55 protein-coding genes and 2 pseudogenes (1 of these 57 only partly in view) are annotated in these 56,832 nt (G+C 56.5%); 9 read left to right on the forward strand and 48 right to left on the reverse strand.

What is annotated here, in order from left to right; genetic code table 11:
* A partial coding sequence (locus L5M49_RS17910; RefSeq protein ID WP_411569114.1) for a transposase occupies positions 1–229 on the forward strand: 229 nt, incomplete at its 5' end.
* A gap of 20 nt (positions 230–249) precedes the next feature.
* On the opposite strand, the pseudogene L5M49_RS25280 reads toward L5M49_RS17910, so the two are convergent.
* From L5M49_RS25280 to L5M49_RS18035, 24 genes and pseudogenes are all read right to left on the reverse strand, one after another.
* Positions 250–885, reverse strand: a pseudogene (locus tag L5M49_RS25280) (RNA polymerase sigma factor FliA); the annotation flags it as partial.
* 11 nt (positions 886–896) lie between these two features.
* Positions 897–1,364 (reverse strand): flagellar basal body-associated protein FliL, encoded by a 468-nt coding sequence (gene fliL, locus L5M49_RS17925; RefSeq protein ID WP_263266590.1) that lies wholly within the window; start codon positions 1,362–1,364, stop codon positions 897–899.
* Positions 1,365–1,380: 16 nt separating this feature from the next.
* Positions 1,381–2,589, reverse strand: coding sequence for a flagellar hook-length control protein FliK (locus tag L5M49_RS17930; protein ID WP_263266592.1), 1,209 nt, complete (start codon positions 2,587–2,589; stop codon positions 1,381–1,383).
* Positions 2,579–2,905: a hypothetical protein gene (locus L5M49_RS17935; RefSeq protein WP_168825871.1), complete on the reverse strand. Its 327-nt coding sequence runs from the start codon at positions 2,903–2,905 to the stop codon at positions 2,579–2,581. The genes L5M49_RS17930 and L5M49_RS17935 overlap by 11 nt, the downstream gene beginning before the upstream one ends.
* Positions 2,874–3,254: a flagellar export chaperone FliS gene (gene fliS, locus L5M49_RS17940; RefSeq protein ID WP_113940812.1), complete on the reverse strand. Its 381-nt coding sequence runs from the start codon at positions 3,252–3,254 to the stop codon at positions 2,874–2,876. Before fliS ends, L5M49_RS17935 begins: the two co-directional genes overlap by 32 nt.
* 13 nt (positions 3,255–3,267) lie before the next feature.
* Positions 3,268–4,620, reverse strand: coding sequence for a flagellar filament capping protein FliD (gene fliD / locus L5M49_RS17945; protein ID WP_263266593.1), 1,353 nt, complete (start codon positions 4,618–4,620; stop codon positions 3,268–3,270).
* 302 nt (positions 4,621–4,922) lie between these two features.
* Positions 4,923–5,729 (reverse strand): flagellin, encoded by an 807-nt coding sequence (locus L5M49_RS17950; protein WP_261272820.1) that lies wholly within the window; start codon positions 5,727–5,729, stop codon positions 4,923–4,925.
* Positions 5,730–5,954: 225 nt separating this feature from the next.
* Positions 5,955–6,767, reverse strand: a complete 813-nt coding sequence (locus tag L5M49_RS17955; RefSeq protein ID WP_263266594.1) for a flagellin — start codon at positions 6,765–6,767, stop codon at positions 5,955–5,957.
* 458 nt (positions 6,768–7,225) lie between these two features.
* Entirely contained in the window at positions 7,226–7,468 is a 243-nt protein-coding gene (locus tag L5M49_RS17960) for a DUF2274 domain-containing protein (protein WP_004883121.1), read from the reverse strand.
* The gene (locus tag L5M49_RS17965; protein WP_004883119.1) at positions 7,465–8,745 is read right to left on the reverse strand and encodes a TrbI/VirB10 family protein; all 1,281 of its coding nucleotides are present in this window, start codon (positions 8,743–8,745) and stop codon (positions 7,465–7,467) included. The genes L5M49_RS17960 and L5M49_RS17965 overlap by 4 nt, the downstream gene beginning before the upstream one ends.
* A gap of 2 nt (positions 8,746–8,747) precedes the next feature.
* Positions 8,748–9,740 carry a P-type conjugative transfer protein TrbG gene (gene trbG, locus L5M49_RS17970; RefSeq protein ID WP_263266595.1) on the reverse strand — a complete coding sequence of 331 codons (993 nt, stop codon included), beginning with the start codon at positions 9,738–9,740 and terminating at the stop codon, positions 8,748–8,750.
* Positions 9,737–10,441, reverse strand: a complete 705-nt coding sequence (gene trbF, locus L5M49_RS17975) for a conjugal transfer protein TrbF (RefSeq protein ID WP_004883108.1) — start codon at positions 10,439–10,441, stop codon at positions 9,737–9,739. Before trbF ends, trbG begins: the two co-directional genes overlap by 4 nt.
* A gap of 280 nt (positions 10,442–10,721) precedes the next feature.
* A pseudogene (gene trbL, locus L5M49_RS17980) lies at positions 10,722–11,852 on the reverse strand (P-type conjugative transfer protein TrbL); the annotation flags it as partial.
* Positions 11,849–12,175, reverse strand: a complete 327-nt coding sequence (locus tag L5M49_RS17985) for a hypothetical protein (RefSeq protein ID WP_004883103.1) — start codon at positions 12,173–12,175, stop codon at positions 11,849–11,851. The gene L5M49_RS17985 and the pseudogene trbL, both read right to left, overlap by 4 nt.
* Before the next feature lie 12 nt (positions 12,176–12,187).
* Entirely contained in the window at positions 12,188–12,925 is a 738-nt protein-coding gene (gene trbJ, locus L5M49_RS17990; protein ID WP_004883101.1) for a P-type conjugative transfer protein TrbJ, read from the reverse strand.
* Positions 12,922–15,372 carry a conjugal transfer protein TrbE gene (trbE, locus tag L5M49_RS17995; protein WP_004883099.1) on the reverse strand — a complete coding sequence of 817 codons (2,451 nt, stop codon included), beginning with the start codon at positions 15,370–15,372 and terminating at the stop codon, positions 12,922–12,924. The genes trbJ and trbE overlap by 4 nt, the downstream gene beginning before the upstream one ends.
* A gap of 11 nt (positions 15,373–15,383) precedes the next feature.
* Positions 15,384–15,656, reverse strand: coding sequence for a VirB3 family type IV secretion system protein (locus tag L5M49_RS18000; protein WP_004883097.1), 273 nt, complete (start codon positions 15,654–15,656; stop codon positions 15,384–15,386).
* Positions 15,653–16,036, reverse strand: coding sequence for a TrbC/VirB2 family protein (locus tag L5M49_RS18005; protein WP_004883090.1), 384 nt, complete (start codon positions 16,034–16,036; stop codon positions 15,653–15,655). The genes L5M49_RS18000 and L5M49_RS18005 overlap by 4 nt, the downstream gene beginning before the upstream one ends.
* Complete coding sequence (gene trbB, locus L5M49_RS18010) at positions 16,033–17,100, reverse strand: P-type conjugative transfer ATPase TrbB (protein WP_004883088.1); 1,068 nt, start codon at positions 17,098–17,100, stop codon at positions 16,033–16,035. The genes L5M49_RS18005 and trbB overlap by 4 nt, the downstream gene beginning before the upstream one ends.
* Complete coding sequence (locus tag L5M49_RS18015; protein WP_004883086.1) at positions 17,097–17,561, reverse strand: ribbon-helix-helix protein, CopG family; 465 nt, start codon at positions 17,559–17,561, stop codon at positions 17,097–17,099. Before L5M49_RS18015 ends, trbB begins: the two co-directional genes overlap by 4 nt.
* Complete coding sequence (locus L5M49_RS18020; protein ID WP_004883083.1) at positions 17,558–19,573, reverse strand: conjugal transfer protein TraG; 2,016 nt, start codon at positions 19,571–19,573, stop codon at positions 17,558–17,560. Before L5M49_RS18020 ends, L5M49_RS18015 begins: the two co-directional genes overlap by 4 nt.
* A gap of 314 nt (positions 19,574–19,887) precedes the next feature.
* Entirely contained in the window at positions 19,888–20,163 is a 276-nt protein-coding gene (locus tag L5M49_RS18025) for an EexN family lipoprotein (protein ID WP_004883082.1), read from the reverse strand.
* On the reverse strand, positions 20,160–21,104 hold the full coding sequence (locus L5M49_RS18030) for a LysR family transcriptional regulator (protein ID WP_004883081.1): 945 nt from the start codon (positions 21,102–21,104) through the stop codon (positions 20,160–20,162). Before L5M49_RS18030 ends, L5M49_RS18025 begins: the two co-directional genes overlap by 4 nt.
* Positions 21,105–21,178: 74 nt before the next feature.
* Positions 21,179–22,603, reverse strand: coding sequence for an efflux transporter outer membrane subunit (locus L5M49_RS18035; protein WP_028699135.1), 1,425 nt, complete (start codon positions 22,601–22,603; stop codon positions 21,179–21,181).
* Positions 22,604–22,712: 109 nt separating this feature from the next.
* Here L5M49_RS18035 and L5M49_RS18040 point away from each other — a divergent pair, with 109 nt between their 5' ends.
* A complete protein-coding gene (locus L5M49_RS18040) occupies positions 22,713–23,546 on the forward strand; it encodes a DUF3313 family protein (RefSeq protein WP_263266597.1) in 834 nt (277 codons plus the stop codon).
* A 116-nt stretch (positions 23,547–23,662) separates the two neighbouring features.
* Positions 23,663–25,156: a patatin-like phospholipase family protein gene (locus L5M49_RS18045; RefSeq protein WP_197069153.1), complete on the forward strand. Its 1,494-nt coding sequence runs from the start codon at positions 23,663–23,665 to the stop codon at positions 25,154–25,156.
* Here L5M49_RS18045 and L5M49_RS18050 read toward each other — a convergent pair.
* The 9 genes from L5M49_RS18050 to L5M49_RS18090 form a co-directional block, all read right to left on the reverse strand.
* Entirely contained in the window at positions 25,149–27,131 is a 1,983-nt protein-coding gene (locus L5M49_RS18050) for a relaxase/mobilization nuclease domain-containing protein (protein ID WP_004883068.1), read from the reverse strand. The two genes, L5M49_RS18045 and L5M49_RS18050, sit on opposite strands and share 8 nt — an antisense overlap.
* Before the next feature lie 436 nt (positions 27,132–27,567).
* Complete coding sequence (locus L5M49_RS18055) at positions 27,568–28,167, reverse strand: S26 family signal peptidase (RefSeq protein WP_004883067.1); 600 nt, start codon at positions 28,165–28,167, stop codon at positions 27,568–27,570.
* Positions 28,164–28,709 carry a DUF2840 domain-containing protein gene (locus L5M49_RS18060; RefSeq protein WP_004883064.1) on the reverse strand — a complete coding sequence of 182 codons (546 nt, stop codon included), beginning with the start codon at positions 28,707–28,709 and terminating at the stop codon, positions 28,164–28,166. Before L5M49_RS18060 ends, L5M49_RS18055 begins: the two co-directional genes overlap by 4 nt.
* Positions 28,706–28,981 (reverse strand): hypothetical protein, encoded by a 276-nt coding sequence (locus L5M49_RS18065; protein WP_004883063.1) that lies wholly within the window; start codon positions 28,979–28,981, stop codon positions 28,706–28,708. The genes L5M49_RS18060 and L5M49_RS18065 overlap by 4 nt, the downstream gene beginning before the upstream one ends.
* Positions 28,978–29,616 (reverse strand): ParA family partition ATPase, encoded by a 639-nt coding sequence (gene parA, locus L5M49_RS18070; protein WP_004883061.1) that lies wholly within the window; start codon positions 29,614–29,616, stop codon positions 28,978–28,980. The genes L5M49_RS18065 and parA overlap by 4 nt, the downstream gene beginning before the upstream one ends.
* Before the next feature lie 265 nt (positions 29,617–29,881).
* Positions 29,882–30,724, reverse strand: a complete 843-nt coding sequence (locus L5M49_RS18075) for a replication initiator protein A (RefSeq protein ID WP_004883059.1) — start codon at positions 30,722–30,724, stop codon at positions 29,882–29,884.
* 26 nt (positions 30,725–30,750) lie between these two features.
* Positions 30,751–31,035: a helix-turn-helix transcriptional regulator gene (locus tag L5M49_RS18080; protein ID WP_004883058.1), complete on the reverse strand. Its 285-nt coding sequence runs from the start codon at positions 31,033–31,035 to the stop codon at positions 30,751–30,753.
* Positions 31,036–31,147: 112 nt separating this feature from the next.
* The gene (locus L5M49_RS18085; RefSeq protein WP_004883055.1) at positions 31,148–31,915 is read right to left on the reverse strand and encodes a DUF2285 domain-containing protein; all 768 of its coding nucleotides are present in this window, start codon (positions 31,913–31,915) and stop codon (positions 31,148–31,150) included.
* A 343-nt stretch (positions 31,916–32,258) separates the two neighbouring features.
* On the reverse strand, positions 32,259–32,609 hold the full coding sequence (locus tag L5M49_RS18090) for a DUF2958 domain-containing protein (protein WP_028699139.1): 351 nt from the start codon (positions 32,607–32,609) through the stop codon (positions 32,259–32,261).
* Between the two features lie 319 nt (positions 32,610–32,928).
* Here L5M49_RS18090 and L5M49_RS18095 point away from each other — a divergent pair, with 319 nt between their 5' ends.
* Positions 32,929–33,222 carry a helix-turn-helix domain-containing protein gene (locus L5M49_RS18095; protein WP_064717570.1) on the forward strand — a complete coding sequence of 98 codons (294 nt, stop codon included), beginning with the start codon at positions 32,929–32,931 and terminating at the stop codon, positions 33,220–33,222.
* A 302-nt stretch (positions 33,223–33,524) separates the two neighbouring features.
* On the opposite strand, the gene L5M49_RS18100 is transcribed toward L5M49_RS18095, so the two are convergent.
* The 3 genes from L5M49_RS18100 to L5M49_RS18110 all read right to left on the reverse strand — a co-directional run bounded on the left by L5M49_RS18100 (position 33,525) and on the right by L5M49_RS18110 (position 37,627).
* Complete coding sequence (locus tag L5M49_RS18100) at positions 33,525–33,839, reverse strand: DUF736 domain-containing protein (protein WP_004883051.1); 315 nt, start codon at positions 33,837–33,839, stop codon at positions 33,525–33,527.
* A gap of 810 nt (positions 33,840–34,649) precedes the next feature.
* A complete protein-coding gene (locus tag L5M49_RS18105; protein WP_004883050.1) occupies positions 34,650–36,716 on the reverse strand; it encodes a ParB/RepB/Spo0J family partition protein in 2,067 nt (688 codons plus the stop codon).
* An 80-nt stretch (positions 36,717–36,796) separates the two neighbouring features.
* On the reverse strand, positions 36,797–37,627 hold the full coding sequence (locus tag L5M49_RS18110) for a DUF932 domain-containing protein (protein ID WP_004883049.1): 831 nt from the start codon (positions 37,625–37,627) through the stop codon (positions 36,797–36,799).
* 686 nt (positions 37,628–38,313) lie between these two features.
* On the opposite strand from L5M49_RS18110, the gene L5M49_RS18115 reads away from it, so the two are divergent.
* The 5 genes from L5M49_RS18115 (at position 38,314) to L5M49_RS18135 (ending at position 45,558) form a co-directional block, all read left to right on the forward strand.
* Positions 38,314–38,505: a type II toxin-antitoxin system RelB/DinJ family antitoxin gene (locus L5M49_RS18115; protein WP_004883046.1), complete on the forward strand. Its 192-nt coding sequence runs from the start codon at positions 38,314–38,316 to the stop codon at positions 38,503–38,505.
* 61 nt (positions 38,506–38,566) lie between these two features.
* Positions 38,567–39,976, forward strand: a complete 1,410-nt coding sequence (locus tag L5M49_RS18120; protein ID WP_004883043.1) for a Shedu immune nuclease family protein — start codon at positions 38,567–38,569, stop codon at positions 39,974–39,976.
* Between the two features lie 105 nt (positions 39,977–40,081).
* Positions 40,082–42,220 carry an AAA family ATPase gene (locus tag L5M49_RS18125; RefSeq protein WP_004883041.1) on the forward strand — a complete coding sequence of 713 codons (2,139 nt, stop codon included), beginning with the start codon at positions 40,082–40,084 and terminating at the stop codon, positions 42,218–42,220.
* Positions 42,221–42,228: 8 nt separating this feature from the next.
* Positions 42,229–44,022 carry a UvrD-helicase domain-containing protein gene (locus L5M49_RS18130; protein ID WP_207570148.1) on the forward strand — a complete coding sequence of 598 codons (1,794 nt, stop codon included), beginning with the start codon at positions 42,229–42,231 and terminating at the stop codon, positions 44,020–44,022.
* 288 nt (positions 44,023–44,310) lie between these two features.
* A complete protein-coding gene (locus L5M49_RS18135; RefSeq protein WP_004883036.1) occupies positions 44,311–45,558 on the forward strand; it encodes a hypothetical protein in 1,248 nt (415 codons plus the stop codon).
* A 239-nt stretch (positions 45,559–45,797) separates the two neighbouring features.
* Here the strand turns inward: L5M49_RS18135 and L5M49_RS18140 are convergent, their stop codons facing one another.
* The 12 genes from L5M49_RS18140 to flgG all read right to left on the reverse strand — a co-directional run.
* Positions 45,798–46,865 (reverse strand): YhcG family protein, encoded by a 1,068-nt coding sequence (locus tag L5M49_RS18140; protein WP_004883035.1) that lies wholly within the window; start codon positions 46,863–46,865, stop codon positions 45,798–45,800.
* A complete protein-coding gene (locus L5M49_RS18145; protein ID WP_004883034.1) occupies positions 46,862–48,061 on the reverse strand; it encodes a tyrosine-type recombinase/integrase in 1,200 nt (399 codons plus the stop codon). The genes L5M49_RS18140 and L5M49_RS18145 overlap by 4 nt, the downstream gene beginning before the upstream one ends.
* 238 nt (positions 48,062–48,299) lie before the next feature.
* Positions 48,300–49,106 (reverse strand): flagellin, encoded by an 807-nt coding sequence (locus L5M49_RS18150; RefSeq protein ID WP_248068743.1) that lies wholly within the window; start codon positions 49,104–49,106, stop codon positions 48,300–48,302.
* A 219-nt stretch (positions 49,107–49,325) separates the two neighbouring features.
* Positions 49,326–50,129, reverse strand: a complete 804-nt coding sequence (locus tag L5M49_RS18155; RefSeq protein ID WP_263266598.1) for a flagellin — start codon at positions 50,127–50,129, stop codon at positions 49,326–49,328.
* 218 nt (positions 50,130–50,347) lie between these two features.
* Positions 50,348–51,148, reverse strand: coding sequence for a flagellin (locus L5M49_RS18160; RefSeq protein WP_248068746.1), 801 nt, complete (start codon positions 51,146–51,148; stop codon positions 50,348–50,350).
* Between the two features lie 144 nt (positions 51,149–51,292).
* Positions 51,293–52,306 (reverse strand): hypothetical protein, encoded by a 1,014-nt coding sequence (locus L5M49_RS18165; protein WP_263266599.1) that lies wholly within the window; start codon positions 52,304–52,306, stop codon positions 51,293–51,295.
* Positions 52,307–52,318: 12 nt separating this feature from the next.
* Positions 52,319–53,236, reverse strand: coding sequence for a flagellar hook-associated protein FlgL (flgL, locus tag L5M49_RS18170; protein ID WP_113940817.1), 918 nt, complete (start codon positions 53,234–53,236; stop codon positions 52,319–52,321).
* Between the two features lie 11 nt (positions 53,237–53,247).
* The gene (flgK, locus tag L5M49_RS18175) at positions 53,248–54,621 is read right to left on the reverse strand and encodes a flagellar hook-associated protein FlgK (RefSeq protein ID WP_113940818.1); all 1,374 of its coding nucleotides are present in this window, start codon (positions 54,619–54,621) and stop codon (positions 53,248–53,250) included.
* Positions 54,618–55,025: a rod-binding protein gene (locus tag L5M49_RS18180; protein WP_113940819.1), complete on the reverse strand. Its 408-nt coding sequence runs from the start codon at positions 55,023–55,025 to the stop codon at positions 54,618–54,620. Before L5M49_RS18180 ends, flgK begins: the two co-directional genes overlap by 4 nt.
* Positions 55,025–56,137, reverse strand: a complete 1,113-nt coding sequence (locus tag L5M49_RS18185; RefSeq protein WP_263266600.1) for a flagellar basal body P-ring protein FlgI — start codon at positions 56,135–56,137, stop codon at positions 55,025–55,027. The genes L5M49_RS18180 and L5M49_RS18185 overlap by 1 nt, the downstream gene beginning before the upstream one ends.
* A 14-nt stretch (positions 56,138–56,151) precedes the next feature.
* Positions 56,152–56,814: a flagellar basal body L-ring protein FlgH gene (gene flgH / locus L5M49_RS18190; protein WP_113940821.1), complete on the reverse strand. Its 663-nt coding sequence runs from the start codon at positions 56,812–56,814 to the stop codon at positions 56,152–56,154.
* A gap of 10 nt (positions 56,815–56,824) precedes the next feature.
* On the reverse strand, positions 56,825–56,832 hold the 3' portion of the coding sequence (flgG, locus tag L5M49_RS18195) for a flagellar basal-body rod protein FlgG (RefSeq protein ID WP_006083393.1). Its footprint extends 778 nt past the window's final position; 8 of the gene's 786 nt are visible here — the last part of the coding sequence; the start codon falls outside the window, past its right edge; the stop codon is at positions 56,825–56,827.

The raw sequence follows: 56,832 nt of genomic DNA on the forward strand, positions 1-56,832 counted from the left end.
AAATAAACTACATTGGGTGCTTGATGTCAGCATGGACGAAGACGATAACCAAATCTTCCGCGGTCATGCCGCCGCCAACATGGCAGCCATGCGGCATCTTGGGCTCAATATGCTTCGCGCAGAGACCAGTAAAGCGATGAGCGTGCCACGTAAACAGCGCCGAGCCCATATAAATGAAGACTATCTTGAGCTGGTTTTACTGGCTGGATTAAGCATGAATGAAAAATGAGCACTCACGCTCTTGCCCTGCATAGCTATCTCTTTTAAATTCAGCTCATGATGATAGTAAAGCGACAGAATTAGCTGTTCTCTTTCATTTAATTTTGAAATAACTTTGATCAAAGTTTGCTTCAGCATTAACCGCTCAACATCATTACTTCTGTCTACTGGATGATCACCGCCCAATAGCAACTCATCTAAGCTTTTCATCGACTCTGCTTGCGTCGAGTATAAACGTTCCCGATAATCCTCCGCGCTCAGCCCAAGCGCACTGGCTACTTCAAGATCGCTTGGTTCACGTCCCATCTCTCGACTCAAACGTCTAACAACATCATTAAGCTCATGGGCCTGCTGCCGAACAGGCCTAGGGCGCCAATCCTGCCGCCTCAACTCGTCGAGTATTGCACCGCGAATCCGTTGCCCAGCGAAGGAAATAAATCCATTATCCAGCTCGCCAGGATACCGACGTTATGACTCAAGCAATGCCATCATGCCAATTTGTTCCATATCCTCGAGTGATAACATCACACCGCAGTGACTGCGCATTTGCGAGACTATACGTTTGATTAATGGCAAGTATTGTCGAATAATCTGTTGTTCAGATTGACGTTCTTCGACTGGATAATCACAGGTTTGTTGATATGCGAGTTGGCCTGCTGCTGTCATGATAAGGCCTCTTACTGGATCACCATGCGAGTAAAGAGTACTTCATCAATATCTGAAGGTAATTGGTTATCTGACAGCACTTTAACCATCAATATCAACGCCTCTGATTGTAAACTGTCAAGCTGATCTAAGTGGTTCAACTGCTCAAATGTTTTACGTGAGAACATCTTCATCATAGCGTTTCGTATAAGAGGATCTGACTCCAGCAACACCGTTTTCATATTGGGATTACGGCTTTTTAATGACATTTCAAGCAGCATGTAATGGGGATACTTATCCCCAGGAATCGATATCACAAACTTTTCTAACGGGTAAAACTTTGCAACTGGTACAGGTTCAACTTCAGGTTCCGATGCAAAAAGCTCTGCTAGCTTCCAATCTCCAGTACTTGTCCCAATCCAAAATGCACCTGCGGTCGAACTAATGAGCACAAGTAACGCTAAAATTATCTTTACTAAACGAGATTTTAAAATTGCCATTAAACGACTCCGGCACTTAAGCCAATAAATCTAATTGAGATTTCTCTCTCGCCATCACATCGACTACATTATCCGTTGTAGTTTCAGCCGCTATCGACGAGGAGAATAATGCAGTTTCCTGTTGATGCTGTTGCGATTCTCCTTGGCCAATATCGACATCAATTTGACCGCCATGATCCATTGCTAAATCCACTCTCAAACGATCCAAACCATTGAGTAATGCATCTCGAATTGCCGGATTTACTGCATGCATTTGCACCTGTAAACGATCGCCCTCTAAACGAATATTGAGCTCAATCTTGCCGAGTTCTGGCGGATCTAACCTTAATTCGGCTTTCTTAATATGTTGATCGACTTGGAAACGAAGATGCTCTCTTAAGGGAGTAAGGATCTCCTGAGAGTGCTGCGCTAAAGAAGCCATGGGAGTGAGAGATACAGGGCCCCATTGAGTAGCACTTGCAGCCTGCGTACCCGCAACCTGCTGAGATCCTATCGCATTAATATCTTTAACTTCATGCCCCCTAAGTTCTGCCAACACACGCTGAAACACTGACGAGTCAGATTTCAAATGCTCAAAATCCCCAGAGAAAGTTGCCAGCGTTGAATCCTGCGTAAATACGCCGCTCATTTTCAAGGATTCGCCACTCATACCCGCAGGCTGAGTACGACTTCCTGCAAGAGCCATAGATGAGGTCATCCCTGAACTAAATAGCGTTCCTCTTTGATCTGTGGCTGAAAGCCCAATTAAAGACGCAGGAGTTCGACCTATCGGATCCGTTTTAACCGTTTCTGCAGGAAAAATCACAGGAACAAACAGCGCGACAGCAGTCGGTGAAACGAGACTGTTCTGAGGCGTGGCGGCTAAGCCATCTTGAATAATAGGCGCTGAGTTAATCTCAGTATTTAACAGTGACGGAGATACTCCTGGTACAACAGGAGCAGCAACTGATACAACAGAAGAAGCAACGGGTGCAAAAGGCACTGAGTTAGAAAAATCACTATTAATATATTGATTTAAAAAGGTATCAGCATCATTGCCTAGAGCTTTTTCTGCACTCGGAGTCCACATAGCACTCTCTAGCGGAAGAGATTCCGCAGGCAATCCTATAGGGAATGCCAACAAGGTAAATGACTCAGATTTATCTTGATCAACTGCACTTGTCACTTTAGTCGTCAAGCTGGTATTTGTGCCAACAGGACGAGTTGAAAGAAGATCAGAGATCATCCAAAGCTCCACTTACTTGTGTTAATTGATAGGCTGCTAAACCTGGTTGTTGCGCCTTAAAGCGGCCCATTTCAGCGGCTAATTCATCACGAGCCAAGATCAACTCTTGCAGCACTTGGGAATGAACCCGCTTTAATTCTGCACGTGCCAATTTCTGCTCAATATCATGAGTCTCACCTGCCTGTTGCAGGGCTTTGATCAAAGCGATGTTCACTTTTCGGACGCTTTCCCAATCCTGAGCATCTGCATATTGGCGTAAAGCATTCGCAAAACGCGCCCACTGCTTAATTGAGATTTGTCCATCCTTCTCTGACATTGGTAATCACCTGAGTCACTGGAACTAGCGCTTCAGCACTGTTTTCGACACTGGCGCTGACAAGCTGACGGCTACAAAAGTCATAGAGACGATGTAAGCTCACGGCAACCTCACCACCATTTTCAAGGTCAAGCATAGAGTCCAAGCCATGCACGATATTAAGGCACTTATGGATACTCATTCCTTTCGCCTCAAACCTTTGGTATTCCATATGGCCAGCGGTCCGCTCTAGTTCTTCCAATAAACCATCAAGTAGCATACGCACCATGTCATGGGTTGTTGCTGCCGCTACTTGTGCATCTAAAGCGGTTTGCTTGTAGGCATTAAATGGATCGTACTCATTTAACATTTTTTACTGCTTCCTATGAAAACAACTGACTTGCGGAATTAAACTGATTAATGGTGGATTCCATTGCCGTAAACTGGGTTAAATAAATCTGATACTTTTGATTCATTTGATAGTTATGGCGGTCCATGCTGTCATTCACACTTTTAATCTGCTTATTTAACGCTTCTTGTTTTTGATCGATATAGCCATTGAACTGCGTAAAAGGCTTTAATGTTTTCTCAACATTCTTGACGTAGCTACCTTCACCCGTAAACATGGCTTGCACTTTTTCGGGATCACTTTTAAAACTGTCGGTCAGCTTAGCATCATCAATTTTTAGTTTTCCGTCTCGTCCAATCTCAATCCCGATATCAGACAAACGCATGCCATTAGCAGCCGTTGCAAATACTGAATCACGTAATTTAGACTGGAGTAGGCGAATAGAGGTATCCCCCTTCAACACACCAATTTGCGCTTCACTCACAGCGGTAGTTTTGTCTTCTTTATCTTTATCTTTATCCGAAGAACTCGAATCAGAAGTTTTAACGCCCATAGAACGGGTAAGTTGGTTGATTTGTGTCATTAAAGAATTAAATGAATCGACAAAATCTTTAACCGTTTTCTTATTCGCTTCAAAATCGTCTGTGACTTTAATCATGCTGCTTTCACCAGCCGCATGCACCTTGACTAATTCGAGGCTGACACCATCAACAACATTTTCTAGATAGTTACTACTGCTGGTAATATCGATACCGTTTAATGTGAGTTCCGCATCTTGTGCTGCACGACGTTCTGTCATACCCCAATCGGCACCGTTAAACTCTACCTTCACTTGATTCGCGACACCCGATTCCTTTGAAGACAGCATAAATTCGATTTGGTTACCTGTGCGCACTAATGACGCTTGTACACCAGGATTACCCACTTGTTTATTGATCACATCGCGTAACTGAGACACAGAAATAGCCGCACCGCCATTAACCGTTGCCAAATCAATTTCCATGCGCTTAGTCGGATCACTACCGACTTGAATACTGATAATGCCCGACGTTGGCAACAATTCACTTTCAGAGGAATAGGCTTTAGTCAGTTGATGTGCTTGCGCAAGTTTATGCACGCTCAAATCATAGTTGCCCTTTGGCGCATCAGATTTAACTGTCGCGGTCGCATTCTCGCCCGTAACCGTAGCAATTTTGCCTTTAGTTGCATTGCCACCCATTTCACTCAACTTAGTGGCCATTTTCTTCATATTATTTTCAAGCAACGTATAGGCATCTAACTGTGTTTTACTGGCAGTTAACTTGCCTTTGTAAAGCGTATCTTTACCTGCGCGGTCTGCGCCAATCAGTTGCTGAGCAAATTGTGCTGCATTCATACCTGAAATCATGACTACCTCCACTCGTTCTAGAGCAAAACGCATGCCAAAAACAAGCTGCTGTTTTTAAAGATATTTAAATAATTAACTGGCCCGAACACAGCTAAAAACTTCCGCATAAACACTTAAACAGGAAAACTATCTTCCACTTTGTGTTATCGAAAATTCCCCACTAAAATATGAACCTTATAGGTTTCAATCTCGGGTTTAGCGACTACCGACCAATACATAAACCGTGGCTAAAATAAAAATGCCAGTCAGCGCAACTAACTGGCATTTTAGCCGTGACCAATAACATCACTTGCCCAATAGCATTAACGCAATAGACCCATGACTAAACCCGTGTTCTGGTTAGCTGAAGAAAGTACTGTTGTACCCGCCTGAACTAATAATTGGTTGCGCGTCATATTGGCAGATTCAACCGCGAAATCGGCATCCATAATACGGCCGGCAGCGGCTTTGGTATTTTCAGTTACGCTGGCAAGGTTAGCCGCAGTATGGCCAAGACGGTTAATGTTGGCGCCTAAGGTTGAACGTTTAGTGCCAACTGCAGAAATAAAATCATCCACTAACTTAATTGCATCATTCGGGGTGCCTTCTAAATCGCCAGCTTTAAGAGCCGTAATGTCTGCCGTAAGCGCTGTAAGTTTAACGTTCAGAATTTCATCTTTACCTGCACCGATCTGGAAAGTTACATCTGTAAGCTTGGTAAAAAGGTCATTACCTGCATAAGTCGTTTTGGTAGCAATACGCTCGATCTCATCATTTAGCTCTTTAAACTCATCATTCAATGCTTTCAAATCATCAGTTGAGTTAACACCGTTTGATGCTTGAGTAGCCAATTCTTTCTGGCGATTGGCAATGGTCGTTAATTCTTCTAACGCACCATCAGCGGTTTGCAGCATAGAGGTCGCATCAGAAATATTGCGTGATGCTGTTTCCATACCTTTTACGTTAGCGCTCATGCGGTTTGCAATTTGCAACCCCGCAGCATCATCAGATGCGCTATTGATACGTAAACCCGTAGACAAACGCTCCATAGCATTAGTCAATAAGTTATTGCTTTTGTTAACAGCACCTTGTGCAACAATTGAAGCGTAATTAGTATGAACACCTAACATATCAGTTCTCCTGAAAAATAACGGTTATCTTGGCGATGCCTGAATCTCAGCATCGATCCATAACTAATTAAGGCGACAGCAACAGCACACAACTAAAACTTATTTAAAAATAGATGGGATCACCTCTATAAAAACAGACTGAAATGGCATGCTCAAAACGCCATAAAAAATGCCAGCAAGCTAAGCTCACTGGCATTAAAACTAACACTGACTAATTTAATAAAATTAGCGCAGTAACCCCATGACTAAACCTGTATTTTGGTTAGCTGAAGACAGTACTGTTGTACCCGCCTGAACTAATAATTGGTTGCGCGTCATATTAGCTGATTCAACCGCGAAATCGGCATCCATAATACGGCCTGCAGCGGCTTTGGTATTTTCAGTTACGCTGGCAAGGTTAGCCGCAGTATGGCCAAGACGGTTAATGTTGGCGCCTAGTGTAGAACGTTCTGTACCCACTTTGGCTAAGAAAGTATCAACAGCGGTAATTGCAGCAGTAGCACCAGTGGTTAAGTCACCTGTTACAGTTGTTGAAATAGCGCCTAACTTCACATTCAGTGTTTCTGCTATTCCAGCACCAATCTGGAAGTCAACACCTTTAATAAGTACGCCATCAGTCGCATCTTTAAACAGGTTATTACCCGCATAGGTTGTGTTTTCAACAATGCGTGTAATTTCATCGTTTAACTGTACAAATTCATCATTCAGCGCAGTTAAATCATCAGCAGAATTCACACCGTTCGCCGCTTGAGTGGCCAATTCTTTTTGGCGGTTAGCAATGGTCGTTAATTCTTCTAATGCACCATCGGCGGTTTGCAGCATAGAGGTTGCATCAGAAATATTGCGTGAAGCCGTTTCCATGCCTTTTACGTTAGCACTCATGCGGTTAGCAATTTGCAAACCCGCAGCATCATCAGATCCGCTATTGATACGTAAACCCGTCGACAAACGCTCCATGGCGTTAGTTAGTAAGTTATTGCTTTTGTTAACAGCACCTTGTGCAACAATTGAAGCGTAATTAGTGTGAACACCTAACATATCAGTTCTCCTGAAAAATAACGGTTATCTTGGCGATGCCTGAATCTCAGCATCGCTCCATAACTAACTAAGGCGACAGCAACAGCACACAACTAAAACCTATTTAAAAATAGATGGGATCACCACTATAAAAGCAGACTTAAATAGCATGTACAAAACGCCATAAAAAATGTCCGCAGTCAAGCGATTGTTGAAATCAGCCTGATGGCCGGAAGTCTATATGGGGTGCGGGTTTGGCTCTACTTCGGGCCGCCTTGCGGGGCTGTGGCGTTGTGGGCTGGGAGCCACATAGGAGCTTCGCGGTAGAAAGCCCGAGCGTGCTGCATCGGGGGCGGTTGCCTGCAGGCGGTAGCCGCGTTTGGTCTTCATAGCCCAATCGGTCGCCGTCCTCCAGAATGAAGAACGCGCAGCCTTGGGCTGCGCGTTTGAGGGATGGCCGCCAGCGGAAACCGGCATCATCAGCTTGGCTTCGGCGGCGCGGCCTTGCCCGCGCCTCCCTTCCTGAATCCCCGATCTCCGACCATGAAGGCTTCTAGCATGTGCGGAATTAGCACCGTGGCATCGACCGCCTCGCCGTAGGTCTGCGCGTGCAGCGTAGCGTAGCGGTCGAGGTCGGCTTTCAGGCTGGCCGGGCAAGCAAAAGTCAGCTTCGTGGATTCCGTTTTCGGCAGCGGCCCGAGCCGTAGCTTGCGCGTCGTCATCGCGAAGTCCCCCTGTTGAAGAAAAGTGGCTGGTACGGCCGCAGCACCAGATCGCGGTTGACGATGATGCGAACCGGCAAGCCGGGGCGCTCCGTCAAGGTGGGCTGGATGTTGAGGTTGCGCCGGGTCATCTCCTGACCGACCTGATTGATGCTGTCCTGGGCGCTATCGCGGCCGGCGATGATGACGCGATCACCGTCCTGCCGGTTCTCCGGCGCAGCCAGTTCGGCACCGATGCCCAGTAGCGTCGTCAGTGCCGCACCGGCAAAGACGCGATCCCAATGCCAATCCACATCATCTTCCAAGCCGGCGTAGCCGGCCGGATCGGTGCCGGCCAAGTTGTCGAGCTTGAGCGAAGACGTGTCGGGCAGGATGATCCGGTTCCACACCACTTGCACGCGGCTCTGCCCGTAGCTGACCTGGCTGTTGTATTTGCCCAGGATGCGTGACCCCTGCGGGATCAGCAGGAACTTGCCGGTAGCCGTGTCATAGACCGGCTCCGTCACTGTGGCGATCACATCGCCCGGCAAGTCCGACTTGATGCCCGTCACCAGCGCCCCGGCGACCACCGTTCCGGCCATGACCTGATACGGCGACGCCGGCAGCGTCAGGTTGCCGGAATCACGGGCTTCCGTGGTTCCGGCTTTCTGGAATGCCTCTTTCTGGTCTTGCCGGTTCTGCACGGCGGTCGGGTCGGCGGGCTGGGCCGCCGTCGACGCAGGCCCGGCCGCCAGCGGGTCGAAGGCCGCATTGGCGGTGAAGCCCGGCGCAGCGGCTACCTGTGTCTGCGCCACCGGCGCGGCCTTCTGCGAACCAGAGCGGAAGAACACCGCCGATGCCGCTGCTGCTTCGGCTTCCTTGCGCAACGCGTCGTTGGGGTCGTTGCCGGGGGCCGCGTAGGCGGCCGTCACCGGCTGCTGCGACTTCACAATGGCCGGGCCAAGATCGCCTGGCAGCGGCGGCCCCAACTCCGGCACGGATGCCGCCAAGGGGGGCGGCAGCTTCGAGTAGTCCGCCGGCAGCGCGTCCAACCCTTCGGACTTCGAGACGCGATCGACGTTGTAAAGCTCGGTCTGCTCGCCTGCACCGCGCCGCTGCGGTTGCAGCGACCACATCAGCGCGCCGAGCACAGCGACCGAGAGACCGCCGACGAGGATGGCCAGCGTGCGCCGGTTCAGGCGCGTGACCGGGCGCGGTTGGGCGCGCAGCGCAACTGCCTCGGGTGCCACCTTGCCCGCATGCGGCGTGGCGAGGTCGGGAGTGTCGTCCTGGCTCATGGTCAGTTCCTCCGCGCCAAGCCATCCGTGCGTTCGATACGCACCACGTCACCCTTGTCGCCGCCCAGGCGCAGTTCGGCCGCGCCGAACAGCCGATCCACGATGTAGTAAGGCGAGCGAAAACGGTAATTCACCAGTTGTCCGTCGCCCTGCGCGCCGATGACGAACAGCGGTGGCAGCTCGCCTTGGGCGATTCCCGGCGGGAACTGGATATAGACCTTCTCGCCATCGTCGAAGGCGCGCAGCGGCTTCCACGGCGGATTGCTGCCTGAGACGGAATATCGGAAGCGGATCTTCTCCAGCGACAGTCCGGTATCGACCGGTGCGGCGGCGCTAGCCGCCTGCGACTGGCGCTGCAAGGCCAACATCCGGTCTTTTGGGTAGTCCCAGGACACCGACGCCATCCATGCCTTTTCCGTCGAGGTCAGTTCCAGCAGGTATGTTCTGCGACTGGTGGTGATGACCAAATTCGTCTTGAGGCCTGAGCGGATGGGCTTGACCAGCACATTGATGCGCATCGCGTCGCCGCTGCCGCTGGACGTGTCACCGACGATCCAGCGCACGGTATCGCCGGCTGCGACCGTCACTAGTTCCTCGCCCGGCTGCAAGGAAACCACGGTCACGCGTCCCGGCGCGGCATAGACTTGGTAGAGCGCACCATCGGTGAAGGGCCACACCTGAATCGCATTGACGTAGCCCTCGCGCGTGGGCGCGATGCGCGCCTCGGCATTGGCACGGGAAACGCGCACCTTCTCATCGGCCGGCTCCGGCTTAGCCGGGGCCGCGTCCAACTCGTGCAGCGGCTTCAACTGCGCTGGCAGCGCCAGCGGCTCGGGCATGGCGACGACTTCCACTGGAGCAGGCGGCTCCGGCAGCGGCTGTGCCTGCACCGGCTCATCGAGCGAAATGGACGGAGGCGGCTTGCCCTGCGTGGTGCAGCCCACCAAGGCTGCAAGCATCAACGGCAAAGCGTAAAAGCGAAAAGACAGGTTCATGGCTTGGCTCCTTCAGAAGAATCCAGTTCGCGGCTCCACGACAGGCCGTTGACGTAGATACCCAGCGGGTTCTTGCGCAGGCGCTGTTCGGTGCGCGGGGTTTGCAGGACGGTGGAAAGCACCGCGTTCCATCGCTCGGTCCCGGCGGGGGCACCGTTGATGAACCGTTGCTCCGTCCAACGGACGTTGAACGAGGCATCGCTGGCGCGTACCACGCTGGTGATCTGCACCGTCACCGACTCGCGGCCAACACGGGCGAAAGGATCGTTCTTGCTGGCGTAGTCGTTGAGCACCGCCGCGCCTTTGTCGGTGGTGTAGTCGTAGGCGTCCAGCCAGTTTTGCCGCACCACGATGGGATCGATAGACAGCGAGCGCACCAGCGTCACGAAGCGCGCCAGGTGGTGCGCGATCTGCGCATCGGCGGGCCGGTACGGCGTGGCGGCTTCGCCGACGGCGCGCACCTGCCCCGACTGATCGACCTCGATGACGTAAGGGGTGACGATGGACTGCGCCGAGCGCCACACCAGGCCACCGGCCATCAGCAGCGCAAGCGTGAGGCAGCCGAAGGCCATAAAACGCCAGTTCTTGGCCTGGACGCGGGCCGAGCCGATGCGCTCGTCCCACACCTGCGCGGCGGATTGGTACGGGGTGGCAGGCTGCGGCGTGTCGGCATAGCGCACCTGCGGGCGTTTGAATCGCATAGGGTTCTCCTTGGTGGTCAGGTATCGGGTCACGCATCGGGGCGCAGGCTTGGGCCTTGCCCTGAGCCGCCGCCGTCGCCACTGCGCAGCGTGTGGGCTGCGGTGGTTGCGGCATGGGTGATCTGCTGGCGGCGGTGCATCCGCTTTGCCCAGGCGGGTTGCTCTTGCTTCGGCGCGCTGGCTGCGCCTTCGCCTGCGGCGGCCTGGCCGGAACCGGCAGCGCCGACATCCGCACCGTTCCATCCTGCCCGGAAGGAGTCGGCCACCTTCTGACCGGCAGCGGAAGCGCCCGATGCAGCTCGGCGGCCTGCCGCTTGCGCGCCGGTCTTGGCGACATTGCCGAGGCCCGCAGCCGCGCCTTTAGCCCCGCCGCCCGCAGCGGCGGAACCGGCCTGGAATGCGGACTTGGCGCTGCTGGCCGCCGACGTGGCGGCGCGTGCGCCGCTCCCGGCCAGCTTTGCGGCGGCCGGGGCTTTGCGGCGGCCGGGGCCATGCGTGCGCCCGCCATGACGGCACCGCCCACGCCGGTCGCGGCGGCACCGATGGCAACACCCGTGCCTACCGCGCCGACGGCAGCGCCCGCCATCGCACCCGCGCCGAGCTGCGGCGCACCGGACACAAGGCCCGTGGCGATGCCGGGGCCGAAGATGCCCAGCGCCAGCAAGGCAAGCGAAGCCAGCATCACGACAAGCGCATGGTCGATGGAAGGCTCGTCGGGATGAACCTGGAACTCCGCGAACAGGCCCGAGCCGATGCCGACGATTACCGCCAGCACCAAGACCTTGATGCCTGACGAAACCACATTGCCGAGCACCTTTTCCGCGAGGAACGAGGTTTTGTTCCAGAGCGCAAACGGGATCAAGACGAAGCCGGCAAGCGTGGTCAGCTTGAACTCGATCAACGTGATGAAAAGCTGAACCGCGAGCACGAAGAAACAGAGGATCACCACCAGCCAAGCGATGAACAGCACCACGATGGGGTCGAGGTTCACGAACACTTCGGGGAAGCCGGCCATGTCACCGATCTGGTCGAGGATCGGCGCAGCGGCGTCGATGCCGGTCTTGGCAAGCCGACCCGGCTGCAAGAAGTTCTCCATCGTTATGGCCGAGCCAGTGGCGGTGATGCCTAGCCCGGCGAACGAGCGGAACACGATGCTCGACAGCCAATTGAAGTTACCGATGATGTAGGCGAAGGCACCGACGTAAAGCACCTTGCGCAGCAGCTTGGCGATCACGTCCTCGCCCTGGCCGGTCGCATGGCTCATGGCCCAATACAGACCGGCAATGGTCATGTCGATGACAATGAGAGTGGCCGTCAGGAACGCGACTTCGCCTTGCAGCAGACCGAAACCGGAGTCGATGTAGCGCGAGAAGGTATCGAGGAATCTGTCGATGATCGTTACGTCGTTCATGGCGTGTCCTCCGCAGCGGCGAGCGACGCATCACCTTCCGGCGCGTCGTCGGTTGGCGTGTCGAAACTCGCCGGAATCGGCGGCAGTTCTGCCAGCGTCCGGTATTCGTCCGGCCCAGTCTGGCCGGTGAAGAAGCGCCGCCGGAAGGCTTCGGCAGCGGCGCGACAGGTGTCTTCGCCTGCGGTTTGCCGGTCGGCTGCGCATTGGGCGCGCAGCGCCTTGAGCCGCACGGGATCGGCGGCCAAGGTGGCGGTCAGGTCTTCAGCCGGCTGCTGGCCGCATGCGGTCAGCAGCACGGCCAGCAGGACAGGAACGCATCGCATGGCCGCCTCCCGTCAGTTGTTGTAGAAGTTGACGGACTGCGGTGTGTACGGCGTGCCGGTGCCCAGGAAGCGCCGCCGCACTTCGCGGGCGCGCTCGGTGGCCGCTGCCTGCCGCGCCAGCTCCAGCGAGGCCGCCCTGTCTTGTGTGATCTGGAGCTGCTGGGCCTGGATGGACTGCTTGGCCTGCAAGGCGAGAAGCTGGTTCGTTGCCTGCATCGCTTGCAGCGCACCCGTGGCCGATTGGCTTTGGCTCACGAGGTCGGCCAGCGCGCTTTCGTCTTGCGTCAGGTTCTGCGACACCTGCGCCTGCATCCGCATCGCGGTGTGCAGGCCGTCGAGCGTGTTCTTCCAGCGTTCGCGTGCGTCCTGTGCCATGCGGTCGCCGCTGATGGTGGCGGCGTACTGCTCCGGGTACAGGCGCGAGAACGTGGCATCCATGCTCTGCACGTCGTAGGCCAGCCCTTGCGCCTCGGCAATCAGGCGTTCAGTCGTGGCGAGCGTCGAGCGCAGCCGGTTGACGATGTTGAAGTCGAGATTCGCCAGGTTGCGCGCCTGGTTCATCAACATCTGCGCTTCGTTCTGGAGCTGGTTGATCTGGTTGTTGATCTGCTCCAGCGTGCGGATGGCAGTCAGCGTGTTCTGCACCAAGTTGACGGGATCAACGAAAGTGAGCGCCGCCGCTGGCTGAGCGAGCATCAGCGAGCCGGCCAGCGCGGCGGCGAGCGAAACGGAAAGTACACGGGTCTTCATGGCGAAATCTCCAGGGGTTGAGTAGCGAGGAAAGAAGCCGCCGACGGCGAGGACGGCAGCAGGTCGGCGGCCCAATCGAGGCCGCGATGGCGTAGCCACGCACCGGCGAAGCCGGGAGCGCCGGCCTGCGTCAGCACTCGGTCAATGTCGCGTTGGTCTTGCGGTGTGGATGCGCCCGAGAAGGCGAGCGCGGCTGGCCCCAGGTCGAGGTCGAACAGACGATTGCCCAGGCGCGATTGGTAGTAGTAGTCGCGCTTGGGCTGCGCGGTGGCGACGATTTCGATTTGCCGACTGTTGAGGCCAAAGCCCTCGTAGACCGTGCGAATCTGCGGCTCGGTCGCCTGCGGGTTGGGCAAGAAAATCCGGCTCGCGCAGCTTTCGATGATCGCGGGCGCGATGGTCGAATCCTTGATGTCGGCAAGCGACTGCGTGGCGAAGATCACCGACACGTTTTTCTTGCGCAGAGTTTTCAACCATTGCCGGATGCGTGCCGCGAAGGACGGTTCATCAAGGAATAGCCAGGCTTCATCGAGAATCAGCAGCGTGGGAGCACCGTCGAAACGTGCATCGAAGCGGGCGAACAAGTAGCGCAGCACCGCTTGCACGGCGGCGGGGCTGTGCATTAGCTCTTCCATCTCAAAGCCCTGCACGTCGCCGCTGCCGAGCCGGTCGCGGTCGGCATCCAGTAGCTTGCCGTGCGCGCCGCCCAGCACATACGGCGACAATGCCTGCCGCAGCGCGTTCGATTGCAGCAGCACCGAAAGCCCGGTCATCGTGCGCTGCTCCACCGGCGCACCAGCGAGGCTGCCGAGCGCCGACCAAATGGCGGCTTTCTCGTCGGGGCCGACGGTCACGCCTTCATGCAGCAGGCGGCCTTCGATCCACTCGGCGGCCCAGGTGCGATAGCCTTCGCTGTCGATACGGGCCAAGGGCTGAAAGGCAATGGCGCCGTCCGCGCCGAGGTCGTAGTGTTCGCCGCCCAGGCCCAGCACCGTCGCCCGCATGGATCGCCCCATGTCGAAGGCGAAGATGCGCGAGCCGCCATAGCGGCGGAACTGCAAGGCGAGCATCGCCAGCAGGACAGATTTTCCCATGCCCGTCGGCCCCGCGACCAGCGTATGCCCCACGTCGCCGATGTGCGTCACCAGCCGGAACGGCGTCGCGCCATCCGTGCGCGTGACGATCAGCGGCGGGCCGTCGAGATGGGCGTTTTTCTCCGGCCCAGCCCACACGGCGGACACCGGCATCATGTGCGCCAGATTCAGCGTCGAGACGATGGGCTGGCGCACGTTGGCATAGGCATTGCCTGGTATGGACGACAGCCACGCATCGACTGCATTTAAGGTTTCGGGGATGGTGACGAAGCCACGTCCTTGGATGACACGTTCCACCATGCGCAGCTTTTCGTCGGCTACGGCAGGGTCGTCATCGAACACCGTCACCGTGGCGGTGAGGTAGCCGAAGGCGACTTGATCGCTGCCAAGCTCTTGCAAGGCGGCATCCGCGTCGGCCGCCTTGTTGCTGGCATCCGTGTCCACCAGCGGCGATTCCTGCTGGAAGATGGTTTCGCGCAGTAGCGCAATGACATTCTTCCGTTTCGCAAACCACTGGCGACGCAGGCGGCCCAGCTCCTTTTCCGCCTCGGCTTTATCGAGGCAGAGAAACCGGGTACTCCAGCGATAGGCAAAGCCCAGGCGATTGAGGTCGTCCAGCAGGCCCGGCCAGGTCGAGGTCGGAAAGCCCCGCACCGACACCACGCGCAGATGCTGGTCACCCAGCATGGGCGCAAGGCCGCCGACTAGGGCGGAATCGGCCAGCAGTGCGTCGAGGTGGAAAGGCACCTCGGGCACGGCCAGCCGGTAGCGCCGCGTGGACACCGTGGCGTGAAGATAAGTCAGCGTCGCGGCATCGTCCAACCAGACGATTTCTGGCATCACGCCATCGAGCAGGTCGAAAACCCGATCCGTTTCTGCCAGGAAGGCGTCAAGCCGACCGCGCCAGTCCACACCATCGCCCGGCGCGTGCTCGTAGAGCAGCTTGGCTGCACGAGCGCGGGATTCCTCCGGCGGCAGATAGGCTAGCGTCAGGTGATAGCTGCTTTCGTAGTGGTTCCCCGATTCCTCAAAGGCAGCGCGGCGTTCTTCGTCCACCAGCCAGGACAGCGGTTCGGGAAAGTCGGAATGCGGATAGTCCGCGGCCGACTGGCGCTCGGCTTCCACGAACAGCGCCCAGCCCGAACCCAGCCGGCGCAACGCGTTGTTTAGCCGTGCCGTCGTGGCGATCAATTCGCCCTGCGTGGCGCTGTCCAGATCAGGCCCGCGAAAGCGCGCCGTGCGCTGAAACGAGCCATCCTTGTTCAGCACCACGCCCGGCGCGATCAGCCCAGCCCAGGGAAGCCAGTCGGCCAGCAAGGCGGGCCGCTGGCGGTATTCGGCAAGGTTAAGCATGGCGGCGTCTCCTACACGTCCAGCAGCGGCTTGTGCTTGATGTGCCGGGCGAAGACCTGCATGAACTGCGGATCGACCCTCGCGCCCCACACGGCCAGCGAGTGACCGACGATCCAGAGCACTACGCCAGGAATCCAGAGTTGCAGGCCCAGCCCGACGGCAGCGGCTAGCGTGCCGTTGGCAATCGCCACCGTGCGCGGTGCGCCGCCCATCAAGAGCGGCTCGGTCAGCGAGCGATGTAGCGGCACCTCGAAGCCGGCCGCGAAGCTATCCGGGCCACTCATACGACAGCCCCGCCGGAGAAGCTGAAGAACGACAGGAAGAACGAGGACGCGGCGAACGCGATGCTCAAACCGAACACGATCTGGATCAGCTTGCGAAAGCCGCCCGACGTGTCGCCGAAGGCGAGCGCGAGGCCCGTGGCGATGATGATGATGACCGCGACGATGCGTGCCACCGGCCCCTGAATCGACTCCAGAATGGATTGCAGCGGGCCTTCCCACGGCATCGAGGAGCCGGATGCCTTCGCCGTGCCCGCCGTCATCAGCATGACTGCGGCCAGCAGCAGGCCGTGGTGCGCGGGGCCGGCCAGCCGCCGCAGGCGTGCGATGGTTGAAACCGGATTTACGGAATTACGGAAAGCGTGAACGTGCATCTGCGTCATGGCAGTTCTCCAGGTAGGTCAAGGGACGAGGAAGGCGCAGCGGCATCGGCTGCGAGAGGAACCGGCATCAGCTCGGGAAACGGTGTTTCCAGCGCGTCCGCCAGGCGATAGCCGGTGCCGTCGAAACCGACGACACGGGCGATGCTTTCGACGCGGCGCTTGCGGCCACGCCCGGCGATGTGGATCACGACGTTGACCGCCTCGGCGATCAGCGCACGCGGTGGGTTCACCGCCACTTCAAGAATCAACTGTTCGAGGCGCAGCAGCGCGCCCAGCGCGGAACCGGCGTGGATGGTGGCGATGCCGCCGGGGTGGCCGGTGCCCCACACCTTAACCAAGTCCAGGGCTTCGCCGCCGCGTACCTCGCCGACGATCACGCGGTCGGGGCGCAGGCGCATCGTGGCCCGCACCAGCTCGGTCATAGACACGACGCCAGCGCGGGTGCGCAGCGGCACATGGTCGCGGGCTGCGCATTGCAGCTCGATGGTGTCTTCGAGCACAAGCACGCGGTCGCCCGTGGCGGCGATCTCCGCAAGCAAGGCATTGGCGAGTGTGGTTTTGCCGCTGCTCGTCGCCCCGGCGATCAGGATGTTCTGGCGCTCACGCACGGCGCGGCGCAGGAACTCGGCCTGGCCTGTGGTCAAGATGCCGTCGGCCACATAGCGATCCAGCCCGATGATGCTCACGGCGCGCTTGCGCAGCGCGAAGGCTGGGCCGGGCGCTGCGGGCGGCAAGATGCCCTCGAACCGCTCGCCGGTTTCGGGCAGCTCGGCGGTCAGCAGCGGCCGCCCGCGATGCACCTCTGCGCCGACGTGCGCAGCCACCAGCCGGATGATGCGTTCGCCATCGTCTTGGGACAGCTCCACGCCCAGCGGCATGCGGCCCGATGACAACCGATCCACCCATAGGGTGCGGTCGGGGTTGAGCATGATTTCCACCACGTCGGGGTCGGCCAGCGCAGCGGCGATGACTGGCCCCATTGCCGTGCGCAGCATCTGGATACGGCGATCCAGAGAGGTTGCGGCGGATGAGAGTTCGGGCGGGGTTTGCGGAATGGCGCTCATGAGGCACGCTCCTGCGCTTCAGCCAGTGCCTCCGCGTCATCCATTCGCGCCGGGTCTGGGTGCAGTTCTTCCACAACGTCGCGCACCAGGCTGCGGCCACGCAGCAGGTGGCGGCCGAGCCGCTCCACGAATTGCTCGAAACGCGCTTTGCCTTGGGCGCGAGCTGCGTCCTGATGGGCTTCGGGAATCGGGGTGCTGACGGTCAGGAAGTAGCGGATGAACAGCGCCAGTGTTTCGATCTGGATGTTCTGGTCGCGCTCCATGCGCTCGGCCTGCCGCGACAGGCGATCGAGCCGCTTGGCGATGGCCGCCTCGCGCTGGTCGCCAGCATCGGGCGATAGCCACGACGCGAGCGCCGCCGCGACAATGGACGACTTGGACACGCCTTTCTTGGCGGCCAGTTCTTCGAGACGCTTGGCGTGCTCGGGCTGAATGAACAGATTGAGGCGGTATTGGCTCATAAGTCGATTCCGTCGTTGGGGTCGAGGGAAGCCAGCCGGGCCGTGCGCTGCATGGCCGGGTCGAGCTGGCCGGGAAGCGGCAGCGGCAGGTCGTCGTCGTCATCGAGCAGAGTCAGGTCATGGCCGGCGAGCAGCGGTTCGGGGCTGTATTCGCTGACTTCGGATAGCTCCGGCTGTCGGCGTGGGCCGCCGTCATCGGCGGTGCCTGTGCCATCGCCGGACAGGCCCGCAGCCCGGACCGTTGACACGGCTGGGATCGATAGGCCGCTCCAGTCGTCGGGCCGGGCCGGTGGCGCGTCCGCGTATTGCCCGGCCGCGAGCACAGGCGGCGGTAAAACGCGGTTCTTGAAATTCGCGTCGGCGTAGTAGCGCAGCTTCTTGGCCTTGATCGGTGCCACGCTGGACACCATCACCACAGCTTCCTCAGTCGGAAGCTGCATCACTTCACCGGGCGTCAGTAGCGGGCGGGCCGTCTCCTGCCGCGACACCATGAGGTGCCCCAGCCACGGTGCCAATCTGTGCCCGGCATAGTTGCGCTGCGCGCGCAGTTCGGTAGCGGTGCCAAGCGTTTCGGAGATCCGTTTCGCAGTGCGTTCATCGTTGGTGGCGAACGTCACGCGGACATGGCAGTTATCCAGAATCGAATGGTTCTGGCCGTAGGCTTTGTCGATCTGGTTGAGCGATTGGGCGATAAGAAAACTGCGGATTCCGTAGCCCGCCATGAAGGCAAGCGCCGTCTCGAAGAAGTCCAGGCGGCCCAGCGCCGGGAACTCATCGAGCATCAGCAGCAGCTTGTGGCGGCGTTCGATGCCGTCGCTGCCGTCGAGCGATTCGGTGAGCCGTCGGCCGATCTGGTTGAGGATCAGGCGAATGAGCGGTTTCGTCCGCGAAATATCCGAAGGTGGCACTACCAGATAAAGCGACACCGGATGCTCGGACGCGATCAGGTCGGCGATACGCCAGTCGCAGCGCGAGGTGACTTCGGCCACCGTGGGGTCGCGGTAGAGGCCCAGGAACGACATGGCGGTGCTCAACACGCCGGAACGCTCGTTGTCCGACTTGTTGAGCACTTCGCGCGCCGCCGAAGCGACGACTGGATGCGGGCCACCACCTTCCACGTTCACGAGGTGCTGTGTGGTCATCATCCGGTGCAAGGTCAGCTCGAAGGGGCTGGCCGGATCGGAGAGGAAATTGGCGACGCCGCGCAGCGTCTTGTCCTCGCCCGCGTAGAGCACATGCAGGATGGCCCCGACCAGCAGCGCGTGCGAAGTCTTCTCCCAATGGTTGCGCTTCTCAAGCGCGCCTTCTGGATCGACCAGAATGTCGGCTATGTTCTGTACGTCACGCACTTCATGTGCGCCGCGCCGAACTTCTAGCAGCGGGTTGTAGGCCGCCGACTTCGCATCGGTCGGATTGAACAGCAGGCAGTGTGAGTAGCGTGAGCGCCAACCTGCGGTGATCTGCCAATTCTCGCCCTTGATGTCGTGGACTACGGCGGATGCAGGCCAAGAAAGCAGCGTCGGCACCACAAGGCCGACGCCTTTGCCTGAGCGCGTGGGCGCGAAAGTGAGGATGTGTTCCGGGCCTTCATGCCGAAGGTACTTGCCATCGTGCTGACCGAGGAACACGCCGATCGGCTGCGTAAGGCCGGCTTTGCGAATGTCCTCCGTACTTGCCCAGCGTGCCGAGCCATAGGTCGTGACTAGGCGTGATTGACGAGAGCGCCAGATCGACATGCAGACTGCGACCACCACCGCCAGCAAGCCACTGCCACCCGCTATGGCACCGCCCGTGTCGAAAACGCGTGGCGCGTAGGCATCGAAGAAGAACCACCACTCAAACAGCTTCCACGGGAGGTAGATCGGTGTGCCGAGGAAATCAAACCAGGGGGAGCCAAGGCGTACCTGATAGCCAAGGGCTGCTGCCGTCCATTGTGTGGCGCCCCACACACCCGCGATCACGATGCCGAATACCACGGCTATCTGACCGAACAGCACATTCGTACCTTGCATAGCCCCGCCTCCAATCTCTCCTACGCTGATTCCCTTGGGAAACGCGGCTTAGAAATGTGCCGCAGGCGTCAGGATCGGTGCTGGCTTAGTGCCGGTCAAAGACCGTTTGGGGCAGAAAGGTCGATAAGAAAGAATGAATTCGCGCTGTGTCTAGCCAGGGAGTGACTCCGTAAGCGCCGGCGAATATCAGCGTGCCGAACAGAAGATTCAGGCAGACTAGCGAATTGCTGAATTGCTGAATTGCTGAATTGCTGAATTGCTGAATTGCTGAATTGCTGAATTGCTGAATTGCTGAATTGCTGAATTGCTGAATTTCAGAATTTGGGGGATTCTTTGGGCGGTGTGTATGGCGTTTTTCCGTCACCGTAGAACCGCTTACGTGTTGCCTCCGCTACCCGGTTGCAAAGCAGTTCGCCCAAAGTAGGCCGATCCGTCTTGCATTGCTGGCGCAACTTCTTGAGCTGTTCCGGGTCTGCCACCAGCTCTTCTACTGTCGGGGTTTTCTTTTCTGCACTAGTGGCTTTGTGCGGTTTATCAGATTGACCGCATGCGACTAGCATTGCAGCGACGAGCGTGATGGCGAGTCTCATGGCATCAATTCCTCCGGAAGATCGGGATTTCGGCTTTTTGTTGACCTGAGAAACTCTGGCAATTCGATGGCCTGTACTCGCTGAATGAAGCGCGCAAGCTCGTCAAACGGATCGCCTTCAAGTCTGAGTAGATAGGTCGTCAAAGGTGGTACGCGTGTCGAAAGCGGCCTCGCCACGACTCCTGGCTCTCGGGAGGCTGCAATGTGTGCAGCCCCTGTAAGTCCGAGTGCAAAACCGGCAGATACCAACGCCATCATCAGGTCGAAAGTGGTAACCCGCTCGGCAACTAGAGGCTGCATTTCAGCCCGGCTAAGTACTCGCTCAATGTGCTTGGCGTGGCCCTCGCACACTTGAGGATCAGATAGCACTAGCGGGTAGCGCAGCAGTTCATCCAATGGAATTCGCTTAAGAGCCAGCAACGGATGCCGAGCTGGCAGCGCCACCATAAGCGTGTCAGTCCACGCGGGAAGTGCGACGATTCCATCACCTACGTCGTCGGACTGTGCAAAGCCGACGTCATACAGGTCGTCGTGCAATCCTTTGATTTGTTGGGATAGTGGCACCTCAAAAAAGCGAATCTCAACCTCGGGCTCCTCCTCGCGACACAACGCCAATAGGGCTGGTAAGCACAGTAGTGTTGCGCCGTCTGACAAGGCGACGCGGAGTTGTCCATGAAAGCCATTTTTTGCTGCCTTCACGCAGTCCCGCGCCTGTTGCAAGGATGCGAACACCCGAGGTGCGTGCTCCATGAGCATCAACCCAGCTCGTGTCAAACGCGTGCTTCTCGTGTTCCGAATAAAGAGCTGTGCTCCTAACTCCTCTTCGAGTTCTTTGATCGTGCGAGACAGTGGGGACTGCTCAATATGCAGTTTCGCAGCGGCGCGAGCGAAGTGAAGTTCCTCGGCGAGCGCCATAAAACAACGTAGATGTCGAATTTCCATGCGTCCCCTACTAATCGTCGATCTATTCAGTATTTAAAACTCGCTGCCATGCTGCGTTCTTCCAACTCAAGGACTCAGGGTGAAGATTGCAGATTCACATGCTCTGGCGAACCAGAAAGCGCTTTAGCGAGAACACCCCATTGCACGGCTGCGTCGGCGCGAGCACGGACCAGAGCCGCTCGCTGGGACAAGGTGCCACGCTCCGCTTCTGCAACAACGGTCGCATCCACCTGTCCCGCCTCAAAGAGGCGTCGACTGCGGTCAAGGAGTCGATCAGCGACGACAAGACCATCGACCTGATGCTGCAGAGAAGTCCGCTGGGTCTGCCAGCCCAGATAAGCGTTCTCCACATCCTGAAGCGCAAGCAAAACCGTGCGTTCCAGGTCAGCCTGTGCGCCGCGACTGCGTGCTGAGCCCTCGTCGATTCCCGCTTGTATTGCTCCACCGTCAAAGATCGGAAGCGTCACACCCAAGCCCAGAGAGAAAATGTTCCCTGCCACACGTGTTCCGTTGTTCTCGAAGCGTTGGCGCCCACCACTCAAATCGAGCACAAGTTTGGGGAACCGCTCGCCTTCTGCTGCGTTCCATCGCGCCGTCGCCGCTGCAAGACGCGCCTGCGCGGCTCTGACGTCGGGGCGCTGCTGCAGCAATTCGCCTGGCACGCTTCTGGGAGTCCAATCGGGCATGGTGAGAGAGGCAAGCGCAGGACCGCTGCCAAGCGCCCCCGGAATCCGGCCAACGAGCACATCCAAGGCATGCGTTGCTTCGCCGCGTACGCGTCGCAACTGCTCTTGCTCCACCCGGAGGGCGATGACCTCGGAACGCGTGCGTTCAATGTCAAAGCCCGTAGCTTGACCTGCCTTGAACTTCTGCTCTGTCAGACGCTCAAGGCGCTCGGCGACTTGAAGTCGCTCTTTTGCCAGATCTTCCAGCTCTGCCGCCTGCCGCTGCTGCAGTGCAGCGGACACTGTCTCAAAGGCGATCTGCCAACGTGTCGCGAACCAGTTCTGTTCGACAGCAACTGCGTCCATCCGTGCGCCATCAGCGGCATGCGAGAGGCGGCCCGCTAGATCAACTTCCCATGAAGCCGACAGCGGAAGCCTGGCATCGCTGCTGATGGTCGGTGCCAAAGAAAAGTCGCGCGCGCGCGTTGCTTGGGGCGTGAGCGCCAAGCTAGGGAACATTGAAGCGCGTGTACGTCGGGTGATCGCCACAGCTTCATCAATCCGCGCTCTTGCAATAGCGAGATCGGTGTTGTGCTCCAGCGCGTTGCGCACCAGCGCGTCAATCAGCGGATCACCGTACGCCGTCCACCACTCGGCCGGGAGTGCTTGTGCTGGCACCTGCTGCACAGCCAGACCCGCTTCGTTCATGAATTTGGCCGGAACCTCAACGCGTGATGTCTCCACCCTGTGAGGCGAGTGGCTGCACGCGGCGAGAAGCGTGATCGATAGGAATGCAACAGCAGTAAGGCCGCGGCGGGCGTAGGGATCGGACATGTTGAGCCACTAGGTTGTGAATTGAGGAGGCCGTCTTGACGGGCATAGTTCATGGCGTGTACTATACCGTCCAGACGGTTCAAAAATCAAGCATCTTTGGAGTTTCACCATGGCAACTCGTATGAAATCAAGCCCAGAGGAGTCGCATTCGGCGGACAACGGCGCTGAAGCCCCCTCCATCTCTAAGAAAGCGCAACAAACACGGGAGCGCATCCTTCAAGCTGCGCGTGACGTAGTCATGGAGGGAGGTGCCGGGCACCTAACGCTTGACGCGGTCGTTGCACGGGCAGGAATGAGCAAAGGTGCGTTCCTGTACCACTTATATATGAAACGCCCTATTTCATTAATCCATTTTGTGCTGCTGGCAGGCCTCACGGCAACCTTATCTGGCTGTGCTTCAAACGGAATGACTCGATCAGGGTTTCTTGGTGATTACGATGTATTGGGAAAAACGAAGTACGAAAATGTTCTGCTCTTCAAGGCGCCAGGCTTTGAACCCAGTCGTTACCGGGAAATATTAGTCGAGGATGCTCAGGTAGTGACGGCAACTGGACGCATAGGTGGGCTTGAAGCTGAGCAAGTGCGAGAGCTTCTCGATCACGTCAACAGTGAACTGCGACATCTCCAAACTAAGTCCGAAGCTCCCGCATCGTCAGGCCGCATACGTGTGCGTGTGGCAATTACGACCATTGAGACGCCCAATAGAGCAGTCAACACCCTAACGACGTTGCTTGTTGGACCAGTGACAACTGGGGGAGCTAGTTTGGAGTTTGAGGCAGTAGATGAACAAACAGATCGTCGGGTGGCTGCTGCTAGCTGCTTCGAGCACGGCAACGCTCTCGCGGATTTCAAAGGCTCCTACACACTGCTCGGGCATGCAAAGTCTGCAATCACCACCTGCCTTGAACGGATCAATAGCGCTTGGAGAAGTGCTGGCTCGTGAATAGCTGCTATTCCATAACTTCGCGCGGATCGCGAGGAGCCTCATCAAGGGGATTCGTAGGGTGCCGTTCTTGTAACGTCTGCAGCATTCTGGAGTGGCTCTGCTTCGTCGCAAAATTGCCGGCGTTTCTCGTTCTTGTCTATTCGAAACGCTGCGTGGTGCTGCTTGCAGAGGTAAAGCGCCTGGAGGTGTGTAAATTCACACGATGGAGTTTGGCCGGTGTGCTGGCAACGGTAGTTCTGACAGGGTGTTCCACTTACCGTCCTTGGATCAACCCGACACTTTCCGACGCCGCCTTAATGTCTCTCGCCGAGAACGACCAACGCATCAGGCCGTCGGAGGTCAACCAACCGGTGGTTGTAGCGGTGACACTGTCAGGCGGGGGCGCTCGGGCGGCGGCCTTCGGCCTGGGCGTGCTGCGCGAACTCAAGGCCACACGCTTCGCGCTAGAGGGCCAGGAGACCACTCTGTTGGATCAGGTGTTCCTGGTCAGCGGAGTGTCGGGGGGCAGCATCCTTGCCGCGCACTTCGCGGCCTTCGGCGATGCCACGCTGACTCGTTTCGAGCCGGATTTTCTGCTTGTGCCTTTTGAGGGGCGACTCATACGTGAAGCTCTGTGGCCTGAGCGTCTTTATAGACTAACTTCACCTTGGTTTGGGCGCAGCCAGATCCTGGCTCAACGCTTGGACGAACTTTTTGAAGGCCGCACCTTTGGTGACGTGCGCCGACGACCGGGCGCGCCCGAACTGATGATCACGGCAACCGACCTCACGACCGGTGCCCCTTTCGATTTCACCACCGAGCAATTCCGGCTAATCTGTTCCGACCTCGATGCAACGCCGCTGTCTTTCGCGGTGGCGGCCTCGTCGGCAGTACCGCTGGTGCTGTCGCCCGTAACGGTGCGAAACAACGCCAATACCTGTCCGCCGCCTCTCCGATCTTTGCCTGTCAGAGGGCAAAATTACAGATCACGCATCCTGCAAAGCGGCATAGACAGCTACCTCAATGCGCACGATCGGCCCTATATCCACCTCGTGGACGGTGGTGTCTCCGACAACCTCGGCGTACGTCTGATGCTAGACCGGCTAGTAGCTTCGGGCTCAATGAGCGCCAATTTCTCGGAGGTCAAGCCCGGAAGCTTGCGCCGACTCGTGTTGGTGACGGTGAACTCCGAACGAGGACTGAGCGAGAGAGTGGACAGTAGCGACCGAGTTCCCAGCACGACGCAAGTACTTGAGTCGCTGATCTTCGGTGCCGGCGCTCGCGAGACCCAGGTGACGCTGGCCATGCTTAACGACGACCTGCAACACTGGCGTTCCGAGATTGTCCGCACCCGTGGCCAAGCGGACAGCCCCTTTGCGGCCGACGCAGAAATCTACGTAGTAAGCGTAAGTCTGAACGACGTGCCGGACGACAAGATCCGGCATTCGCTGCTGCGCGTGCCCACAGCCTTCACGATCGAGGCTACGGATGTCTTGGACCTGCAAACTGCGGGAGGCGAAGCACTGAGGCAATCCAAGGAGTTTATGGCATTGATTGAATCTCTAAGAAGAATCACAGCAGCCAAGCAGACTGCGCCTGGTACTCAGCTTCCCTTGATATCTAACTGATACCGATACTGGGCTTTCGTCCAAGTTCCCAAGAGGCACTTCCGCCGATAACCTTTGCGGCAAGCTGTTGTCCCAGTCGCGGCTCAATTACCGGCCGCCACGGCACAAGGCTGAACCCCATGCCGTCATCGAGCATCGCGTAGCGCCCGCTGGCGAGCATAATGGAACGCCGGTAGATACCGGCTACGCGCTGCCCGTCGGCCACCGGGCGATGCTCTAGGCCGGTTTCCGCCGCAATGTCTTTCGCGGCCTGCACTAGTTCCCGATTGCGTAGCGTGCCCAGCAGGTTGCGCGCGAGGATGACGCGCTGCCCGCGGCGCTGTGCCAGCCCCTGTTCTTCGAGGAAATCGGCTCGCTGCTGTATGGCCTGCTTGGTATCACCGCCAAAGCCCAAGTTGCCCAGCCCACGGCCACCGCCGATCAGTTGCTGGTCAAGCCAAGTCGCGCCGATGACGCGGGCCTGCCGTTCAATAGGAAGGTGTGATTTCAGCTCTACGGCTACATCGCCCAGCCGTTGCGCGTCGTATTGGCGGCCACGCTCGGCCAGGTCGTCCGGTACCTTCCATAGCCCTTCGGCCACGCGCTCCACGATGCAAGCCCGGCGCAGGGCTTCCAGCCGCCGGACATGAGCGGCGACGACTTCCTGCGGGTCGCGTCCGGGCGTAGCCCGGCCCTGCTCGATTACCAGGTGATGATCGGTGCGGTACAGGCCATCGCTCGCCAGCGAGGCGATGTTCTTGTCGGCCGTGCGCACCTCAGTCGAACCCTTCACCTCTACCACAGCGCCCGTGGGATAGTTCGCCAGTTCGTCGCGGGCGTTCAGTGCAACGTAGTGGGCCTTACCGTCCGTGCCGTCGATGATCAGATAGCCTCGGTCGTGCAACTCATCGGCAAGCCCCTTCGCGGCCACGCGGCCGATGAGGCTGCGACCATCGTCGCCCGGCTCGAACACCGCCAGCTCACGCGGCTGGCCGCTCATGGCCCGCTGCATCGTTCGGATGATGTCGCCACGCTCACCCAGGGCACGCAAGGTCTTCTCGGCATCGGCATGAATGGCCCAGGTGCCGGGCTGCACCTCGTCGGCTAGGCCCAGGCGCTGCAAGCGTTGCAGGCGGCCGATCAGCAGCAGGCGCTGGCGTTGCAACCTCGGCTCGTTGAGCCGTTCGACATGCACCCGGCCATCCTCGCCGGTCTCGCGCTGCAAGGTGCGATCCAGGCTCGTCCACCGCTCCTGTTCCACCTCGCGCCTCAAGGTCTGCTGAATCTCCAGTTCGGTGCGCGGCCCCAGCCACTCGGTCGCCAGCTCGGCGGCGCGATGGCGGAAGCCGTGGGCGATGTAGTCACCCGCGATGATGAGGTCTTTGCCGGTGTCGTCGCGCCCGCGCACGATCAGGTGGGTGTGCGGGTTGTCGGTGTTCCAGTGATCCACCGCCACCCAATCCAGCCGCGTGCCCAGGTCGGCTTCCATGCGGCTCACCAGATGCCGGGTGTAGGTGCGCAGGTCGTCCAGCTCGGCCCCGTCCTCGGGCGAGACGATGAAGCGGAAATGGTGCCGGTCGTCGGCGCAGCGTTCCTTGAAGGCGTCCAGATCGGCTTCGTCGGCCTGTGGCCCGTAGCCCCGGCCCGGTTCGCCATCGCGACCCGCGCCGTCGCGCTCGATGTAGCGCAGGTGCTTGGCGAGCGATTGCGGGCTGGCCCGCTGGTGATTGACCAGCAAGGTCTTGATGGTCACGCGCCGCGACATGGGCATTAGCTTCGCCCCGGCGAAGCGCGCCGCCGTGTGGCCACGTCCGAGCCGAGAGCCGGGCCGCTGGCCGGTGCCAGCCGCGCCAGGACGGCGTACTGCCGACTTGCCGCTGCTGGCTTTGCCGGCCTGCTTGAGCACCTTGGAAACGAAGCTCTGCCCCTGGCCCTTGCCCCGGTTCTTCGGGGCGCTGGGGCGCACGCGAAAGTCGTCGTCGCGGCTGTCGGTCATGGCTGCGCTCCCCGCAAGCTTGGGCGTGTCCTGTCGTGCGAAGCACGCGGACATGCCAGCATTGGCGCGACCCTCGCGCCAAACGCGGCACGGTGGCGAAGCCGCTCCGTGCCGCGTTCCCCCCATGTGCTGACTGGCTTTCGACGCGGCCAGGTGCCGCGTCCTTTTGTCTTGCCTTCCGCCTTTGCCCTTCGCTGTCGCTCCAGGCAACGGCGGCCCGGCGGCGCTGCTGCGTGAACAGACAGCGCGCCGGCGAAAGCGCCAATGGCCGCAGGCCGGGCGCGTTCGAGGCAAGACGCCTGAACGTTGGACGGCTGCGCCGGATGCTGCGCGACGTGCGGTGCGAATGCACCGGCACGACAGGCGCAGCGACACTGAAGCAGCCAGCAGAACGACATGCCCGATGGCACGTCAGAGCGCAGCGAATCGGCGGCCATCATGGGCGTATCTCCGGCCACACCGGATGCGCAACGCCGATCACGGCGGATGCGCTGACCGGGCCGAAATAGCGGCTGTCGAACGATGCTGGATTCGTCACGCTCAACAGGAGCAGTTCGCCCGGTTCAAGGCGGCGGCAAAGCTGCAAGGACGGCAGCGCCCGGCCCAGCCGGTCGGCGGGCAGTACGGCGGCCGAAGGCACGCCGTCGATGCGTACCTGACCGGCGACGATGCAGACGTGTTGCGGCGCGACCGCGCCCACACGTTTGAGCAGCGGAACGCGCGTCGGCAGGTAGCCGCGCTGCGCAGCGAGCGCGGCAGCCGTGGCCGGAAGCGGCACCAGCACGATGCTGTCCACGGACAACGGACGTGGCAGCGAGGCGGTGCGCGGGTCGAACGGGTCAATGCGATACCAGCCGACCGCCACGCTGTCGGACGGGTTGTAGGTCAGACGCGGCAGCGGCGACACGAAAGCCGCCCAGGCCAGCGCAGCGAAGCCGATGGCGGCCAGTGTCGCCAGCACGATGCGAGCGCGCAGGCGTGAGCGAGGACGCGGCGCCACGTCGGGCGCGTTGGGTGTGGTGGTCGGGGCGGTCATGGCAGCACCTTCCCGGCCAGCCAGGCGGTATGCCGCTCGGTGGTGTATTCGGGCAGCGCAAGGCGAGCCGCAAGACGGTTGCCCAGCGTGCGCCAGTACGCCGGCGACACGTCGATGGCAGCGATGCCCAGCGCCTCGATGCCGTCGATGCGCTCCAGCACGGCGCGCACGTTGGCATCGCCTTCGGTGTGTAGGAGCAAGCGCGCGCCCGGCTGAACACCGGGGATGCGCTGCGCCGCGTCCAGCGGTGTGCAAGCCTGCATCACCATGAGTTGCCAGCGGATCGTGCCGTAGTCGTTGGCCTGCCAGCGGATGCGGCAGAGCATCGCGCCCGGCAGGAACACCGCGCAGCGCCGCCAGCGGTCGAGCTGAAGCGTGCGCGCCGGTTCGCCGAAGCGCAGGTAGAGCTTGAAGCGATGTTCGAGGTAGGCCAGCGAAACGCGCGTCAGCGGCACATTGCCGGCCTGTCCGGCGAGTGCCGAAAGCGCAGGCAGCGGCGCAGCCGGTGCCGCGTTCGCGGCAGGCCAAGCGAATGCGTTCATGGTGTGTTCTCCGGCGGAAACTCCCGCTCCAGCAGGCCGCGCAGCAGGTCGGCCACGGTCACGCCTTGCGTGAAGGCCGACACCTTGATGCGCGCCCGCATGGCGGGCGTGATGTCGAGCGTGAGGCGGGCCGTGTAGAGGTCGCCTTTGCCCAGCGCGTCGGCATCGCCCTGACGAATCCACGCCTCGGCGTGCGGATTCGCGGGCGGACGTGCGCCGATGCCGACGCGCTTGCCCGTGCGTTTGCTGTTGGGTGGCTGCTGCGCTGTCATGTCGGCCACCGCAGCAGTTCGTCCACCAGGGCGGTGATTTCGCGGGCGGCGGCACTGTCGGGCGCTGTCTCGCGTGCGAGCCGGCCAGCGGCCACGCTGTCGGCGAAGACGATGCGCTGATGCACCTCCGAGCGCAGCGCGGGCAGCGGCTGTTCGGCGAGCGATTGCCGCGCCTCGCGCCCGATGATGGTGGTGCTGACGCGCCGGTTGATGACGAAGGCCGCGCGGAGCAGCGGCCGGAACACCTGCGCCTCGCGGATCAGCGAAACCATTTCCGAGCTGGCCCAGAGGTCGTAGGGGCTGGGCTGCACCGGGATCAGCACGCGCTCGGCCGCCAGCAGCGCGGAGCGCGCCAAGGCGGCGATGCGCGGCGGCCCGTCGATGATGACGTGATCGGCCCGCCTGGCGAGTTCTGGCGCTTCCTGATGCAGCGTTTCGCGTGCGAGGCCCACGGCGCTGAACAGCCGTGGCAAGCCTTGCTGGCTTCTGCGCTGCGTCCAGTCCAGGGATGAACCCTGCGGGTCGGCATCGAGCAGGACGACATGCTGGCCGCGCATCGCCAGTTCGCCCGCGATGTGCGTGGCGAGCGTGGTCTTGCCGACACCGCCTTTCTGGTTGAGCAGAGCGAGGATCATGGCGCGGCCCTCCCTGCTGGAAAGCCGGGCTTTACCTGCCGTGCAAAACGCTGTTCGCCGTGCCGTTTCTCGGTTGTCCACCGAAACGGCGCGCTTCTACTAAAAGTTATGTATTTCTTGTTAGGGAAGTTAGAGGGGCCGCAAACCCGCGCCGTTATTGGCTTTCCGGCGTTTTCGTACTCCTGATAGCACGATAGGCGTACTCCCGATAGCACGATACCCGGTACTCCTGATAGCACGAGGCCGTCCACACCTTTTCCACGAGTTATCCCCGTGCCGTGTGCAGCACGGGCCGGAAGGTCAGCAGTTCTTGTCCGTCGTCCGGCATTCGCTCGATGCCCAGGACGTAGCCGGGCAGCGACTGCCGCGCCACCAGGACGCGCAGGTCGTAAGCGAAGTCGGAGAAGCGCGCAGCGCTGCCCGACTTGCGGTGCAGGTGCCGGAAGTCGAATTGCCAGCCGCCCGGCTGCTTGCCGCCGTGCTTGCGCACCAGGCGGTACAGCCAGCGCTCGATCCCGCCCTTCAAGCGGAAATAGGCTGGGTCGATGGTCAGCACCAAGGCGGCATCGAGCACGCCCGCATAGAACCAGTCCGGCAGGATCAGTTCGATGCCCAGCGGCACGCCGCTGGCATCGGCCAGTTCCTTCCACTCGTTGATCCACGAGAAGCGATGCAATCGCCTTCCCGTGGTTTCGCGGATGGACGTGGCCACCGTGGTCGATTGCAGCCGGTCGAGCGCGGCTTTCAGGCGCAGGTAGTCGTTGAGAGACGTGCCGCGCCCGATGAAGCGCAGGATCTCGTAGGGAGTGGCGCGTATCCAGCGCGACGGGCGCAAGCCCGCGTCGCGCGCCTCCACGATCTGCGAGGCGGCCCAAATCAGCAGGTCGGCATCCCATATCGTTGCGATGCCGTGCTCCTGCGTACCCTCCACGCGGATGGTGATGCCGCCGGCGCGGAAGTCGATCGGCGCGGTACGCCGCGACTTCGCCAGCGAGAAGAACGGAAAGGCCATCAAGTCCTGGCTGTCGCGGGGTGCCATGTCGCCCGGCAGCGCGCGGAACAGGTCGAGCTGTTCGCGCTGCAAGGCTTGCCCTGGCGGGCTGGACATGGCGACGGCCACCCACGCGCCAGCGATCAGCGGCCATCACGGTAATCGCCCGCGTGGCGTTCGGCATATTCCGGGTCGGAAGTCGCCTCGTAGCTGCGCTGGTCGGCCCAGGCATCGAGGTCGGACACCGCGTACATGACGCGGCGGCCGAACTTGCGGAACTTCGGGCCGCCGCCGATCACGCGCTGTTTCTCCAGCGTGCGTGGCGACAGGCGCAGGTACTCGGCGGCTTCGTCGTTGGTCAGGTAGCGTTGGGGCTGCGCAGGCGCAGCGACAGCAGCGGCGGCAGGCCGCAAGGGAGCGGGTCGCATGGGATGTACCTCCATCAAGCCCGGCCACACCACGCGGCCGGTTAGAGGCACTTTCAAGAAAGCGAGGCTGCTTGCTAAGGGACGATCTACGGGGGACGCGAAACGTCCCCCCCTACTGCAACGGCGGCGGAAGCTGTGCCAGGCGGCGATAGCCGCCACGCATCAGCGCATCGCCACGACGTACCAGCCGCCGCACGCGGGCACGTAAGGCGCTGTCCTTGTGCCAGTCGGCGGCGACGGCATCGGCGCCGAACAGCCCTTCGGCCACTTCGCGCAATGACGCGCCCGCCAGGGTCGCGTCGAGCGTCTGCAAGGTGTGCAGTTCCAGCACCGCGGCCGTCGTGGGCCTGGAACGGGCCGCCGCCGCAGGCGTGGCAACCGTGGCCACGGCCAATGCGTCCAGCTCGGACGCGAGCGTGCGATAGCGCGCGCAGGGCGTGGCGCAGGCGCGGGTGGCGTAGAGGTAGGCCATGCCGTCTTCCAGGCCCGGCGCGAGCGCGAGCCGCAGGCAGCAGCCGGGCCAATGCGACACCAGCACCAGGCGCTTGCCGTCGTGGATCAGTTGCTTGCGGCCAGGGACGCGCCAGAACTCGAAGGCATGGGCTTCGGGTGGCGGGTCATCGTCCGGGTAAACCTGCACGACGGCATCGTGATCGGGAAACCAGGCCGGATGCGCGTCGCGCGCATCCAGGGCTGGGTCTTCCAGCAGGCGCAGGCCCCACGCCTGCGCCGTGTCCGGCCGGCGGCGGCGGCGCAGCCAGTCGCGGCGGTAGTCGGGATTTCGGCGCAGGTATTCCCACGCCAGCGCAGGGCCGTCAAGGTGCAGAACGTAGAGATAGGCCGCTGTCGGATACCAGTGTTCGGCGCTGCGATCAGTCATGGCGAAACCTCCCTCTGTTTGGGATGCGTCGCCACGATTTCCGCGATGCGGGAACTATCGAAATGCCATCAGGTCGTCATCAAAATTGGTTAGGCTGTAACTGTCGGTGTCAAGACCATTTGGCTCTGCGTGTTGCGGAAATCGTCTGAATGCGACGGCTACGCCTTCAGGAAAATGACGCGCAGCACCGAACACCGTGCCGCAGCCCGCGCCCAAGATCAGGACTGTTTTCAACAGGATCGCACCACTTCGGTGCAAGAATGCGGATTCAGACCTGCACGGTCTTGATCAAGATTGAAATAGTCACGATGCGCCCCGGCTGGCTAGGCCGCGCTGGTTTTCATCAGTCCGTGATCGCGCCGTTCTCCTGCGCCAGCCGGACGTACTCCGATAACGGGCGCACCGCCTGGAAATACCGATCCCGCCGCACCGGCAGCTTGCGCGGCCCGACGATGCCCGCCAGGTCGGACAGCTTGACCATCCCGAGCTCAGGCATACCGATACCGAGGTCGATCAGGCCGTAGGCCGTGTCGCCATCCGCCGGGTCGAGCGACACCAGCAGCCAGGTCACATGCGCGTCCGGGGTGAACAAGCGCACCACGGGCAGCGGGTCGAGCCGCTGACCAGCGGCGAGCGCCGCGCCGTGGGCCAGCAGCCGGGCGCGTTCATCAGCGGTGACAAGCGGCAGGGTCATGGGCAGCTTCTCCACGAAACCGACGATGCGCGAATGCGCTTTGGTGCCGAAGCGCAGAACTGCCGAAACGCATCCGTGCATTCGTGTGGAAGCACCGATGTGCAAGCCATCGCATCCGTAGAAGAACAGAAGCGCCGAAGCGGAATTGTCGGAAGCCGGAAAGACACGGATGCGATTCCCCGGTTCTGTCGGAATCCGCATCTGCGGATTTCCGTAAAAGCACGAAAGCGGGCCTTTCAGCCATGAATGAACACTATAGATTGTAGCCCTATAGGGCGCAATGGGCTGTCATCTTGGTTTTTATGGGGAAACCAAGTTAGTGACAGCGAAACACTCATTGGCAACGGCAATACGGACAGTCAGGAAGGCGCGAGGCTTGAGCCAGGAAGCGTTCTCCGACGTGTCCAGCCGCACCTATATGAGTACGCTGGAGCGCGACTTGAAAAGTCCGACCCTGCACAAGCTGACCGAGCTGTGCGAGGTCATGGAAGTGCATCCGCTGACGCTGTTGACGCTGGCCTACGCCGGCGACGACACGCACAAGGCCGACGAACTGCTGGCGCGGGTGCGCCAGGAGTTCGAGGCCGTGCTGAAAGAGCGCGACGCGCCCTAGCGCGTCTGAATGCCCGCAAGCGGAGCGCGCAGCGCCGCCAGGCGCGAAGGCGTGAGGGATTGAAGCCGAATGGACATGACGCCATTGGCGGCATGGGGCGCAGCCCGAAAGCCCGGCGGCGCAATGCGCCGACACGCCATGCTGTTCCTACTGCCACGGGCTTCGAGCCATTCGACCATCACCAATGCAATGCTGGCCTTGGACATGCGGGACATGGGGCAACTGCCGAAACCCTGTGCGTGCGATGCTGCGATCAGCAGCACCGCGCCCCGCCGCAATGGGCGGGGCGCGGTGGGCGGCCGTCAGGCCGCCTTGGGCTTGCTGCGCGACCAGATGAGGTCGTGCGTGTCATTCTCGCCTTCGATCAGGCGGGCATAGACCGTCGCCGGGAATGAAGGATCGTCGATGGCCACCGACAGGTAATCCCGCCCGGCCTCGCTGGTTTTCTTCCACGCCGCGCCGAAGTCGTGGCCGGCCGCTTGCAGGCGGAAGTCCGGGGCGCTTTCGTTCTCGCCCTTGTCGTTGGGAACCAGCTTGACCTTGAAGTTGAGGGTCAGGGTGCGGAGCTGGCCGGTGAAGCCGTCTTTCTCTGCGGTGAAGGTGCCGATGTTAGCCATGATGATTTCTCCTTTCGGGTTGAACAAGGTCGCGCCAGTGCGTCCTTGTTGTGATCCGTCCGGCGGGGGATGGGCTGGCCGCACCGCGCAGCGGTCGCAACACCGTGGAGAACCTGGAAGCGAAAAGAATTTGTCCCGCGAGGAATGCGCGCAGCGCAGGGGGAATTGTTTTCGCTGGAAGGTTGCGGCCATGAAGCCCAGCCACCGCCAGGATTCACAACAACACAAGGACGTACTGGCCGCCCGCTCCCGAATGGAGGCATGGCCGACTCGGCATCCCCGCGCGACGGCTTCACCGGCCTGCGCCCTGACACGGGCAAGGACAATGCCCAGCGACAAGGTGAAAGCGTCCCTACTGCTGCTTGCGGCCCTTTGCGTGAGGCGTGGCGTGGAAGCTCCATTGCAAGGCCGGGCGGCGTGTCGGTGAACCGTCCTTCGTGACGTACAGGCGACGAACCGCCAGCGTCGAGGACGGCACGCTTTCGTGCAACCTGCGGCAGCAAGCCGGGGCGTAGCCCCACACGCCCGTCCATTGCGGTGGGGCGCGTTCGGAATGTCGTCGGCGCTGTGCGCCGACGCACTTATGGGCTTCGAGGGTTTCCCGCGCACAAGGTCACTTGTGCGCCGCCCCTTCGCCGTCCGCCCGAAGGCGGCGAAGGGGCGTTCTGGCTTTGGGCTTGGAAACCGGGCGCGGCCACCGCCGCGCCCGGATTTTTGACCATCGGCACCAGGGCGGAACGGCCTGGGGCCGATGCTGATGGAACAGCGAAGCGCCCCGGCCGAAACCGGGGCGCTCGGTGGTGGTGAAGGTCAGGCGGCGAGTGCGTGGGCCTGCTGCTCGTCGTCGTTGTCGATGGCTTCCGGCTCGTCGTTCGTCACCGCCTGCGGCGCATCCTGCGCCGTGGTGTCGTCGGTGCCTTCGGCCTTGAAGATGGCAGGCATCCAGCCGGTGCCATCGGCCAGCCGCTCGGCTTCGCTGGCAATGTCGGCCTTCTTCAACTTCGCCAGCCGGGTGACGTGCGCCGGGGCGTACTGCTCCACGGCTTCCAGAATCGCGGCCTTCGGCACATGCCGGAAATAACCCTCATTGGTGGGCTTCCACCATGCGGCCATGTCCAAGCCGACAGCCTGCGCCAGTTCCGCGCCCGGTTGCTGCGGCGTGGCGCGGGGTGTCACCACGTCCACCGTGACGGCCACGGATATCGCCAGCAGCCGCACCAGTTCATCTTGCGACTTCGCTAGCAGCACGGCGAACAGTTCGGCGCTGTCCTCCGGCAAGCCTTCGCCTGCTACCTGCTGCAACTCGCGCAGCGCCACGGCGGCGGGCGAATCCGGTATATCCGGGGCGATGCCTTCCAGCCGGTCTTGCGCTTTCAGGCTCACGCCCAGCGGCAAGTCGTGGCCGTAGTGGCTGCCCTGCAAGACGGTCTGCACCATGCCATGCACCAGCGCGGCCAGCGCCACTTGCGGATGCCGGGCGACTTCGATTTGCAGCGCGGCGGTGCGGTGGGCGCTCAACCGCTGCGCCAGCTTGTCGGACATGGCGGCGGTCTTGGGCTGCTCGTCGTCCTCGCCTTCGTCGTCGTTCCCGGCTTCGCTTTCGCTGCCGAAACCTTGGCGCAGGCGTTCCAGTGTGCGCAGCGCCTTGGCCTCGGCCTCGCGCATCAACCCGCGATGAATCACTGCCTGCCCGTTGCGGTCGATGGTGACGATGGCACCGGCTGCGGCCTTCACGGTCGTGCCGTAGTCCTGCAAGCCATCTTCCAGCGCCTGCAACTGCTCGCCCACGGCTTCGCCTTCTTCCTGCAAGGCATCGGCCTTTTCCTCGTCCTCGGTATCAAGCGCGTCATCCACGGCGGCGGCCAGTTCGTGCATCTTGGTTTGCAGCTTCTCGATGCGCTGCGCTTCGCGCTTGTTCGGTTCGCGGCGCTCCCTCGGCGCACGCTGGAAGGCGTGCAGGTCGGCATGGGTCACGGCGGGGGTGGCATCCACCCACGCCCAGCCTTCGTCCTTCACCTCGGCGGCGATACCTGCCAGCTTGTCTTGCGCCAGCCGTTCCAGCAGCGCGGCATCGGTCAGATACACGCCCGCGTCACCTTCCGCGAACAGGTCACGGCGCACACCACCGCCTGCGGCTCCGTAGGTATCCAGCCCCACGAAACGCACCAGCGGATGCCGGTATGCGTCAATCTCGCGCTCGGTGAGGCGGTCGCGCAATTGGGAAGGGTTGCGCTGCCACGTCGGCGCGTCGTAGAACGCGGTTTCCTGCGCGGCGTGGTCGTCGGTGATGGCAAGGGCCATCAACTGATCGAGCGTCACGGCTTCGGCGCGGTAGTCGGCCAGCAGCCGGGGCGAGACGTTCGCCAGCTTCAAGCGGCGCTGCACCACCAGCGGCGTGACGCTGAAATCGGCGGCTATGTCCTCGATGGGTCGGCCTTCGGCCACCAGCGCGGCGAATGCCTCGAACTGGTCGGCGGGGTGCATGGCTTCGCGCTGCACGTTCTCGGTGAGGCTGGCCGTGCGGGCGGTGCCATCGGCCACCAACAGGCAAGGCACTTCCCATTCCTTGCTGATGCGGCGCTTCTTCGCCAGCAGCTTCAACGCGGCCAGCCTGCGGCCACCGGCCACGACTTCGTAATGCTCGCCATCGGCGGCGGCAATGACGATGAGGTTTTGCAGCAGGCCGACACGCTGAATGCTCGCGGCGAGTTCGGGAATGGACATGCGCGGGGTCTTGCGCACGTTGCGGCCAGCAGGACGCGACACCAGCCGCGACAGCGGAACCAAAATCAGGTTCTTGGTCGGGTCGGCGGCTTCCAGCGGGATAGCGGCGGCGGTGTTGAGGGCGCGGGCTTCGGTTTGGGTAATGGCGTTCATGGTGATAACTCCTATCGGTTCAGGGATGCAGCAGCGAAGAAAGCGGCAAGGGCTGCTGCCTGCCCCTGCCGCGTGGGGAATCAGGCCTTCAACTGGCGCAGGCCATCGGCCAACATCCAGAGGGCGCGATTGAGGCGCACATCGGAATCAATGCCCTGCACGGGGCGGGTCTGCTGGCGGCGTCCGTTGGCGCTGCGGCCATGCAATCCGCCTTTGGTCAGGTTTTCTTGGGTGCGGTTGAACACGCTCCACAAGTCCGGGCGGCGGTCGTCGAACCGGCGCGGCATCAGGATTTGGCTTTCCGTGATGGGCGCGGGCTTGTTATCGGTGGGGTCGTACTTGAGGGCCAGCGCGGAACGGGCGAACACTTCGGCTTCGCCTTCGTCCAGCGTGATAGCGCGCATCAGGTCGCGGGATTCCTTCACGCGTTCGAAGCCGCTCAACACCTCGAAAGCGCCTTCGATGACAGAACCGGCCACGTCGCCCTTGTGCGGCACGCGCACATCGGCCACGGTATCGCCGCACACAAGGCCATTGCTGCAAACGAACCGGAACATTCCGGCCAGCATCTGATAGCTGCTGGTGCCGTCGTGCGAGTTCAGCAGCACGATTTCATTGGCTTCCGCGCCGTTGATCTGACTGGCATGGCGCAGGCGAATCATGTGTTTGGTGTAGTCGCGGCGGTCGTCGTGCCGCACGCGGGTTTGCGCTGCCATGAAGGGTTCAAACCCTTCCTTGCGCAGTTCCGCCAGCACGGCGGCGGTGGGAATGTAGGCGTACCGTTCGGAGCGGCTATCGTGCGGGGCCTCCGCGAAGATGGACGGGGCTACGCGGCGGATTTGGTCGTCGGACAGCGGGTAGTCACTGCGCAGCGTCGGGGAATGGGAAGCGAATCGAGATGCGAGTTGCATGGTTTTCTCCAATGAGTTGCTGTGGTTTCAAAGCTGACCGGATTCCAAGATTCGGAGCCCGTTGTGGCTTCGGTTGGTTCGGCGCAGAGACCTGGGCCGGTCCTGTTTGCCGCCGTCTTTCCTGAGTTCATCGCCCGCGAAAAACCGGGCCAGCGAGGGACTGGCCGTCAAGGGAGAAGCGCAGGGTTGGTGCGGCCCGCAGCGCAGCGAGGACTCGGCCCTGCGCGCCTTGACGGCCAGGCACCGCGGGCTACGGTCGCGGGAAAAAGCGATGAACTTGGGGAAAGACGAACAGCGGCCAATGGGCCAGGGGGTGCGCTGAAACCAACGCCGCGCGGCGAGCGCCCCTGCGTGCCAGCGGCACGCCTAGCTGGATGGCTGTTGGTCGATCAGGTGCAACCTGTTCGGTGCATGCGAGGGGCGCCAAGCAAGGCGCGGCGGGGATGGGCTGTCCAGCCGATCCCCTGGAGGGCAAGCGCCGCGCGCAGGCCAGGAGCGAAGAGACGGCCGGAGGCATCAGGGATCAAAGCCGCATGGCCGCGACTCGGCACGAGGCGCGGGGCGCGGGGCAACGCCCGCGAGCCCGACGGCGGCACGCCGGGATGCTCTACTGTTCACAACAAAATGTAAGTGACGCAATAGTACTTATGAGCCACAATGTAGCTACATCTATTGTGAGCGCAACAATGGCAAGTAACGACGTCGTTCGTGCCCGGATTGACGGGCAGATTAAAGAAGCCGCAACTGTTGTTCTGGCTGAAATGGGGTTATCAATTTCGGATGCGATTCGGATGCTGCTGACCCGAATCGCGGCAGATAAGGCACTCCCCTTTGACATCAATCGTGTGTCGTCCGATTCTGATCGGAAGGCACCATAAGGTTGCGCTGAGGCAAGGCCCGCAAATCGTTTCTCTGAACAGTAGGGATCAAGAATAGTTCATGGCATCTATCAGACCTTCAGCATTCAATCAACGTGAGCGTTTGGACGGCGGCCCCTTCCTTGTCATTGAAGCAGCCGAACCGGAAGAGGAAGGCATTAACGTTTTCTTCACTGATATTCCCGCAGCGGAGCGCAAGCCGGATTCGCCAATAGCGAGACTGCTCAATGTGTGTCCAGACAGATTGACCATTTGGCCTCTTAATATTCGAGAAGATCGCGACGATTACCTGCAACCTAAATACGGCACCCTTGAACGCATCGTCGTCGCTCGGCCTGTTATCGAGCCCTACATACTGCCAGAGACTACTGACGATGTCGTTGGGCTTCTTGAGCAGTTGCCGGATGGGTTTGCCAAAGATTTTCGATTCGGTTTGGGGCTTCTGTGGGAATATCGGCAAATTTGCGAAACAGCCGCCAGCTTAGAAAACGTAAGCATACTCATTGTCCACAAAGGAAATGACGCGAAAATTGATTCGCCATTCTTTATTCTCGGAATAAGAAGATTTCATGAATTAAGAAAAGAATTAAATCGCATAGCCTCTCGCCACCAGAGAGACGCGCGCAAGGACAAGCAATTTCATGTCTACCAGACCTTATTACATGCTGCCGATTCAGCACAATTTCCCGCTCTAAAGAAGAGCGTAAGACCTGATGCACTAACGGAAATGACCGATGGTGGGCGGCAGCATGTGACGCTTTCCAAGCGTGATCGGCGCGCCGCTGTTCGCATGGTTCAAGACAATATAGAAGCACTGGCGGAATCTGAGCCGCGCTCGCTGCTGGCATTAAAGAATGATATTGAGCTCATCACACTGAATCAACTGATTGAGCGATACCAGGAAATGCTTGGAAAAGGACTGACGGAAAGCAAGTGGCAAAGCTTCTTTCTGGAAAATCCTTTCATACTTAGTCTTGCATTTGCCGTTCCAGCCATGCTGGTTCAGGGGCAAGCTTATGCAGGTGGCAAGCGACTTAACGGGTCCGGCGGAAAATTTTCAGATTTTCTATACGCATCCGCTTCCACGGGCAATCTTGGCCTCATTGAGATAAAAAAGCCGCAAACCGAACTGCTAGGAAAATCTCCCTATCGTGGAGATGATGTTTTTGGCCCATCGACAGAATTGGGTGGAGCGATTGCTCAAATTCTAGATCAGCGTTTCAAATTGCAGAGTGAACTACCCGTCATAAAAAATAACATGAACCGATACGACCTCCACAGCTATGCGGTTCGCTGCATAGTTGTCGCTGGCATGACGCCACAAGAGCATCAGCAAAGAAAGTCATTCGAGCTCGTTCGAAATGCGTTCGCAGAGATCGTGATCGTGACTTTCGATGAACTACTTGCAAGGCTAACCGAGATTAAAAATGCGCTCCAACCGATTCCTACCTTAGACACGGTGCCGTTCTAAAACCAACTGACAGTTGGCCATTCCGTAGTTGGGATCAATGGCTGCAGTGTTCAACCAATCCATCGGCCGATCGGCATGTGGATTTCAACAACAAGATTGAATCAAATGCATATATCCAAGCTCAGCCTGGTCAACTACCGGAACTTTCCCAACACGAAGCTGCTGTTCCAGAAGGGTATCAACACTGTCATCGGCGAAAATGGATCTGGCAAAACCAATCTCTTTCGCGCAATCAGATTGCTGCTTGATGACAACATGATTCGCTCTGCCTACCGGCTGGAGCATACCGACTTTCATCGCGGCCTAGGGCGCTGGCAGGGACATTGGATCATCATCAGTCTTGAGTTTGAGGAAATCTCTGCGGATGAATCAGTGCAGGCGCTCTTCCGACATGGGACGGGCGTAATTGAGGAAGAGGCGAACGGCAAGGCCACTTACAACCTGATCTTTCGTCCGAAGAAGGAAATCAGGCTGCGACTTTCTCAATTGAACGATGGTGATCAGGCAGGCCTCGACGCTATCCTGAACCCGGTCACCATCGACGACTATGAAACGATTTTCACAGGTCGGAGTGAAGCCGACTTCAACGACGAGGCCTTCTATAAGGATGTGGTCGGCGACTTCGCGAATGTTCGATTCAATGAAGAGGTTGAATTTCGTGTTATCGGCGCGAAGATTCCGAACGTGCTGTCCGTCTCCAAAGAAATTTCGTTCACTTTCGTCCAGGCGCTACGGGACGTCGTCTCCGAATTTCACAACAACCGGACAAATCCGCTCTTTTCGCTTCTGAAGGGCAAGAGCGGCGATATCGACCCCGTGGCGTTCCAGGCTATCACCGACGGGGTAAAGGCATTGAATGACTCCATCGAAGCGTTGCCAGACGTGCAGGTCGTCCGGACGGATATCAGAGACACCATCAAGGATGCGGCGGGTGAGGCGTATTCGCCGTCTTCTCTTTCTATCAAGTCGGATCTGCCAGACGAAGCTGACAAGTTGTTCCAGTCGCTCAAGCTGTTCGTTGGCGAATCGGGGGAGAGCCACGAAGGACCGATCCACGAGCTGAGCCTTGGTGGAGCAAACCTGATATTCCTCACGTTGAAACTGCTTGAATTCAAGTATCAAAAGGCTAAACAGTCGATCGCCAACTTTCTGCTTATCGAAGAGCCGGAAGCTCACATTCACACACATATCCAGAAAACACTGTTCGACAAGCTCAAATACGACGACACACAGATCATTTATTCGACCCATTCGACGCACATCTCTGAGGTCAGCAATGTTCAGAACGTGAACATCCTCGGCAGAGAAGGTGATCGTTGCGAGGCATACCAGCCTGCAATTGGCCTAAACCCAGAAGAGATCGGCAACATTCAACGCTACCTGGATGCTGTCCGTAGCAACTTGTTGTTTGCCAAGAGCGTCCTCTTAGTGGAGGGCGATGCAGAAGAAATTCTCGTTCCGATCCTGATCAAGAACGTGCTAGGCGTCAGCCTTGATGAACTCGGCATCAGTTTAATTAATATCCGCAGCACTGGATTTCAGAACGTCGCGGTTCTTTTCGATGATGCCCGAATCCGGAAGCGGTGCAGCATCGTCACCGACCTTGACAAGTCCATCATTGACACAACGCCGGCGGCGGGAGACTCCGAAGGGCTGCTCCGGCGCAAGGGCAAGTATCAGGCATCCCAGGAAAAAGGGGTCGCCAGGAAAGCGTTATTGGAAGACACCTTCAAAGATAACGGGTGGGTTTCTCCATTCTTTGCCCCCCATACCTTCGAGGTCGACTTCATTGCCGCCGGCAATGCGCGTAAGGTGGTCGGCATCCTTCCTGATGTCTACAAGGATGCACCAACCATCGCGACGGCCAAGGCGGAGCTCGAATCAGCGGACATCGCGTTGTTCGGTCAGCGCGCATTGACCATGGCGGACAACTACGGCAAGGGATGGTTTGCCATCTTGCTGGGAAAGAAGATCGATCCGCAGACCGCCATTCCGAAGTACATCTTGGACGCCATCGCTTTTGCGCATCCGGTGGTCACTAAGGAAGTCTGGTTTAACGTGCTGAGCTACCGCGTGAACTACATCGATGCAGAAGATATCTTCACTGCGTCTGCCGTATTCGACGACTTTAGGGCCAAGCTGCTGGCCTTCCGAAATGGAGACATCGACTTCGTCGGCATCCGAAACGAGATGCTTGCCACGTTCCCAGATGATCGCATCAACGATGTACTCGCGGTGTTCTGATCATGTTCATGTGGAACAAAGATGATCTGAATCCCGAGCAGGAAGCAGCCATTCTGAAGCCAGGGAGCGTCTTTCTCATCGCTTGCCCGGGCAGCGGGAAAACGCGCACGCTCACCTACAAAATCGCCTATGAGTTGTCCAGGCTGAAATCGAACAAGCAGTTTGTCGTTGCCATCACTTATACGCACCGTGCCGCCGACGAAATCCACGAGCGCATTGAGAGCCTTGGGGTGGATACATCCCGATTATGGATAGGAACGATACATTCGTTCTGTCTTGAATGGATATTGAAACCGTACGGCATCTATCACGAAGCGTTGGATCGAGGCTTCCGTGTGATCGATCAGCATGAGCGCGAGAAAATCCTGGAGGCATTGTGCAAGCCTTACCAGAAGCCAAAAATAACATTCTGGGATTGTGAGTTTTATTACACCGAAACTGGATATGTGCTCTCCTGCCCACAAGATTGGAAGCATTCGGGTCTTCACGTCATATTGGGCAAGTATTTTGAGATTCTGCACGAAAGTCGGCAGCTAGACTTTGAGCTCATTCTTTACTATGCGTACCAACTGATCGCACGTCATCCTGCGATCAGCACTCTTCTGGCACAGTTGTTCTCTTTCGTGCTGATCGACGAGTATCAGGACACCAAACGAATTCAGTATTCGATCATCACCGCCATTCTGAAAGCTGGTCAAGGTGCGACCAAGGCCTTTATTGTCGGAGATCCTAACCAGGCGATTTATCAATCGCTTGGCGGATATCCGATTGCCTTCGAGGATTTCAAGGCGATGGCCAATATCGATTTGGACGAACTCGAACTGTCGCGGAACTACCGTTCTTCTGAGCGCATCATTGAGTACTTCGGAAACTACAACGTTCACAACACACGCATCGAAGCCGCATCCGAGGACAAGGCGTACCCAAGCCTTATTTCATTCGACGACACAGTGAGCAAAAATGATCTGGACGCTGAGCTCATCCGGCTCATCCGTTTCAACATTGAGACTATGGGCATCTCACCTCACGAGGTGTGCATTCTCGCGCCACAGTGGACGCATCTTGCAAGCATGACACGTCGTTTGGTCGCCAGCATGCCGGAGTACTCATTCGATGGCCCCGGTATGGTTCCCTTTGCACGGGACACAGAGAATTTCTGGTACAGGCTTTCTAAGATTGCACTTACTCAGGCATCGCCGGGAATGTATGTGCGCAGACTGCGGTGGGCCGGGGAGATTCTGAATGACCTAGAGGCGGCCGGGGCTAGCGTGTCGAAGCTCACGCGGAGGTCCTTGTTGAGGGAGTGCAATGCAATTAAGATCGATGAAACAGATGGTCTTACCTACTTGAGCGCATTTTTCGAGCGTCTGTTTGCAAACTTAGCAATCGACTTTCGCCTTTTCACGCTGCTTCAAGAGCATCACGTTGCCTTCTTCGATAGTTCGCAAGCCCGGGTAAATCGATTGAAGAGTGAAGGTAGCGAATTTATAGGCGATATTGAGACATTCAGGAAGGTATTTCAGCATAGGACTGGAATCACCATCTCGACGATACACGGCGTCAAGGGAGCCGAGTTCGATGCAGTGATCGCTTATGCATTATTAGAAGATATGGTGCCGCATTTCAATGATCCGAACGGTCAAGAAAGCGCGATGAAATTGCTGTATGTCATTGGTTCGCGGGCAAGGAAGAACCTGCACCTTGTTTCGGAACGAGGTCGAGTTCGCCAGTATTCTGGCGAAGAGTATCAAGTAACTCGCAAGCTTGCCTCATGCAGTTTTGGATACGATCAAATTCCATAGAAATCACGAGTAGCGCAACCGCGCTCTCTATGGGATGCCCTACAGCTTTGTTTAGCGTTTGGCTGAATCATCTGCGCGCGGCTCGCTCTGCATGCCCTGCTGTCGCCAGCTCAACATGCAAGCGGAGCGCGCAGGCCCGGATCACAGTGTCGGGCCGTGGAGGGCTGGCGAATGCCAGTCCCGTCAGGGATGAGCGAATAGCGAACGTGGAGCAGCGCGATCCACAAAGTGGAGACGCTCAAGGTTCCGTCGCTTACTATTTGGACTACGGCGAGTTGAGTAAAAAATATGAAAAATATCTTTGAAGAAATCAATGAATTTTCTTCGGAAAAAATCGCGTTATTCAGCTTTGGGAAATTTTGCTACGTCTTTCTTAATAAAGACCCGATCTTTGTCAAGAAATTGCTTCCCCTCATCCAAACCTCTCTGGCAAATGAGAGCTTTCAGGCAGACGTAATGCGTGCTTATACGGAGGGCTGCATGAATGAAAAGGCGGCCATTCTGAAAGAATTTGAAGCCAAACGCGACCATCCAAACGCAGCCAAGTTTTATGGGCCACAGCTTGATCTAGTGGACAAGCGATTGGCTATAAAGACAATCCAGCATTTAATGGACTACTTAAATAATTATCTCAACGAGTATCCGGGATCGCTAGAAATTCTCAACAATTCCTACAAGCATATCCATGACGAAGATGGTGTTTCGTACATAAAAGAAAATTACGCAAATTATCGCATTGGCTGCATTTTTTATTCCAAGCACCAATCAATCATGGGGAGGGCTGAGATGCTGGAGCTAAAATATTCCAAGGTAGTTGAACGTGAGTACGAGAAAATTGGAATTGACATAAGAAAGGAAGATGCTCAGTTCTCTAAATATAGTCTTGTCAGCCTGAACGAGAATATTCAGATATTCAACGACAAGGATAGTCAGACAATACGCGATGAACGCATAGGGCGACACTTCTGGATAAAAGTTCCGAGGAAGCTGCTTACCTCTATCGAGGAACTCATTGAAAAAGGAATGCTGTCCGAAATAGCATTCAGGATTGATTACGTCTCCGATTATGTCCCTGCAATGGAGGAGATGGAGTTTGGCGCTCCGTTGCGATTGAAAATATCTTCCCTTCCTAGATTGTCAAAGTTCTACTCCACCGATAAATATGAGAACAATCTATGGATTCACCATGACGCAGAGAAGCTAAGTTTGACTTTTGAAGAATTGATGGAGGACTTTGAGGTGGCAGGCGACGACGTCGTAACGCAAGTCATCCATCTTGAATACAGTTCAAAAGGCGATGATTTTTTTATAACTCACTTGGATCACGAATTTATCGTATATACGTTGGATAGCTATCAAGAAAGATTGAGCAATGCCAACATCAAGGGGCATAGAAAAATAAAGACATTCAAAATAGATAACTCAATGATCCCGTTTGATATAAATATTAGCGGGGATCTTTTTCTGTTTCAGGTTCTCGATTCGTATTTAAAAAATGATGACTTGATTCGTGAATATTTTGAAAAAATTAACTGACTTTATAGTTTGAGATATTTAATTAAAACAGCGATCGGCATAGAACATGGCGCTGCTGCCCGCGATAATCATGTGATTGGGCGCTCGCGCCCACTAGCCCCAGCGCATCCTTGAGCCGCAGGCCAGTTCCTTATCGGCCTATGGCGATTCCACACTAGCATGGAGCCTCGATAGAGCAAGAGATCCGTTGCCACATGCTCGTGCTGTGGTTTGGGTGTACGGTTGGACAGATGCTGCTGTCAGGACTTCTCGCCAGGCTGCCGCTGCTCGATCTGCAACCGCGCCCGTTCGGTCGCCTGCTGCAACCGCTCCCCCAGCACCGCACGCGGCGGCAGGGTCGTCAGGTATTCGGCTACGTGGATGCCCGACTTGTCCAGCTCCAGCAACTCGATCTGCTCTGACTTCTTGCCGGTACAAAGAATGATGCCCAGCGGCGAGGCTTCCTCCGGTTCGCGTTCGTGCTTGTCGAGCCAACGCAAATAAAGCTCCATCTGCCCCTTGTATGCTGCCTTGAACTCGCCGATCTTCAACTCCACCGCCACCAGCCGCCGCAGCTTGCGGTTATAGAACAGCAGGTCCAGGTGGAAATCCTCGTCGTCGATCTGGATGCGTTTCTGCCGGGCTAGGAAAGAGAAGCCCGCGCCCAACTCCAGCAAAAAAGACTCCATTTCGCGGATGATCGCGGCTTCCAGGTCGCCTTCCTGCCAGGTATCGCGCAGGCCCAGGAAGTCGAGGATGTACGGGTCGCGCATGACCAGCGCCGGCGACATGCGCTGCGCATCGCGCATCGCCGCCAGCTCTTGCGTGATCGTCTCGTCCGGCTTCTTGGACAGCGCCGTGCGCTCGTATAGCATCGAGTCGATGCGCTCGCGTAGCGTCCGCACGCTCCAGCGTTCGGCGCTGGCCATTTGCACGTAGTAGTCCCGCTGGAGCGGGTCTTTTAGCGGCAGCAGCGCCACGAAATGCGACCAGCTCAATTGTCGTGACAGCGTCACGACAATTGGCTCGTCCGAGAAGGTGGCGGCGAACTGCACCATCCGGCGCAGGTTCTTGTCCGCGAAGCTACGTCCGTAGTCGCGGACAAGCTGCGCCGCCAGGGTCGGCAGGATTTCGTCGCCGTACCCGGCCCGCTGCCCGGCAAGCACTTCCGTATGGATGCGCTGGCCAATGCGCCAGAACAGCAATGTCAGCTCGGCATTGACCGCCGAGGCGACGCGCTGGCGCGACGCTTCGATCAGTGCCCGGATGTCGCCCAGCAGCGCGGGCGGCGCTGCTGGCGCTGAGACGGATGCCTTGCGCCGGGTCATGCGGCCACCTCCTTGGCTCCCTGCATCCCGGTGATCGTCTTACGCCGATTCGCCACCAGTTCGGCCGCCTCTCGCACCGGCTTATCCTCGGTGTGGACGTAGCGCATGAACATGACGACGGTCTTGTGCGCCGTTAGCGCCATGCCGACCTTGACCGGGATGCCCGAATTGGCAATGTCGGTCGCCGAACGGTGGCGGATGCCGTGCGTGCCCACGTGCGTAGCGCCAGCCGCCTTGAGCGCACGGCTCCAGCCACCGTAATACTCGCCCGTGGTTAGATGCTTGCCAGCGTGGCTAGGAGAAGGCAGCACATAGCGGCTACCCTCCTGCCGGGGTGCCGTCGAGAGTAGCCGATAGGCTTCCTCGCTCATGGGCTTAGACATGCCGCCTGTCTTGCTGTCAGGCCAGACGACGCGCCGGTTCTGCAAGTCAACCCAGTTCCATTCCAGCGCGATGATTTCCGAGCGGCGGCCGGCGAACTCGAACTGCAGGCGGATTCCCAAAGGGATGACGTAGTTCTCCAGCCCCTCCGACTCGATCTTGTCGAGCTGTCGGAACAGGTTGCCCATTTCTTCGTCGCTGATGAGGTGAGTCGATTTGCCGGCAGGGAACATCGGGACGTGACGGCAAGGGTTGGTACCGTCGGGCCGATAGCCCCATACCTCGGCCATGTTGAACATCTTGCGCAAGACGCTGAATACCTTGTTCGCCTCGGTCTGCTTGTACGAAAGCTTTTCCATCAGTCCGGCGATTTCAGGACGCTTCACGTCCTGAACTTTCTTGCGTCCCAGCAGCGGAATAATGTTGCGATTGATGACAGCCTGATAGCCGGCTTGGGTGCTGAGCTTGTTGCGCTTCTTGGAGTAGTCCTCCATGAACTTCGTGCATAGCTCCTTGACCGTAGGTGCCTGGCGCGCCTCCGCCTTCTCTGCGGCGGGATCTCCGCCTCGGCGGACTTGGGCCAGCCATTCCTGCGCCAGCGACCGCGCCTGTTCGACGGTCAGCTCCCCGTACAGTCCTAGCGAGGGCTTGCGGCGCTCGCCAGCGTTCGTCCGGTACTGGAGCATGAACACCTTGCGACCCGCCGGGGTAATCTTGCACAGGAAGCCGGGGACCAGCGTGTCCCGGAGTTCGACGGCCTCTGCCTGGGGTTGCGCCGCATCGACAGCGGACTTAGTGAGTTTGATCTTAGCCATGATGACTCCTTGGAAAGACCTGGATTCCAAGGGCCGGATAGGAGTCAGGCGGTCGGAAGTCAGGTCAGGTTTCGGAAAGCACCGGCATATGTTGAACTCGCTTAAGTCATTGATAAACCTGCTGTATCGGGCTGTAGCGTAGTCCAGCGAATTTCGGTGCTGGAGTCATGGTGAAATAAAAAATGCCAGTAAGCTAAGCTCACTGGCATTAAAACTAAACTGACTGGCTTAACTGTAATTAGCGCAGTAGACCCATGACTAAGCCTGTATTTTGGTTAGCAGAAGACAGAACCGTTGTACCCGCTTGGACTAATAATTGGTTGCGCGTCATATTGGCTGATTCAACCGCGAAATCGGCATCCATAATACGGCCTGCAGCGGCTTTGGTATTTTCAGTTACGCTGGCAAGGTTAGCCGCAGTATGGCCAAGACGGTTAATGTTGGCACCTAAGGTAGAGCGAGCCGTGCCCACTTCTTTAATATAAGTATCAACGGCTGTTATTGCCGCTGTCGCATTCGCCGCTGAAGTTAGATCACCACCAACATCCGCAGGTTTTGCAATTAAAACATCTAAGGTTTCAGTAGTACCAGCACCAATTTGGAATTTAACACCAGTACCAGTACTTAATGTGGCGAATAAATCATTACCCGCATAGGTAGTCTTACCCATGATACGAGTTGACTCTTTAATCAACGCCTGAAACTCATCATCCAATGCTTTCAAATCAGCTGTCGAGTTCACACCGTTCGCCGCTTGAGTGGCCAATTCTTTTTGGCGGTTAGCAATGGTCGTCAACTCTTCTAACGCACCATCAGCAGTTTGCAGCATAGAGGTCGCATCGGAGATATTACGTGAAGCCGTTTCCATACCTTTCACGTTAGCACTCATGCGGTTAGCAATTTGCAAACCCGCAGCATCATCAGATGCGCTATTGATACGTAAACCCGTCGATAAACGCTCCATGGCGTTAGTTAGTAGGTTATTGCTTTTGTTAACAGCACCTTGTGCAACAATTGAAGCGTAATTAGTATGAACACCTAACATATGTAGTTCTCCAGAAAATAACGAGCATTTGGGGTAGACCTGAACTCAGGGATAACTAACTAAGGCGACGGCAACAGCACACAACTAAAATCGATATTTAAAAATAGAGTGTATGGCACTGTAAAAACTAGACTGAAATGGCATGTTCAAAACGCCATAAAAAATGCCAGCAAGCTAAGCTCACTGGCATTAAAACTAAACTGACTGGCTTTACTCGAATTAGCGCAGTAACCCCATGACTAAACCCGTATTTTGATTAGCTGAAGACAGTACAGTTGTACCTGCTTGAACTAATAATTGGTTGCGCGTCATATTGGCAGATTCAACCGCAAAATCGGCATCCATAATACGGCCTGCGGCGGCTTTAGTGTTTTCGGTAACACTCGCTAAGTTAGCGGCAGTATGACCAAGACGATTAATGTTGGCACCTAAGGTAGAACGCTCTGTACCCACTGCGGCGATGAAAGTATCAACAAGGGCAATTGCCGCATTTGCGTCAGTAGTTAAATCACCAGCAGCGAGATCACCTTCCTTCATATCCTTAGTAGTAACAAGTAATTTCTCGCCAGTACCTGCACCAATTTGGAAGGTAACGCCAGTTTCTAACGTAGTGAATAAATTATTACCCGCATAAGTCGTGTTATCAATAATACGGGTGATTTCTGAGTTCAACTCTTTAAACTCATCATTCAATGCTTTCAAATCATCAGTTGAGTTAACACCGTTAGATGCTTGAGTAGCCAATTCTTTCTGGCGATTAGCAATGGTCGTTAATTCTTCTAACGCACCATCAGCGGTTTGTAGCATAGAGGTCGCATCAGAAATATTGCGTGAAGCCGTTTCCATACCTTTCACGTTAGCGCTCATGCGATTAGCAATTTGCAAACCCGCAGCATCATCAGATGCGCTATTGATACGTAAACCCGTCGATAAACGCTCCATGGCGTTAGTTAGTAGGTTATTACTTTTGTTAACAGCACCTTGTGCAACAATTGAAGCGTAATTAGTATGAACACCTAACATCTGTAGTTCTCCATTAAATAACGAGTAGCGGGTTAGACCTGAGTTCAGGGATAACTAACTAAAGCGACCGCACAAGCGCTTAACTAAAACCGATTTAAAAATAGAGTACATGAACACTGTAAAAAATCAGACTGAAATTGCATGCTCAAAACGCCATAAAAAATGCCAGCAAGCTAAACTCACTGGCATTAAAACGAAACTGACTGACTTAACTGGAATTAGCGTAGTAACCCCATGACTAAACCCGTATTTTGGTTAGCTGAAGATAGTACCGTTGTACCTGCTTGAACTAATAATTGGTTGCGGGTCATATTGGCAGATTCAACCGCGAAATCGGCATCCATAATACGGCCAGCAGCGGCTTTAGTATTTTCAGTCACGCTAGCTAAGTTAGCTGAGGTATGACCTAAACGGTTAATGTTTGCACCTAAGGTAGAACGGGCAGTGCCTACTGCCTTAATATACGCATCAACATCGGTTATTGCTTGAGTTGATTTAGCCGTATCTTTTAAATCGCCAGCAACTGCAGTAGGCTTAGCACTGGTTACAGTTAACGTTTCTGTAGTGCCTGCACCAATTTGAAACTGGACTCCCCCCTCCAACTTAGTAAATAAATCATTACCTGCATAAGTTGTATTAGTCATGATACGAGCCGACTCTTTAATCAACTCTTGGAATTCAGCATCAAGTGCTAACCTATCAGCATCAGAGTTCACACCGTTCGCCGCTTGGGTCGCCAATTCTTTCTGACGGTTGGCAATAATAGTTAATTCTTCTAACGCACCATCAGCGGTTTGCAGCATAGAGGTCGCATCAGAAATATTGCGTGAAGCCGTTTCCATACCTTTTACGTTAGCACTCATGCGGTTAGCAATTTGCAGACCAGCAGCATCATCAGATGCACTATTAATACGTAAACCCGTCGACAAACGCTCCATAGCATTAGTTAAAAGGTTATTACTTTTATTTACAGCACCCTGCGCAACGATTGAAGCGTAATTAGTATGAACACCTAACATAGTAGTTCTCCAGAAAATAACGATTGTTTTGGTTAGGCCTGAATCCAGGCATAACTAATTAAGGCGACATGAAAAGCTCTTCACTGAAGCCAAATAGCTTATTTTCAAAAATTAAATAATCACACTTAGGGTTCGCTTCAAAAATTAGAGCAGCAGAGCACTAACCTGTTCGCGGTTCGTATTTCCCTGCGCCATCAAAGATGTTACTTGATAGGCAAAAGGATAGGGTTGCATAAATTTATGCAAATGCTGGAGTTCAAATTTGGGCTGACTAGATGCGGTCAATTGCTTAACCTTCACCAGTAGTAAACGGTGGGATGCTTTAATATCATCAATTTGCACTGTGACTTTTTTATCTACCTTTGACACTTTAGCCAATGTCATTTTTAACTTTTCAGTATCCGTAAAATTCCATTCACGGGGATCCTGCCAACTAAATTTCTCTTCTAATGGTATATTCCTCGGCTCACCCGCTGGCAATCTTTGCCCTTCGCCAACCATTAAAATCCCCCCATTGAGCTTCATCCAAATCTCATGCTGCGCAGTAAACACTGTGTCATTGGTCGATAAGCGGTCGATACTTATCCCTATCGAAGCTAAAACAGGCTCTATGATATCTTGTAGCTCTAAGCGATTTTTATTGGCAGGTAAAAGCAAATGTAATGTTTGCTTCTCAGTAAAAAGCGTAATCCGCTCATCGCGGTTCTTAGGTGATGTGAGGTCGACTCGTCGGAACCTAAAAAAATGCAATGCCGCAGGCTGAGATGCTGAAATCAAATTCAAATGATGATCGAGTAAACGCTTTCCTTGGTAATAAGGCCTAATCTCGATTAATTGTCTTCGACACTCCTCCGCTTTATGTAATGCATCTTCAACCACTGTGTTTTTACTGAACAAGCACGTTTGCAACTGTTTGTTTAATAGACCCAGAATACTTTTAGCCGAGCTCAAGCTCTGTAATACCACTTGCGATGCACTAATATTATGTTGCTCTTGAGTCACCTTGGCCCAACGTCCATAAGCTTCCAATCTATGCTTAGGTATGGGCCTCGCTTTCGGTGCACTGCGGGGCGCACCTGATATCGGTGCAACATAATGAGACGTTACCGTCTGACTTTGACGTAACTGACTAAGTGACTCACCTATCCCTTTGATCATTTAACTCATTACCTACATATGATTGAAAAGGGACAGCTGGCTTATCTGTACAAAAGTTTGCTGGGTAATTTTTAATGCTGTTAATTTGACATTGAACTCGGCAGTGGCAGCGGCATAATCGAGCTCCTGCGTTTCACCTATCACTTGTTTACTAAACAACACCATTTCTTCATGGGAACTTTTAACTAAAGCGAGATTATTTTGCTTGCCACCGAAATCGGTAATAGCCGCACCTATGCTATCTAAGGTTTCACTTAACGCTGTTTGTATTCCACTCGCGGCCGCACTAAAAGCAGGATCGCTTGGTGATAAGCTTGGATCATTTAATACGTTAATATAGTCCATTGCTTGATTCAAAATATCTTGACCAGCATTGGAGAACAAGACTTTTTCGGCGGTGACATTAGCCGTAGTCCATGAAGAGCTAGACGTTTGTACCGTTCTCTCGCTAGCATCACCTTGGTAGACGTATCGCCCAGCAGCATCCTTAACTACCGCAGCTTTCTCAATCGCGTTACCCGAAAACAGGTAATTACCCGACTCATCGGTAGCGTTAATATTATCCACTAATCCCTTTAAGAGTTCTTCCATTTCAGAAGCATAGGATGCTCTATCTTCTTTCGAGAGATTTGAGCTATTAGTGGCGATACTGATTTCCTTCATCCGCTGCTGCGTCTCAACCATGCTGGATAAATAGGTTTCAGCACGGCTCATATTGGTACTTAAGGAATCGATATTTTTAATGTATTGCTGTACTAGTGCTAAATCGCGTTGGTTATCCATTACCCGAACAACGCCAATAGGATCATCCGAAGGCGATAGTATTGAAACACCTTTAGAGAGCATTTGATTCAAACGTGCTACATCATAGGTCGTGTTCTGCAAACTGTTTAAATTGTTAGTGTATAAATTTTGCATTGTTACACGCATGAATAAAGTCCTTAAAAGCTACTAAGCATCGTTTGAAACAGTTGATCTGCGGTGGAAATCACCTTCGCATTCGCCATATATGACTGCTGATAGATGATCAAATTAATCCCTTCTTCATCGGGATTCACACCACTGGTACTCGCCCATTGGGACTGCGCATCTTTTTGCAAATCTACACTGGTTTTAGCAAATGAAATCGCTTGGCGAGAAGCAGAACCTAACTGGCCAACCTTGCTGGAGAAGGATTCCGCTAAGCTTGTATTACTGCCAAGGCTAGTAAAACTCAGCTCTTTATTCGCAAGCTGTACTAAAGCTTTTAAATTTGCGTTATCGCCTTGGGTGCCATCTTTACCAAAGGCAAGTTTATCAGGCGTAAAACCAGCCGTTAGAGATAAGCTTCCTCCTGGGTTATTAGCTTGATAAGTAAATAAATCCTGTGACGGTGTCGCACCATTTAAGTCAGTGCCAGAAGCAAGAATAGAATTAAACTCGGTCGCTAACATGACCGCTAATTCATCTATGTACTGTTGCGAATCTGCGAGCTGCACATCACGGTACGTAAGCAAGGCACCTAAACTGCCACCAGCGGTTTCATCAACATTAAACTGGCTAGCACCAAATTGGATAGTCACCAAATCGTTCTTAGGATTGGTAGGATCGGGATTACTCGTTAACTTAGCAGCAGTATTTCCCGTCAATAGCGGCTCACCTCGGGCCAGCGAGATATTGACCATGCCTTGGCTATCTTCAACAACCCGAATATCTAAAATCGCAGCTAAGTCATCAATTGCAGCATCTCGACTATCTTGCAGTGCAGGGGGAATAGTTCCTGTCACACTCGCCGCCTGAATGTCGCGGTTGAAACTGGCAATAATATTTAGTTGTGAGTTGATCTCTTTTACGGATGAACCAAGCTGTCCATTGATCTGATTACGTTGCGAATCAATATTGTCGTTGATTGCATTCACTCTTTGGGCAACGGCTTTAGCCTCATTAAGTACACCTTGTCGGTAGGCAATGAGATTAGGTTGTTCCATAGATGAATTAAGGGCGGCGAATAATTGATCTAGGCCTTTTGAGATATTATTCCCTTCGGCACCAAATACTTGTTCAGCCTGACGCAAATAACTACTTTGCACTTTAGAAAAACCAACAGCACTCGTGGTTTGCCATAACTGCGCGACTTCGTATTGATCAGAGATCCGTCTAACACCATCAACAAACACGCCCGCGCCGGAGCCATAAGCACCGCCACCAACCGAACTTAACATCACCTGCTGACGTGAATAGCCTGCAACCATAGCATTAGCAACGTTATTTGAGGTTGCATTCAATGCGGCCATGCTTGCCAATAAGCCAGACTTACCAATGTTCAACATGCTCATTTAAAATCCTTCACAACGGGCCGCATAATAAGTGCAGGCTGCATCGCTGTTGTTGTCATCTGTTGAGGATCAAAGGCGACCGGATCTTTCTCAGACTGAAATGAACGTGATAGCTGCTTAGTCATCACGTCAGCCAAGCCCATACCATTGACTTGGCTTAAACGACTTGCCAATTCCGCATCATGTAAATCTTGATAAAGGCCATTATTGCTTTTGGAGGTTAAAGGATTATCTTCATCGGCCATAGCGTCGGTGGCTGAGCGCATTTGCTTAAGTACCGTTTGCAGGAACTGCGCCTCAAATTGTTGACTGACTAATTTAAGTGCACCTTGCTCGCCATTCGCCTTAATCAAATCATCAGCATTCAGCTTATTTAAGTAACCGCCCGTATTTTCAACTTTCATTAAATCACCACCAAATCAGCTTCTAAAGAGCCCGCTTCCGCCAAAGCTTCTAGAATTGCCATCAAGTCCATTGGTGTCGCACCTAAGCTATTTACGGCACGCACGATTTCTTCAATTGCTGTGCCCTCGGGCCAAACAAACATACGTTTGTTACCTTGCTCGACCAATACTTGGCTATCATTAGTCACCACGGTTTCCCCTGCGGCATTACCAAGATAAGCGCCATTAGGCTGACTCACGTTTTCCCGTTCAACAATAGTCACTGTAAGATTGCCATGGCTCACAGCGGCTTTACGAACCACAACATCTCCCCCTAATACCACTGTGCCTGTACGACTATTAAACACGATTCGAGGTGAACGTCGGCCTTGGTCAATCTTGAGTTCTTCAAGCATTGACATAAAAGTCACACGCTCTCGATTCGACTTAGGCGCGTGTATCAGAACCTTGGCATGATCTTGCGCACGTGCAACATCGGGTCCAAATAGTTCATTCACAGCCCGTTCGATATTTCGGGCGGTTTTAAAGTTGGGAGCCTTAAGGTTTAATATGATGTCTTCATTATCACTAAAGTTACTTTTGATTGGTGCCTCAAGTAAGGCACCATTGGGGATAGTGCCAACAGTTGGCACATTCACAGTCACAGATGATCCATTACGACCGGCGGCAGAAATACCGCCAACCACTAAGTTGCCCTGCGCTACCGCGTAAACCTCACCATCGACAGCCCTAAGAGGTGTCATTAATAAGGTTCCGCCCTGAAGACTTTTTGCATCACCAAGGGATGAAACCGTCACATCTAAGGATTGTCCTGGGCTCGCCAGAGAAGTAATAGTCGCATGCACAGCAACGGCGGCGACGTTCTTTAACTTAGGATCGGTTTTATCATCAATCTGTACACCAAACTGTTTAAGCATATTGACGACAGATTGACTGGTAAATTTAACTTGAGAGCGGTCACCCGTTCCATTTAATCCGACGACTAAGCCATAACCCACGAGTTGGTTATCACGCAGACCTTGCACATCGACAATATCCATCAAGTAGCGGCTTTGCTCTTCCGCTTGCAGTGTACCAGTAGCCAAAAGTAACAATAATAAACAACGTAGCATCAAAATATCCTTTGCTAGAGCGGGAACCATGGACTATTGAAATAGCGAGAAGCCCATCCCATAGCATTACTGTCAGCAATAGCGCCTTGACCACCATAGATAATTCGGGCATCGGCAATACGTTGCGACGATATCGTATTGTCATTACCTATATCATCAGCACGTATAATGCCAAGTAAGCGTAAATACTCATCGCCCTGATTCAATCGCAGCCATTTTTCACCACGTATCAACAAGGTACCATTAGGTAAAACCTTAGAAACAGTTACAGTGATTGAACCTGATAACTGGTTTTGCTGTGTACTTGAGCCTGCACCATTAAACCCTCTCGAAAAAGAGGTTTTACCGTCAGCATTGGCCGTTTTATCACCAATATTGCCCGCAAGCCCCATACCCATATCTTGTTCTTTGTTGGTCTTGGTATCCGCTTTCTTACTCGAATAGGTTTTTTCATCTAACGCGACGGTTAAAATATCGCCCTCACGGAAAGCACGTTTATCCTTAAAAAGCGTCAACATAAAACCGGGACGATAAAGACTGCCATCCTTTGCATCTGGCAGGCTGTAGTCAATCTCAGGCGGTGCCCACTCTTTAGTGCCAGGTTTAGTCTCCTTATCTGGAATATGCGACATACAACCCGATAACAGTGCAAACCATAAAAACCATAACCAACGCATGATTGCCTCTCTAAACCG

The organism is Shewanella sp. SM74, assembly GCF_025653725.1.
GTDB classification, from domain to species: Bacteria; Pseudomonadota; Gammaproteobacteria; order Enterobacterales; family Shewanellaceae; genus Shewanella; species Shewanella oncorhynchi.

Bases quoted from the DNA above. Each gene is read 5' to 3' on its own strand.
- fliL (WP_263266590.1), bottom strand. From the start codon at position 1,364: ATGGCAATTTTAAAATCTCGTTTAGTAAAGATAATTTTAGCGTTACTT.
- L5M49_RS17930 (WP_263266592.1), bottom strand. From the start codon at position 2,589: ATGATCTCTGATCTTCTTTCAACTCGTCCTGTTGGCACAAATACCAGC.
- L5M49_RS17935 (WP_168825871.1), bottom strand. From the start codon at position 2,905: ATGTCAGAGAAGGATGGACAAATCTCAATTAAGCAGTGGGCGCGTTTT.
- fliS (WP_113940812.1), bottom strand. From the start codon at position 3,254: ATGTTAAATGAGTACGATCCATTTAATGCCTACAAGCAAACCGCTTTA.
- fliD (WP_263266593.1), bottom strand. From the start codon at position 4,620: ATGATTTCAGGTATGAATGCAGCACAATTTGCTCAGCAACTGATTGGC.
- L5M49_RS17950 (WP_261272820.1), bottom strand. From the start codon at position 5,729: ATGTTAGGTGTTCATACTAATTACGCTTCAATTGTTGCACAAGGTGCT.
- L5M49_RS17955 (WP_263266594.1), bottom strand. From the start codon at position 6,767: ATGTTAGGTGTTCACACTAATTACGCTTCAATTGTTGCACAAGGTGCT.
- L5M49_RS17960 (WP_004883121.1), bottom strand. From the start codon at position 7,468: ATGACGACGCGCAAGCTACGGCTCGGGCCGCTGCCGAAAACGGAATCC.
- L5M49_RS17965 (WP_004883119.1), bottom strand. From the start codon at position 8,745: ATGAGCCAGGACGACACTCCCGACCTCGCCACGCCGCATGCGGGCAAG.
- trbG (WP_263266595.1), bottom strand. From the start codon at position 9,740: ATGAACCTGTCTTTTCGCTTTTACGCTTTGCCGTTGATGCTTGCAGCC.
- trbF (WP_004883108.1), bottom strand. From the start codon at position 10,441: ATGCGATTCAAACGCCCGCAGGTGCGCTATGCCGACACGCCGCAGCCT.
- L5M49_RS17985 (WP_004883103.1), bottom strand. From the start codon at position 12,175: ATGCGATGCGTTCCTGTCCTGCTGGCCGTGCTGCTGACCGCATGCGGC.
- trbJ (WP_004883101.1), bottom strand. From the start codon at position 12,925: ATGAAGACCCGTGTACTTTCCGTTTCGCTCGCCGCCGCGCTGGCCGGC.
- trbE (WP_004883099.1), bottom strand. From the start codon at position 15,372: ATGCTTAACCTTGCCGAATACCGCCAGCGGCCCGCCTTGCTGGCCGAC.
- L5M49_RS18000 (WP_004883097.1), bottom strand. From the start codon at position 15,656: ATGAGTGGCCCGGATAGCTTCGCGGCCGGCTTCGAGGTGCCGCTACAT.
- L5M49_RS18005 (WP_004883090.1), bottom strand. From the start codon at position 16,036: ATGACGCAGATGCACGTTCACGCTTTCCGTAATTCCGTAAATCCGGTT.
- trbB (WP_004883088.1), bottom strand. From the start codon at position 17,100: ATGAGCGCCATTCCGCAAACCCCGCCCGAACTCTCATCCGCCGCAACC.
- L5M49_RS18015 (WP_004883086.1), bottom strand. From the start codon at position 17,561: ATGAGCCAATACCGCCTCAATCTGTTCATTCAGCCCGAGCACGCCAAG.
- L5M49_RS18020 (WP_004883083.1), bottom strand. From the start codon at position 19,573: ATGCAAGGTACGAATGTGCTGTTCGGTCAGATAGCCGTGGTATTCGGC.
- L5M49_RS18025 (WP_004883082.1), bottom strand. From the start codon at position 20,163: ATGAGACTCGCCATCACGCTCGTCGCTGCAATGCTAGTCGCATGCGGT.
- L5M49_RS18030 (WP_004883081.1), bottom strand. From the start codon at position 21,104: ATGGAAATTCGACATCTACGTTGTTTTATGGCGCTCGCCGAGGAACTT.
- L5M49_RS18035 (WP_028699135.1), bottom strand. From the start codon at position 22,603: ATGTCCGATCCCTACGCCCGCCGCGGCCTTACTGCTGTTGCATTCCTA.
- L5M49_RS18040 (WP_263266597.1), top strand. From the start codon at position 22,713: ATGGCAACTCGTATGAAATCAAGCCCAGAGGAGTCGCATTCGGCGGAC.
- L5M49_RS18050 (WP_004883068.1), bottom strand. From the start codon at position 27,131: ATGACCGACAGCCGCGACGACGACTTTCGCGTGCGCCCCAGCGCCCCG.
- L5M49_RS18055 (WP_004883067.1), bottom strand. From the start codon at position 28,167: ATGACCGCCCCGACCACCACACCCAACGCGCCCGACGTGGCGCCGCGT.
- L5M49_RS18060 (WP_004883064.1), bottom strand. From the start codon at position 28,709: ATGAACGCATTCGCTTGGCCTGCCGCGAACGCGGCACCGGCTGCGCCG.
- L5M49_RS18065 (WP_004883063.1), bottom strand. From the start codon at position 28,981: ATGACAGCGCAGCAGCCACCCAACAGCAAACGCACGGGCAAGCGCGTC.
- parA (WP_004883061.1), bottom strand. From the start codon at position 29,616: ATGATCCTCGCTCTGCTCAACCAGAAAGGCGGTGTCGGCAAGACCACG.
- L5M49_RS18075 (WP_004883059.1), bottom strand. From the start codon at position 30,724: ATGTCCAGCCCGCCAGGGCAAGCCTTGCAGCGCGAACAGCTCGACCTG.
- L5M49_RS18080 (WP_004883058.1), bottom strand. From the start codon at position 31,035: ATGCGACCCGCTCCCTTGCGGCCTGCCGCCGCTGCTGTCGCTGCGCCT.
- L5M49_RS18085 (WP_004883055.1), bottom strand. From the start codon at position 31,915: ATGACTGATCGCAGCGCCGAACACTGGTATCCGACAGCGGCCTATCTC.
- L5M49_RS18090 (WP_028699139.1), bottom strand. From the start codon at position 32,609: ATGACCCTGCCGCTTGTCACCGCTGATGAACGCGCCCGGCTGCTGGCC.
- L5M49_RS18100 (WP_004883051.1), bottom strand. From the start codon at position 33,839: ATGGCTAACATCGGCACCTTCACCGCAGAGAAAGACGGCTTCACCGGC.
- L5M49_RS18105 (WP_004883050.1), bottom strand. From the start codon at position 36,716: ATGAACGCCATTACCCAAACCGAAGCCCGCGCCCTCAACACCGCCGCC.
- L5M49_RS18110 (WP_004883049.1), bottom strand. From the start codon at position 37,627: ATGCAACTCGCATCTCGATTCGCTTCCCATTCCCCGACGCTGCGCAGT.
- L5M49_RS18115 (WP_004883046.1), top strand. From the start codon at position 38,314: ATGGCAAGTAACGACGTCGTTCGTGCCCGGATTGACGGGCAGATTAAA.
- L5M49_RS18120 (WP_004883043.1), top strand. From the start codon at position 38,567: ATGGCATCTATCAGACCTTCAGCATTCAATCAACGTGAGCGTTTGGAC.
- L5M49_RS18125 (WP_004883041.1), top strand. From the start codon at position 40,082: ATGCATATATCCAAGCTCAGCCTGGTCAACTACCGGAACTTTCCCAAC.
- L5M49_RS18130 (WP_207570148.1), top strand. From the start codon at position 42,229: ATGTGGAACAAAGATGATCTGAATCCCGAGCAGGAAGCAGCCATTCTG.
- L5M49_RS18135 (WP_004883036.1), top strand. From the start codon at position 44,311: ATGAAAAATATCTTTGAAGAAATCAATGAATTTTCTTCGGAAAAAATC.
- L5M49_RS18140 (WP_004883035.1), bottom strand. From the start codon at position 46,865: ATGACCCGGCGCAAGGCATCCGTCTCAGCGCCAGCAGCGCCGCCCGCG.
- L5M49_RS18145 (WP_004883034.1), bottom strand. From the start codon at position 48,061: ATGGCTAAGATCAAACTCACTAAGTCCGCTGTCGATGCGGCGCAACCC.
- L5M49_RS18150 (WP_248068743.1), bottom strand. From the start codon at position 49,106: ATGTTAGGTGTTCATACTAATTACGCTTCAATTGTTGCACAAGGTGCT.
- L5M49_RS18155 (WP_263266598.1), bottom strand. From the start codon at position 50,129: ATGTTAGGTGTTCATACTAATTACGCTTCAATTGTTGCACAAGGTGCT.
- L5M49_RS18160 (WP_248068746.1), bottom strand. From the start codon at position 51,148: ATGTTAGGTGTTCATACTAATTACGCTTCAATCGTTGCGCAGGGTGCT.
- L5M49_RS18165 (WP_263266599.1), bottom strand. From the start codon at position 52,306: ATGATCAAAGGGATAGGTGAGTCACTTAGTCAGTTACGTCAAAGTCAG.
- flgL (WP_113940817.1), bottom strand. From the start codon at position 53,236: ATGCGTGTAACAATGCAAAATTTATACACTAACAATTTAAACAGTTTG.
- flgK (WP_113940818.1), bottom strand. From the start codon at position 54,621: ATGAGCATGTTGAACATTGGTAAGTCTGGCTTATTGGCAAGCATGGCC.
- L5M49_RS18180 (WP_113940819.1), bottom strand. From the start codon at position 55,025: ATGAAAGTTGAAAATACGGGCGGTTACTTAAATAAGCTGAATGCTGAT.
- L5M49_RS18185 (WP_263266600.1), bottom strand. From the start codon at position 56,137: ATGCTACGTTGTTTATTATTGTTACTTTTGGCTACTGGTACACTGCAA.
- flgH (WP_113940821.1), bottom strand. From the start codon at position 56,814: ATGCGTTGGTTATGGTTTTTATGGTTTGCACTGTTATCGGGTTGTATG.